The 57,671-nt window shown below is 71.5% G+C and carries 47 protein-coding genes and 1 pseudogene; 23 read left to right on the forward strand and 25 right to left on the reverse strand.

The window, feature by feature from the left end:
* Positions 1-92 precede the first annotated feature (92 nt).
* The gene (gene map / locus ACFWNV_RS17435) at positions 93-860 is read right to left on the reverse strand and encodes a type I methionyl aminopeptidase (RefSeq protein WP_383947186.1); all 768 of its coding nucleotides are present in this window, start codon (positions 858-860) and stop codon (positions 93-95) included.
* Positions 861-924: 64 nt separating this feature from the next.
* On the opposite strand from map, the gene ACFWNV_RS17440 reads away from it, so the two are divergent.
* Together ACFWNV_RS17440 and ACFWNV_RS17445 are read left to right on the forward strand one after the other, a co-directional pair.
* Positions 925-1,176, forward strand: coding sequence for a helix-turn-helix domain-containing protein (locus ACFWNV_RS17440; protein ID WP_383947188.1), 252 nt, complete (start codon positions 925-927; stop codon positions 1,174-1,176).
* Positions 1,177-1,318: 142 nt separating this feature from the next.
* Positions 1,319-2,536 carry an alginate lyase family protein gene (locus ACFWNV_RS17445; protein ID WP_383947191.1) on the forward strand — a complete coding sequence of 406 codons (1,218 nt, stop codon included), beginning with the start codon at positions 1,319-1,321 and terminating at the stop codon, positions 2,534-2,536.
* Between the two features lie 63 nt (positions 2,537-2,599).
* On the opposite strand, the gene ACFWNV_RS17450 is transcribed toward ACFWNV_RS17445, so the two are convergent.
* Complete coding sequence (locus ACFWNV_RS17450) at positions 2,600-3,487, reverse strand: MBL fold metallo-hydrolase (protein WP_383947193.1); 888 nt, start codon at positions 3,485-3,487, stop codon at positions 2,600-2,602.
* 133 nt (positions 3,488-3,620) lie between these two features.
* On the opposite strand from ACFWNV_RS17450, the gene ACFWNV_RS17455 reads away from it, so the two are divergent.
* From ACFWNV_RS17455 to ACFWNV_RS17500, 10 genes are all read left to right on the forward strand, one after another.
* Positions 3,621-4,049 carry a MarR family winged helix-turn-helix transcriptional regulator gene (locus ACFWNV_RS17455; RefSeq protein ID WP_383947196.1) on the forward strand — a complete coding sequence of 143 codons (429 nt, stop codon included), beginning with the start codon at positions 3,621-3,623 and terminating at the stop codon, positions 4,047-4,049.
* Positions 4,050-4,072: 23 nt separating this feature from the next.
* On the forward strand, positions 4,073-4,471 hold the full coding sequence (locus tag ACFWNV_RS17460) for a PPOX class F420-dependent oxidoreductase (protein ID WP_383947199.1): 399 nt from the start codon (positions 4,073-4,075) through the stop codon (positions 4,469-4,471).
* Positions 4,472-4,570: 99 nt separating this feature from the next.
* Positions 4,571-6,889: a hypothetical protein gene (locus ACFWNV_RS17465; protein WP_383947201.1), complete on the forward strand. Its 2,319-nt coding sequence runs from the start codon at positions 4,571-4,573 to the stop codon at positions 6,887-6,889.
* Positions 6,890-7,063: 174 nt separating this feature from the next.
* The gene (locus tag ACFWNV_RS17470) at positions 7,064-7,906 is read left to right on the forward strand and encodes a nitrilase-related carbon-nitrogen hydrolase (protein WP_383947204.1); all 843 of its coding nucleotides are present in this window, start codon (positions 7,064-7,066) and stop codon (positions 7,904-7,906) included.
* On the forward strand, positions 7,903-9,198 hold the full coding sequence (locus ACFWNV_RS17475) for an aspartate aminotransferase family protein (RefSeq protein ID WP_383947207.1): 1,296 nt from the start codon (positions 7,903-7,905) through the stop codon (positions 9,196-9,198). The genes ACFWNV_RS17470 and ACFWNV_RS17475 overlap by 4 nt, the downstream gene beginning before the upstream one ends.
* Before the next feature lie 17 nt (positions 9,199-9,215).
* Entirely contained in the window at positions 9,216-10,619 is a 1,404-nt protein-coding gene (gene hydA, locus ACFWNV_RS17480; RefSeq protein WP_383947210.1) for a dihydropyrimidinase, read from the forward strand.
* Between the two features lie 35 nt (positions 10,620-10,654).
* Entirely contained in the window at positions 10,655-11,653 is a 999-nt protein-coding gene (locus ACFWNV_RS17485; RefSeq protein ID WP_383947213.1) for a TIGR03842 family LLM class F420-dependent oxidoreductase, read from the forward strand.
* A gap of 322 nt (positions 11,654-11,975) precedes the next feature.
* Entirely contained in the window at positions 11,976-13,499 is a 1,524-nt protein-coding gene (locus tag ACFWNV_RS17490) for an MFS transporter (RefSeq protein ID WP_383947215.1), read from the forward strand.
* Positions 13,500-13,586: 87 nt separating this feature from the next.
* Entirely contained in the window at positions 13,587-15,065 is a 1,479-nt protein-coding gene (locus tag ACFWNV_RS17495) for a cytochrome ubiquinol oxidase subunit I (protein WP_383947217.1), read from the forward strand.
* Entirely contained in the window at positions 15,062-16,114 is a 1,053-nt protein-coding gene (locus tag ACFWNV_RS17500) for a cytochrome d ubiquinol oxidase subunit II (RefSeq protein ID WP_383947219.1), read from the forward strand. Before ACFWNV_RS17495 ends, ACFWNV_RS17500 begins: the two co-directional genes overlap by 4 nt.
* A 52-nt stretch (positions 16,115-16,166) precedes the next feature.
* Here the strand turns inward: ACFWNV_RS17500 and ACFWNV_RS17505 are convergent, their stop codons facing one another.
* Both ACFWNV_RS17505 and ACFWNV_RS17510 read right to left on the reverse strand, forming a co-directional pair.
* A complete protein-coding gene (locus tag ACFWNV_RS17505) occupies positions 16,167-17,453 on the reverse strand; it encodes an ABC transporter substrate-binding protein (protein ID WP_383947222.1) in 1,287 nt (428 codons plus the stop codon).
* Between the two features lie 44 nt (positions 17,454-17,497).
* A complete protein-coding gene (locus tag ACFWNV_RS17510) occupies positions 17,498-17,650 on the reverse strand; it encodes a hypothetical protein (protein ID WP_383947225.1) in 153 nt (50 codons plus the stop codon).
* Between the two features lie 250 nt (positions 17,651-17,900).
* Here ACFWNV_RS17510 and ACFWNV_RS17515 point away from each other — a divergent pair.
* Positions 17,901-19,019, forward strand: a pseudogene (locus ACFWNV_RS17515) (KamA family radical SAM protein); the annotation flags it as partial.
* Here the strand turns inward: ACFWNV_RS17515 and ACFWNV_RS17520 are convergent.
* From ACFWNV_RS17520 to ACFWNV_RS17555, 8 genes are all read right to left on the reverse strand, one after another.
* Positions 19,019-21,457: a glycoside hydrolase family 3 C-terminal domain-containing protein gene (locus ACFWNV_RS17520; RefSeq protein WP_383947227.1), complete on the reverse strand. Its 2,439-nt coding sequence runs from the start codon at positions 21,455-21,457 to the stop codon at positions 19,019-19,021. The pseudogene ACFWNV_RS17515 and the gene ACFWNV_RS17520 sit on opposite strands and share 1 nt — an antisense overlap.
* Before the next feature lie 148 nt (positions 21,458-21,605).
* The gene (locus tag ACFWNV_RS17525; RefSeq protein WP_383947230.1) at positions 21,606-23,780 is read right to left on the reverse strand and encodes a discoidin domain-containing protein; all 2,175 of its coding nucleotides are present in this window, start codon (positions 23,778-23,780) and stop codon (positions 21,606-21,608) included.
* A gap of 247 nt (positions 23,781-24,027) precedes the next feature.
* Positions 24,028-26,232, reverse strand: coding sequence for a discoidin domain-containing protein (locus ACFWNV_RS17530; protein ID WP_383947233.1), 2,205 nt, complete (start codon positions 26,230-26,232; stop codon positions 24,028-24,030).
* Positions 26,233-26,493: 261 nt separating this feature from the next.
* Positions 26,494-27,057, reverse strand: a complete 564-nt coding sequence (locus ACFWNV_RS17535) for a dihydrofolate reductase family protein (protein WP_383947236.1) — start codon at positions 27,055-27,057, stop codon at positions 26,494-26,496.
* Between the two features lie 269 nt (positions 27,058-27,326).
* On the reverse strand, positions 27,327-28,682 hold the full coding sequence (locus ACFWNV_RS17540) for a GH1 family beta-glucosidase (protein ID WP_383947239.1): 1,356 nt from the start codon (positions 28,680-28,682) through the stop codon (positions 27,327-27,329).
* Between the two features lie 32 nt (positions 28,683-28,714).
* On the reverse strand, positions 28,715-29,554 hold the full coding sequence (locus tag ACFWNV_RS17545; RefSeq protein WP_383947241.1) for a carbohydrate ABC transporter permease: 840 nt from the start codon (positions 29,552-29,554) through the stop codon (positions 28,715-28,717).
* Positions 29,555-29,585: 31 nt separating this feature from the next.
* Complete coding sequence (locus tag ACFWNV_RS17550) at positions 29,586-30,581, reverse strand: carbohydrate ABC transporter permease (protein WP_383947244.1); 996 nt, start codon at positions 30,579-30,581, stop codon at positions 29,586-29,588.
* Positions 30,582-30,595: 14 nt separating this feature from the next.
* A complete protein-coding gene (locus tag ACFWNV_RS17555) occupies positions 30,596-31,915 on the reverse strand; it encodes an ABC transporter substrate-binding protein (protein ID WP_383947247.1) in 1,320 nt (439 codons plus the stop codon).
* Positions 31,916-32,099: 184 nt separating this feature from the next.
* Between ACFWNV_RS17555 and ACFWNV_RS17560 the strand changes: the two genes are divergently transcribed.
* A complete protein-coding gene (locus ACFWNV_RS17560) occupies positions 32,100-33,491 on the forward strand; it encodes an ROK family protein (protein ID WP_383947250.1) in 1,392 nt (463 codons plus the stop codon).
* Between the two features lie 84 nt (positions 33,492-33,575).
* On the opposite strand, the gene ACFWNV_RS17565 is transcribed toward ACFWNV_RS17560, so the two are convergent.
* Positions 33,576-34,952 (reverse strand): ABC transporter ATP-binding protein, encoded by a 1,377-nt coding sequence (locus ACFWNV_RS17565; protein WP_383947253.1) that lies wholly within the window; start codon positions 34,950-34,952, stop codon positions 33,576-33,578.
* 305 nt (positions 34,953-35,257) lie between these two features.
* Between ACFWNV_RS17565 and ACFWNV_RS17570 the strand changes: the two genes are divergently transcribed.
* A complete protein-coding gene (locus ACFWNV_RS17570; protein ID WP_383947256.1) occupies positions 35,258-36,313 on the forward strand; it encodes a phosphotransferase family protein in 1,056 nt (351 codons plus the stop codon).
* On the opposite strand, the gene ACFWNV_RS17575 is transcribed toward ACFWNV_RS17570, so the two are convergent.
* The 3 genes from ACFWNV_RS17575 to ACFWNV_RS17585 all read right to left on the reverse strand — a co-directional run bounded on the left by ACFWNV_RS17575 (position 36,285) and on the right by ACFWNV_RS17585 (position 38,044).
* A complete protein-coding gene (locus ACFWNV_RS17575) occupies positions 36,285-36,983 on the reverse strand; it encodes a 4'-phosphopantetheinyl transferase family protein (RefSeq protein ID WP_383947259.1) in 699 nt (232 codons plus the stop codon). The genes ACFWNV_RS17570 and ACFWNV_RS17575 overlap by 29 nt on opposite strands.
* Positions 36,984-37,031: 48 nt before the next feature.
* Positions 37,032-37,514: an iron chaperone gene (locus ACFWNV_RS17580; protein WP_383947262.1), complete on the reverse strand. Its 483-nt coding sequence runs from the start codon at positions 37,512-37,514 to the stop codon at positions 37,032-37,034.
* Positions 37,515-37,588: 74 nt separating this feature from the next.
* The gene (locus ACFWNV_RS17585) at positions 37,589-38,044 is read right to left on the reverse strand and encodes a carboxymuconolactone decarboxylase family protein (protein ID WP_383947265.1); all 456 of its coding nucleotides are present in this window, start codon (positions 38,042-38,044) and stop codon (positions 37,589-37,591) included.
* A gap of 203 nt (positions 38,045-38,247) precedes the next feature.
* Between ACFWNV_RS17585 and ACFWNV_RS17590 the strand changes: the two genes are divergently transcribed.
* Entirely contained in the window at positions 38,248-40,707 is a 2,460-nt protein-coding gene (locus ACFWNV_RS17590) for an ATP-binding protein (RefSeq protein ID WP_383947268.1), read from the forward strand.
* 31 nt (positions 40,708-40,738) lie between these two features.
* Here ACFWNV_RS17590 and ACFWNV_RS17595 read toward each other — a convergent pair whose 3' ends face one another.
* Complete coding sequence (locus tag ACFWNV_RS17595; RefSeq protein ID WP_383947271.1) at positions 40,739-41,938, reverse strand: alpha/beta hydrolase; 1,200 nt, start codon at positions 41,936-41,938, stop codon at positions 40,739-40,741.
* 255 nt (positions 41,939-42,193) lie between these two features.
* Between ACFWNV_RS17595 and ACFWNV_RS17600 the strand changes: the two genes are divergently transcribed.
* Both ACFWNV_RS17600 and ACFWNV_RS17605 read left to right on the forward strand, forming a co-directional pair.
* The gene (locus ACFWNV_RS17600) at positions 42,194-43,018 is read left to right on the forward strand and encodes an inositol monophosphatase family protein (protein ID WP_383947274.1); all 825 of its coding nucleotides are present in this window, start codon (positions 42,194-42,196) and stop codon (positions 43,016-43,018) included.
* A gap of 143 nt (positions 43,019-43,161) precedes the next feature.
* A complete protein-coding gene (locus ACFWNV_RS17605) occupies positions 43,162-44,580 on the forward strand; it encodes a phytoene desaturase family protein (protein WP_383947276.1) in 1,419 nt (472 codons plus the stop codon).
* A gap of 24 nt (positions 44,581-44,604) precedes the next feature.
* On the opposite strand, the gene ACFWNV_RS17610 is transcribed toward ACFWNV_RS17605, so the two are convergent.
* From ACFWNV_RS17610 to ACFWNV_RS17620, 3 genes are all read right to left on the reverse strand, one after another.
* Positions 44,605-45,768 (reverse strand): aromatic acid exporter family protein, encoded by a 1,164-nt coding sequence (locus ACFWNV_RS17610; RefSeq protein WP_383947279.1) that lies wholly within the window; start codon positions 45,766-45,768, stop codon positions 44,605-44,607.
* Positions 45,769-45,814: 46 nt separating this feature from the next.
* Positions 45,815-46,987 (reverse strand): anion permease, encoded by a 1,173-nt coding sequence (locus ACFWNV_RS17615; protein WP_383947283.1) that lies wholly within the window; start codon positions 46,985-46,987, stop codon positions 45,815-45,817.
* A gap of 303 nt (positions 46,988-47,290) precedes the next feature.
* Positions 47,291-47,464, reverse strand: a complete 174-nt coding sequence (locus tag ACFWNV_RS17620; protein WP_383947285.1) for a hypothetical protein — start codon at positions 47,462-47,464, stop codon at positions 47,291-47,293.
* Between the two features lie 415 nt (positions 47,465-47,879).
* Here ACFWNV_RS17620 and ACFWNV_RS17625 point away from each other — a divergent pair, with 415 nt between their 5' ends.
* From ACFWNV_RS17625 to ACFWNV_RS17635, 3 genes are read left to right on the forward strand one after another with little or no spacing between them, the layout of a single operon-like run.
* Positions 47,880-48,083, forward strand: coding sequence for a hypothetical protein (locus ACFWNV_RS17625; protein ID WP_383947289.1), 204 nt, complete (start codon positions 47,880-47,882; stop codon positions 48,081-48,083).
* Positions 48,084-48,093: 10 nt separating this feature from the next.
* Positions 48,094-48,597 (forward strand): MarR family winged helix-turn-helix transcriptional regulator, encoded by a 504-nt coding sequence (locus tag ACFWNV_RS17630; protein ID WP_383947292.1) that lies wholly within the window; start codon positions 48,094-48,096, stop codon positions 48,595-48,597.
* Between the two features lie 46 nt (positions 48,598-48,643).
* On the forward strand, positions 48,644-49,153 hold the full coding sequence (locus ACFWNV_RS17635) for an O-acetyl-ADP-ribose deacetylase (protein ID WP_383947295.1): 510 nt from the start codon (positions 48,644-48,646) through the stop codon (positions 49,151-49,153).
* Between the two features lie 443 nt (positions 49,154-49,596).
* On the opposite strand, the gene ACFWNV_RS17640 is transcribed toward ACFWNV_RS17635, so the two are convergent.
* The gene (locus ACFWNV_RS17640) at positions 49,597-51,039 is read right to left on the reverse strand and encodes a hypothetical protein (protein ID WP_383947297.1); all 1,443 of its coding nucleotides are present in this window, start codon (positions 51,037-51,039) and stop codon (positions 49,597-49,599) included.
* Positions 51,040-51,511: 472 nt separating this feature from the next.
* Between ACFWNV_RS17640 and ACFWNV_RS17645 the strand changes: the two genes are divergently transcribed.
* The gene (locus ACFWNV_RS17645) at positions 51,512-52,129 is read left to right on the forward strand and encodes a hypothetical protein (protein WP_383947300.1); all 618 of its coding nucleotides are present in this window, start codon (positions 51,512-51,514) and stop codon (positions 52,127-52,129) included.
* A 17-nt stretch (positions 52,130-52,146) separates the two neighbouring features.
* On the opposite strand, the gene ACFWNV_RS17650 is transcribed toward ACFWNV_RS17645, so the two are convergent.
* The 3 genes from ACFWNV_RS17650 to ACFWNV_RS17660 form a co-directional block, all read right to left on the reverse strand.
* A complete protein-coding gene (locus ACFWNV_RS17650) occupies positions 52,147-53,307 on the reverse strand; it encodes a hypothetical protein (RefSeq protein ID WP_383947303.1) in 1,161 nt (386 codons plus the stop codon).
* 3 nt (positions 53,308-53,310) lie between these two features.
* On the reverse strand, positions 53,311-54,423 hold the full coding sequence (locus ACFWNV_RS17655; RefSeq protein WP_383947306.1) for an ImmA/IrrE family metallo-endopeptidase: 1,113 nt from the start codon (positions 54,421-54,423) through the stop codon (positions 53,311-53,313).
* 185 nt (positions 54,424-54,608) lie between these two features.
* Entirely contained in the window at positions 54,609-54,905 is a 297-nt protein-coding gene (locus ACFWNV_RS17660; protein ID WP_383947325.1) for a hypothetical protein, read from the reverse strand.
* A gap of 326 nt (positions 54,906-55,231) precedes the next feature.
* Here ACFWNV_RS17660 and ACFWNV_RS17665 point away from each other — a divergent pair, with 326 nt between their 5' ends.
* The gene (locus tag ACFWNV_RS17665) at positions 55,232-56,245 is read left to right on the forward strand and encodes a right-handed parallel beta-helix repeat-containing protein (RefSeq protein ID WP_383947309.1); all 1,014 of its coding nucleotides are present in this window, start codon (positions 55,232-55,234) and stop codon (positions 56,243-56,245) included.
* Between the two features lie 173 nt (positions 56,246-56,418).
* Here the strand turns inward: ACFWNV_RS17665 and ACFWNV_RS17670 are convergent, their stop codons facing one another.
* Positions 56,419-57,093 carry a hypothetical protein gene (locus tag ACFWNV_RS17670; protein WP_383947311.1) on the reverse strand — a complete coding sequence of 225 codons (675 nt, stop codon included), beginning with the start codon at positions 57,091-57,093 and terminating at the stop codon, positions 56,419-56,421.
* Between the last annotated feature and the right edge of the window lie 578 nt (positions 57,094-57,671).

Raw genomic sequence — 57,671 nt, forward strand, 5'->3', positions numbered from 1 at the left:
CACGTACGCCCAGTACGCGAACGCCCCGGCAGCACGCCCAGGCACGGCACCAGACGCCGCGGGCTCGGCCGACAAGATCCGAAAGAGACGACCTAGAGGGCGGTGAGGATCCTCGGGCCGGCGGCGGTGATCGCGACCGTGTGCTCGGAGTGTGCGGCGCGGCTGCCGTCGACGGTCCGCAGGGTCCAGCCGTCGGGGTCGCAGGCGTAGTCGTCCGTGCCGCCCGCGATGAGCATCGGCTCGATCGCGATCACCATGCCGGCGCGCAGCTTCGTACCCTGCCCGGCCGGGCCCTCGTTGGGCACGCCCGGCTCCTCGTGCATGGAGCGTCCGACGCCGTGGCCGCCGAAGCCGTCGGGGATTCCGTACCCGGCGGCGCGGCAGACGGTGCCGATGGCGTGGGCGATGTCGCCGACGCGGTTGCCGGGCCGGGCGGCGGCGATGCCCGCCGCGAGGGCGGCCTCGGAGGTCGCGATGAGCCGCAGGTCGGCGGGGCGGGCGGCGCCCACGGTGAAGCTGACGGCCGCGTCGCCGACCCAGCCGTCCAGTTTCGCGCCGCAGTCGATGCTGACCAGGTCGCCGTCGCGCAGCCGGTAGTCGTCGGGGATGCCGTGCACGATCGCGTCGTTCACGGAGGCGCAGATGACGGCGGGGAAGGGCACCGGGGCGAACCGCGGCCGGTAGCCGAGGAAGGGCGAGCTCGCCCCGGCCTCGCGGAGCACCTCGCGCGCCACCAGGTCCAGCTCCAGCAGGGAGACCCCCACGGCGGCCCGGTCCCGGGCGGCGGCGAGGGCGTGTGCGACGACGCGGCCGGCGGCGCGCATCTGGTCGATCGATCGGTCTGTCTTGAGTTCCACCATGCCAATAACTATACCGGTATAACTGTAACGGGATACTTATTGGGTTCCGGGGTAGGATGAAGGCATGGTCCGTACCCCCCTCACCCCCGAAGAGCGCGAGCGCGGCGAGCGGCTCGGCGCCCTGTTGCGCACGGCCCGCGGTGGCCGCAGCATGGTCGAGGTCGCGGCCAGTGCCGGGCTCTCCGCCGAAACCCTCCGCAAGATCGAGACCGGCCGGGCCCCGACCCCGGCCTTCTTCACCGTCGCCGCCCTCGCCGGGGCCCTGGGGCTCTCCCTGGACGACGTGCTGCGGAGCTGCGCCCTCGTGCCCGTGTGAGGTCCGGGGGAGCGGGCGGGTCGCGGCCGTTCGGCCCGCGGGCCCGCCCTTCGGTGTGCCGTTAGGACGGGGCCGCAGGCCGAACGGCCCAATCGGCGGTGGGAGCGCCGGGGCGTGGGGCAAGTCTGAAGGCGTGTCAGACATGAACGCATCCACATCCAAGCGACTCGGCCTCGGACTCGTGGGCGCCCTCCTCGCGGGCGGCCTGCTCCTCGCGGCATGCGCCGCCCCCGAGGGCCGGGCCCAAGCCCAGGACCCGAGCGAGGTGGTCTTCCGCCACCCGGGCGTCGTCGTCGGCCACACCCGGCTCCAGCACGCGAAGCGGATGGTCGCGGCCGGCAAGGAGCCCTGGAACTCGGCGTACCGGGCCCTCCTGAAGAGCCGCTACGCCTCCCTCGACTACCAGGCGCACCCGGCCGACGTCGTGCCCTGCCCCTTCAACTCGGGGCCGCAGTCCTGCCTGGACGAACGGCAGGACGCGATCGCCGCCTACACCCACGCCCTGCTCTGGTCGGTGAACGGCAAGGCCTCCCACGCCCGCAAGGCCGTGCAGATCATGGACGGCTGGTCGGCCGTGATGAAGCGCCACGCCGAGGACAACGCAGGCCTCCAGGCCGCCTGGTCCGGCTCCACCTGGGCGCGCGCCGCCGAGATCGTCCACGCCGACTACCCGGGCTGGGGGAACGAACGGGTCGCCCGCTTCAAGGAGATGCTGCGCACCGCCTACCTCCCCGCCGTCCGCGCGCAGGTGCTGGCGTACAACGGCAACTGGGAGCTGGCCATGACCGACGCCGCCCTGGGCATCTCCGTCTTCCTGGAGGACCGGGCCGTCTTCCGGGAGTCGCTGGAGCGGTTCCGCGAGCGCGTCCCGGCGTACTTCTACCTCAAGCGGGACGGCGCGCACCCGCTGGCCCCGCCGCGCACCGCCATCGACTCGCCGGACAAGGTCGCGGCGTACTGGTTCGGCCAGGGGGCGTACGTGGACGGCGTCGCCCAGGAGACCTGCCGCAACCTCATGCACGTCGGCTACGCCCTCGCGGCCTCCGCGCACATCGCGGAGACGGCCTGGCACCAGGGCATCGACCTGTACGGGGAACAGGGCGAGCGGCTCCGGGCGGCACTGGAGTTCCACGCGAAGTACCAGCTCGGCGAAGAGGCCCCCGCATGGCTGTGCGGCGGCAAACTGGAGCGCACGATGGGCCCCGACCTGGAAGTGGCGCTCCAGCACTATGCGGGTCGGACGGGCGCGAAACTCCCGTACACCCGCGAGCTGGTCGAGAAGACCCGGCCGGCCGGGACGGACGACCTGTTCGTGGCGTGGGAGACCCTCACCCACGGGGAGGCGGCGCCGGCCGCCTGAGGCGGGGTTGCCTGGGTTGGGGTCGCCTGAGTGGGGCCGCCTGGGTGGGGCCGCGGTTCTTCGTCAGGCGTCCACGGGATGCCAGGCCGGGCCCTCGCCGGTCCGGCGGACGTGTCCGAACGGCACGTCGGCGAAGTGGACGCCGAAGCCGATGGTGTCCGGCTCGGCCAGCTCGGCGACCAGCCGGTGGCGGTGGACGGCGGTCCGGGCGAGGTCGTGGTCGAAGGCCGAGGACCAGTCGGGGTGGTCGATCTGCACCGGCGAATGGGCGGCGTCGCCGAAGGCGATCAGACGCCGGCCGCCCCCGGTGATGACGTACTCGGCGTGCCCCACGGTGTGGCCGGGGGTGATCCGCACCCGGACCCCGGGGAAAACCTCCTGCCCGTCGTCGAGCGTGCGCACGCGCGGTGCGAGGGCGGATACCCACTCGGCCGTGCCCTCCGCCGCGAGGAGGCCGGGCCGGTCCCACTCGGGCGCGGCGATCAGGTACTCGGCGCGGGTGAAGAGGGGCCGGTCCTCGCCGGGCACGGGGTGGACGGCCCAGCCGACGTGGTCGGAGTGGAGGTGGGTGAGGGCCACCGCCTCGATGTCCCCGGGGTCCAGGCCGAGTTCGGCCAGGCTGTCCGGGAGCGCGCCCCCGTGGATCTCGGCGATGGGGCCGTCGGGGGAGGTGAGCGTCTGCGGGCCGACGCCCGCGTCGATCAGCAGCGCGCGGCCGCCGTGCTCCACCAGCAGGGCGCCGACGCTCGCCACGAGGCGGCCCGCGGGGTCCAGGTACTCGGGGCGGGCGGCCCACACCTCGTCGGTGGTGTCCGGGAGCAGTGCCAGTGGCCGGAGCCGTGCGTCGCCGTCCGGTACGTACGAGACCTTCGTGTCGCCCAGCCACAGCGAGCGGATTCCCGAGGGCCGGTTGAGTCGTCCTTCGTGCGTCGCCGTCGTCAAGTCGGACATGGGAGCTCCCTTGTGAGTGATCGTCAGATGACCGCGGCGGGTCTGTCGGGGTGGTGAGGCCAACCATAAGCATCAAGCTTGAATCATTCAAGCTGTAAATGTTCTTGCTTGACGGACTTGGTAAACTGGGGCCATGACGACACCCCCCGAACACCAGGTCCTCGCCGAGCGGCAGCTGTGCGGGCTGGTGGACGGGCTGGCCCACCGCATCGCCGAGCACGTGCGCGAGCGCGCCGCCACCCTGGGCCTCACCGCGGCCCAGGCGACCGCGCTGCGGGAGATGAGCGGTCCGATCACCATGCGGGAACTCGCCGAGCGCATGAGCTGCGAGCCCTCCAACGCCACCTTCGTCGTCGACAAACTGGAGAAGCAGCTCCTCATCGAACGGCACCCGCACCCCACCGACCGCCGCGCCAAGCAGCTCGTCCTCACGCCCGAGGGCGCCGCCCTGCGCGTGCGGCTCCTCGAACTCCTCTCCGTGGACTCGCCGGTGTCCGGGCTCGCCCCCGAGGAGCAGAGCGTGCTGCGAGGGCTCCTGGAGCGGGTCGTCACCCCCCGTTGACCGGGCCGCGTAGGGTCGGGCGCATGACGATCGAGGAGCTGGGCAGAGCGAGGTACGTCAGTCTCACCACCTTCCGCAAGGACGGCACGCCGGTGGCCACGCCCGTGTGGGCGGTGGCGGACGACGACGAGCTGTACGTGTGGACGCGCGACGACGCCTGGAAGGTCAAGCGGATCCGCAACAACGGCCGGGTCACGGTCGTGGCCTGCGACGTACGCGGGCAGGTCGCCGAAGGCGCCGCCGTGGCCGAGGGCGAGGCGCGGCTGCTGGACGGGGCGGGGCTGAAGCGGGTGCGCAAGCTCATGCTGCGCAAGTACACGTGGCAGTTCTGGATGCTCGACGTGCCGGCCGCCATCGTCCGGCGCGGACGGCCCCACACCGCGATCGCGGTCAGGCTTGCCCCGCCCGCCGTCAAGCTTTGAGACTCCTGTAGCCCGCCCGTAACACCAGTGGGATCCAATGCGGGGATGGAGACCGCGACTTCGCAGGTGATCGGCCAACTCTCCGGATACATGCGGGGATTGACGCAGCGACTGGATCCGGGGGCGGGCTGGTACGGGGAGTTCCTGCGGCGGGACCCGGAAGGGATGCGGGCCTGTCTGGACGGGGCGGCGATGCCTCCGTGGGACGTACTGGAGTCACTGCTCGGCGACTTGACCGCCTCGACGGGCACGATGGCGATCGCCCGGGAGACGCAGTACGCGGCCGGTCTGCGGGCCGCCGCGGTCGAGGTCTGGGACCGGCTGCCGGGCGGGGTGGAAGAACTGCGCACCCTGCTCGTGTCGGCCGCGGAGCAGCAGGCCCGGGCCCGGTCGGCCCTGCGCGTACTGTCGGCGCGGCTCGCGGAGTCGGCGGACCCGGCGCAGGCACAGGCTCTCTCCCGGGAACTCTCCTGGACCCGCGACGACGCCGCCCGCGCGGCGGCCCGCCACGAGGACCTGACGACCCGCCTGGAGACGGTGGCCCCGGAGGACGGCCTCCCCGGATCCCCACCACCGGGCACGCCGGAGCCCCTGCACGCGGTACCCGCCCAGCGCACCGCGACCTCGCCCGGCGCGGACCCCGCCCCGGCCTGGCCGGGCCCCCGGGAAGGGACGCAGCAGGGACCCCGGGCCACGGGGTGGGCGACGGAGCCTGCGGGTGCGGGGTCGGGCGGGCCGTGGGACGTGGCGCCGGAGGCGGGATCGGGCGGGCTGTGGGATGCGGCGTCGGGCGGGGCGTGGGACGTGGCGTCGGGTGCGGGATCGGGGCGGGCGTCCGGTAAGGGTTGGGATACGGCTTCGGGTGTGGGCCGGGACGCGGCGTCGGGCGCGGCGTCGGACCTGACGTCGGGCGTGATGTCCGACGCGGGATCGGGTGCGGCCTCCGCCCCGGTGCCCGAAGGGGCGGAGGAGCCGGTCCGGCGCGCCGAGGGGCGGTGGCTGCGCGGTGGGCGGCGCAGCGGCGGGGCCCGGTACGCGGGTGCGGCGGAGCCCGAAGCCCTGGCCGTCGTCGTGCCGCCGGGACACCCCTCGTCCGCAACACCCCTGCGCGGCGCCCGCTTCGGGCGGCCCGCCCGCGAGGCGGCCGAGCCCGCCCCGGCGGGGGATCCGGGCCCGGAGCAGGCCGCTTCGGCAGCCGGCGCCGGGCAGGTGGCCCCGACGCGGGGAGCCCGCCACGACGACCACACCGGCCGGGCCCGGGGACCCCTGCACGAGCCCGCCTGGAGCCCGGCCGCAGGCACCGCCGGCCGACCGGCTGGCGACCCCGGCCCTACGGGCCAGGGCGGACGCCCGCCCGGTACCCCGGCCTGGAGCGCGGGACTCACCCCCGCGCCGGGCACGGCCCCCGCCCCCGACCCGGCGCTCCGGCCGCACCCGCAGGGAGGGCCCACCCCATGGCCGGACCAGACACGCGCAGGCGGCCCGCCCGCCGCCTCCGCCCAGCGAACCGGCTCCGCCTCCGGCGGCGGCCCCCACGGTGCGGCCCCGCAGTGGTCCGATGCGGCCTCCGGCGGCGGCCCCCATGGTGCGGCCCCGCAGTGGTCTGACTCAGCCTCCGGTGGCGGCCCCCGAGGTGCGGCCCCGCAGTGGTCTGACGAGGCCTCCGAGGGTGGCCCCCGGGGCGCCGGCACTCCGCGGTCTGCCGGGACCTCCGGTGGCGGCCCCCACGGTGCGGCCCCGCAGTGGTCCGACGCAGCCTCCGGTGGCCCCCGCGGCGGCGGTGCCGAGTGGTCCGACGCAGCCTCCGGCGGCCCCCGCCGCAGCGGTGCCGAGTGGTCCGGTGCGGCCTCCCTCGATGGCAGTCGCGGCGGTGCGCAGTGGGGCGAGGCCAGTGGGGGTGGCGGTCCGCAGGGGTTCGTCGGGTTTGTGGAGGGGCTTGTGGCCTTGCGCGGGCAGGGGCGGAGTGGGGAGGCGCACGTGCTGCTCTGCGAGGCGGCCGCCGGGCCCGCCGAGCGGCTGGTGCGGCTGGGGGAGGAGCTGGGGCGGGCCGGGCTGGCCGCGGACTGGGCCACCCTGCTCTGGGAGGCGGCCTCGCTGCCGCCCGCCCGGTTCGCCGCGGCCGCCGCCGCGCTCGGACCGGCCGACCGCGACGCCCTGCTGCGCCAGGGCGCCGCCCGCCCGGCCGCCGAGATCGCCGAGGCGGCCCTGGTGCTCGCGGCGGCCGGCCATGCGGAGGAGGCCGACGCCCTGCTCGCCGCGTTCGTCCGGGTCCGCACCGCCGAGGAGTCGGCCCGGCTCGCCCGCCGGGACCCCCGGTGGTTCGCGCCCCGGCTGCTCCGGGCCGCCGAAGCCCTCTCGGGGGCTCATCACCGCGACCTGTTGCACGCGCTTCGAGTCGCGAATCTGCCCGTCGCCTGACCGGAAACGATCACGTGGCGACGTAACTCCTGCGTTTGGTGATCCACTACTCCAACCGCGCAACGCGGTCTTGCCCCGGGCGTGGCCGAGGCCTACCTTCAACTCCCTACGCGCAGCCGTCGTACACCCTCTACGTGCGTAGAAGCCGGCGTACCCCGTCGCGAGGAGCAGCTCATGGCCCAAGTCGTCCGCGCCGCACTCGTCCAGGCCACCTGGACCGGAGACACCGAGTCGATGATCGCCAAACACGAGGAGCACGCCCGCCGGGCCGCCGCCCAGGGTGCGCAGATCATCGGCTTCCAGGAAGTCTTCAACGCCCCCTACTTCTGCCAGGTCCAGGAACCCGAGCACTACCGCTGGGCCGAGGCCGTCCCCGGCGGCCCCACCGTCCAGCGGATGCAGGCCCTCGCCCGCGAGACCGGCATGGTGATCGTCGTACCGGTCTTCGAGCTGGAGTCCGAGGGCTTCTACTACAACACCGCCGCGGTCATCGACGCCGACGGCAGCTACCTCGGCAAGTACCGCAAGCACCACATCCCCCAGGTCAGGGGCTTCTGGGAGAAGTACTACTTCCGCCCGGGCAACCTCGGCTTCCCGGTCTTCGACACCGCCGTCGGCCGGATCGGCGTCTACATCTGCTACGACCGCCACTTCCCGGAAGGCTGGCGCGAACTCGGCCTGAACGGCGCCCAGTTGGTCTACAACCCCTCGGCCACCTCGCGCGGCCTGTCCGGGTACCTGTGGCAGCTGGAGCAGCCCGCCTCCGCCGTCGCCAACGAGTACTTCGTCGCCGCGATCAACCGCGTCGGCCAGGAGGAGTACGGCGACAACGACTTCTACGGCACCAGCTACTTCGTCGACCCGCGCGGCCGGTTCGTCGGGGAGGTCGCCAGTGACAAGGAGGAGGAACTCCTCGTCCGCGACCTGGACTTCGACCTCATCAAGGAGGTCCGCGACCAGTGGGCCTTCTACCGCGACCGCCGCCCCGACGCCTACGGAGGACTCGTACAGCCGTGACCAACCCGATCCCCCTGCACAGCCGGCACCGCTCCGTCCTGCCCGACTGGCTCGCGCTCTACTACGACCGCCCCCTCGAACTCACCCACGGGGAGGGCCGCCACGTCTGGGACGCGGACGGCAACCGCTACCTGGACTTCTTCGGCGGCATCCTCACCACGATGACCGCCCACGCCCTGCCCGAGGTCACCAAGGCCGTCGCCGAACAGGCCGGGCGGATCATCCACTCCTCCACCCTGTACCTCAACCGCCCGATGATCGAACTGGCCGAGCGGGTCGCGGCGTTGTCCGGCATCCCCGACGCCCGGGTCTTCTTCACCACCTCCGGCACCGAGGCCAACGACACCGCCCTGCTGCTCGCGACGACGTACCGCCGCTCCAACCAGATCCTGGCGATGCGCAACAGCTACCACGGCCGGTCCTTCTCCACCGTCTCGATCACCGGCAACCGCGGCTGGTCCCCGACCAGCCTCTCGCCGCTCCAGACGTACTACGTCCACGGAGCGGTCCGCACCCGCGGCCCCTTCGCCCACCTCGACGACACCGCCTTCACCGCCGCGGCCGTCGCCGACCTGGAGGACGTGCTCGGCCAGGCGCGCGGCGGGGTCGCCGCGCTCATCGCCGAACCGGTGCAGGGCGTCGGCGGGTTCACCTCGCCGCCCGACGGGCTCTACGGATCCTTCCGCGAGGTCCTCGACCGGCACGGCATCCTCTGGATCAGCGACGAGGTGCAGACCGGCTGGGGCCGTACCGGCGAGCACTTCTGGGGCTGGCAGGCCCACGCCCAGAACGGCCCGCCGGACATCGTCACCTTTGCCAAGGGCATCGGCAACGGCATGTCCATCGGCGGGGTCGTGGCCCGCGCCGAGGTGATGAACTGCCTCGACTCCAACTCCATCTCCACCTTCGGAGGTTCACCCGTCACCATGGCGGCGGGCGTGGCCAACCTCGGCTACCTCCTCGAACACGACCTCCAGGGCAACGCCCGCCGCGTCGGCGGCCTGCTGCTGGAGCGGCTGCGGGCCATCGCCGCGACCGTGCCCGCCGTACGGGAGGTACGCGGCCGGGGCCTGATGGCCGGGCTCGAACTGACGAAACCCGGCACCGACCAGGCCGACCCGGACGCGGCCGCCGCCGTACTGGAGGCCGCCCGCGCCGGCGGCCTGCTGCTCGGCAAGGGCGGCGGCTACAACACCAGCGTGCTGCGCATCGCGCCGCCGCTCTCCCTCACCGTCGCCGAGGCGGAAGAGGGCGCAGAAATCCTCGCCGAAGCCCTCAGAAGTCTCAACTAGCACCGGGGGAGACGTACATGAGCAGCATCCGCACCCTCATCCGAGGCGGGCTCGTCATCACCGCGTCCGACGAGCTCCACGCCGACGTGCTGATCGAGGACGGCCGGGTCGCCGCCCTCGCGGCACACGGCACGGCGGCCGCCGGCACGTGGACGGCCGACCGGACGATCGACGCGAGCGGGAAGTACGTCATCCCCGGCGGGGTCGACGCCCACACCCACATGGAGCTGCCCTTCGGCGGCACCGCCGCCTCCGACACCTTCGAGACCGGCACCCGGGCCGCCGCCTGGGGCGGCACCACCACCATCGTGGACTTCGCGGTCCAGACCCCGGGCCACGCCCTGCGCGAGGGCCTCGACACCTGGTACGCCAAGGCCGACGGCCAGTGCGCCGTCGACTACGCCTTCCACATGATCCTCTCGGACGTCAACGAGCGGACCCTGAAGGAGATGGACCACCTGGTGGGGGAGGGGGTCACCTCCTTCAAGCTGTTCATGGCGTATCCCGGGGTCTTCTACAGCGACGACGGGCAGATCCTGCGCGCGATGCAGCGGGCCTCGGGCAACGGCGGGCTGATCATGATGCACGCCGAGAACGGCATCGCGATCGACGTGCTCGTCGAACAGGCCCTGGCCCGCGGGGAGACGGACCCGCGCCACCACGGCGAGGTCCGCAAGGTCCTCCTCGAAGCCGAGGCCACCCACCGCGCCATCCAGCTCGCCCGGGTGGCGGGCTCCCCGCTGTACGTCGTGCACGTCTCGGCGGAGGAAGCGGTCGCGGAACTGGCGGCGGCCCGCGACAAAGGCCTGCCCGTCTTCGGCGAGACCTGTCCGCAGTACTTGTTCCTCTCCACCGACAACCTCGAAGAGCCCGACTTCCAGGGCGCCAAGTACGTCTGCTCCACCCCGCTGCGCCCCCGCGAGCACCAGGCGGCGCTGTGGCGGGGGCTGCGGACCAATGACCTCCAGGTGGTCTCCACCGACCACTGTCCGTTCTGCTTCCGGGGTCAGAAGGAGCTGGGCCGGGGCGACTTCTCCAAGATCCCCAATGGCCTGCCGGGTGTGGAGAACCGCATGGACCTCCTCCACCAGGCCGTCCTGGACGGGCACATCAGCCGCCGCCGCTGGATCGAGATCGCCTGCGCGACCCCGGCCCGGATGTTCGGCCTCTACCCGCAGAAGGGCACCATCGCGCCGGGTTCCGACGCCGACATCGTCCTCTACGATCCGCACGCCGAGCAGGTCATCTCCGCCGAGACGCACCACATGAACGTGGACTACTCGGCGTACGAGGGCAAGCGGATCACCGGACGCGTCGACACGGTCCTGTCACGGGGCGAACTCGTCATCGATCGGCGGGAGTTCACCGGCCGGGCCGGCCACGGAGCCTTCATCCCCCGCTCCACCTGTCAGTACCTGTAAGCCGCAAGCCCGCACGCAGCAGCAAGGAGCCATGCATGGACTTCGGCCTCGTCCTGCAAACCGACCCGCCGGCCTCCCAGGTCGTCAGCCTCATGAAGCGCGCCGAGCGCAACGGCTTCCGCTACGGCTGGACCTTCGACTCCGCCGTGCTGTGGCAGGAGCCGTTCGTCATCTACAGCCAGATCCTGGCCAACACGCAGAAGCTGCACGTCGGGCCGATGGTCACCAACCCCGGAACGCGGACGTGGGAGGTAACCGCCTCCACCTTCGCGACGCTCAACGACATGTACGGGAACCGGACGGTGTGCGGGATCGGGCGCGGGGACTCGGCGATGCGGGTTGCGGGCCGGGCCCCCAACACCCTCGCCCGGCTCGGTGACGCCATCGAGGTGATCCGCGACCTGGCGGAGGGCCGGGAAGCGCTCGTGGACGGCAATCCGATCCGGATCCCGTGGATCAAGGAAGGAAGACTGCCCGTCTGGATGGCCGCGTACGGGCCCAAGGCCCTCGCCCTGGCCGGGCAGAAGGCGGACGGCTTCATCCTCCAGCTAGCCGACCCCTACCTCACCGAGTGGATGATCAAAGCCGTCCGGCAGGCCGCGGTGGAGGCCGGCCGCGACCCGGACGCGATCACCATCTGCGTGGCCGCCCCGGCGTACGTGAGCGAGGATCTCGCCCACGCGCGCGACCAGTGCCGGTGGTTCGGCGGCATGGTCGGCAACCACGTCGCCGACCTGGTCTCCCGTTACGGCGAGCACTCCTCGATGGTCCCGGAGGAGCTCACCGAGTACGTCAAATCCCGGCAGGGCTACGACTACAGCCACCACGGCCGCACCGGTAACCCGTCCGCCGACTTCGTCCCCGACGAGATCGTCGACCGCTTCTGCCTGCTGGGCCCGGCCGAGGCCCACATCGAGAAGCTGCGGGCCCTGCGGGATCTGGGAGTCGACCAGTTCGCCGTCTACGACATGCACGACGCCCGGGAAGCGACCATCGACGCGTACGGCTCCGACATCATCCCGACGTTCCGCTGACTTTCCCGAGCGGCTCGGAACACTGGGCTCCCGCCCCGCTCCGTTCGAGCCGGGCTGCTCGCCCAGGTCGCCGCCCGGCAGGCAGGCTGCCGAGCTGACCGAAGCCCCCGGATCGCAGCGGCGGGCGGACCGGGTCGGTGACGGTGGGCGTGTCCTCCCGACGGGGCGGCGTTCGGCACGGTAGATCAGGCAAGACCCTCGCCGAGCCCGACACCGCCCCGGAGGTTCCATGCCGAAAAGCGGCGCGCCCCGTATCGACGTCCCGAGTGAGGCCCCGGCGCGGGCGTCGCTCGTGTTGGCGTCCCTGATCACCGTTGCCGCAGTGGCCAACCTGAACCTGTCGGTGGCCAACGTGGCGCTGCCCGCGATCGGGAAGGCGTTCGATTCCTCCCAGACCTCTCTGAACCTGGTCGCCGTGGGGTACTCCCTCGGCCTCGCCGCATCGGTCCTCTACCTGGGTGCGGTCGGCGACCGTCACGGACGCAAGCTGCTGCTGCTCCTCGGCACCGTTCTGTCCGTCCCCGCCTGTCTGCTCGCCGCGTCGGCGCCGAACGACACGGTCCTGGTGCTGGCCCGGATCCTCGGCGGGCTCTCGGCCGGCATGGCCTACCCGACCACCCTGGCGCTGATCACAGCCCTGTGGGCGGGGCCCGGGCGGACGAAGCCGATCGCACTGTGGTCAGCCCTGGGCGGCGGCATCTCCATGCTCGGGCCGGTGATCGCGGGCGCGCTGCTCGAACGCTTCTACTGGGGATCGGTGTTCCTGATCACCCTGCCCCTCGCCGTGGTCGCGCTGGTCATGGCCCTGCTGTTCGTCCCCGCACACGCCAACGAGTCGGCCGAACCAGTGGACAACCTCGGCGGCATCCTGTCCGTCCTCCTGATCGCGGGACTGGTACTGGCGATCAATTTCGCCGCCGTCCCCCACCAGGGAGCACTGGTCGTCGGCCTCGTCGTGATCGCCCTGGCCGCCGGAGCAGCGTTCTTCCGGCGTCAGCGCCGGGCCCCCAACCCGTTGTACGACCTCCACATCGCCGGACGGCGCACGTTCTGGGTCGCGGCATGCGCGGGAATCATCGTCTACGGCGCCATGATGGGATCGGCGTTCATCAGCCAGCAGTACCTGCAGAACGTGCTGGGGTACAAACCCGTCGAAGCCGGCGCCGCCATCCTCCCCCTCGTCGTGATGATGGTGCTCGTGGCACCACGGTCCGCGAAGCTGGTCGAGACGCGTGGCGCCCGCACGACCCTGCTGATCGGCTACGCGTTCCTCTTCCTCGCCTTCGCCTGGATGCTGCTGTTCTGGGGCGAGCACAGCCGCTACTGGCACATCGGCCTCGCCTACGTGCTCACCGGTATCGGCGCCGGCCTCGCCGGGACGCCCGCATCCCACGCCCTGACCGGATCGGTGCCCGTGCGGCGGGCCGGCATGGCCTCCGGCACCGCCGACCTGCAACGGGACCTCGGCGGGGCCGTCATGCAGTCCGTCATGGGGCTGCTCCTCACCGCCGGCTACGCCTCGGCCTTCGGCGCGGCGATCGCCGCCTCCCGCGAGAGCAAGGACGTGTCGGACCAGGTCCAGAGCGAGCTGACGAAGTCGTTCGCCTCCGCCGGGCAGGTCGCCCGGCAGCACCCCCAGTACGCCGACCAGATCGTCGCGGCAGCACGCCAGTCCTTCCTCCACGGCGACGACTGGGCGTACACCATCGCCCTGGGCGCGATCGGCCTGGGCGCGATCCTGATCTTCTTCGTGTACCCGCACCGGGACGCCGAGCGGGAGCTCCTGGAGCGCTACTACGCCGAGGACTCGGCCTCCGCCGCCACCGGGAGGCCGCGCCCCAGTTGAGCCGTTCGGTTCGGGAGAGCACCCCATTGGGTCAGTGGCAGTCGTGCCACCGGGCCACGGCAATTCGGTGGTGCTCTCGTGGTGGCGATGAACAGCGCGATCGCGATCCTGGCGGACCCCCCTCCGCAACTGCTCCCCGCCCGCCAGCTCATGGCCTTCACCCTGGCCTCCCACATCCTGCTCGTTCCCTTCGGCGTGGCTCTTCCCGCCATCACCCTGCTGATGCACTACCGCGGGTTGCGCAAGAGCGATCCGGTCGCCCTGCTGCTCGCGCGGCGCTGGTCGGCGGTCATGGCCGTGCAGTTCGCCATCGGCATCGTCACCGGGACCGTGCTCTCCTTCGAGTTCGGCCTGCTCTGGCCGGGCCTCATGGGCCGCTGGGGCGATGTCTTCGGCCTCGGGTTCGGGGTCGAGGCGTGGGCGTTCTTCCTGGAGGCGATCCTCATCGCCATCTACCTCTACGGCTGGCGGAAACTGAAGCCGTGGACGCACTTCTGGCTGGCTCTGCCCCTGCCGCTGACGGCACTGCTGGGCGCGTTCGGCATCATCGCCGCGAACTCCTGGATGAACACGCCGCGCGGCTTCTCGCTCGACGCAGGCGGCAACCCCGTGAACATCGACGTCCGCAGGGCGATCTTCACGCCGATCTTCGGCCCCGAGTACTGGCACTTCGTGGCGGGTGTCGTCCTCACGGCGGGCTACGTAGTGGCCGGGGTGTACGCGGTGGGCTGGCTGCGAGGCCGGCGTGACCACTACCACCGGCTCGGCTTCACCGTTCCGTTCACCGTCGCCGCGATCCTCACCCCCGTGCAGTTCGTGCTCGGGGACTCCATCGCCCGCTCGGTGTTCAAGGAGCAGCCGGTGAAGTTCGCCGCCACCGAGTTGGTCTGGAAGACCGGCACCCACCAGCCGGAGTACCTGTTCGGACGCCTGCACGAGGACGGAACGGTCTCCGGCGGACTCAAGTTCCCCCAAATGGACTCGATCCTCGCCGGTTTCAGCCCGGACACCCGGGTGACGGGCCTGTCGTCGGTCCCCGCGAGCGACCGCCCCACGGCGACCCAGGCCACCATCGCCCACTGGGCGTTCGACATCATGGTGTCGATCGGGAGCGCGCTCCTCCTGCTCGCGCTCTGGTACGGCTGGTGCTGGTGGCGACGACGCGACCTGCCCAGTTCCCCGTGGTTCTTCCGGTGCGCCGCCGTGGCGGGGGCGGCCTGCCTACTGACGGTGGAATGCGGCTGGATCACCACCGAGGTGGGGCGTCAGCCCTGGATCGTGTACGAGAACATGCGGGTGTCCGAAGCCGTCACGGACACCCGGGCCGCGCCGCTGTGGACGATGCTCGCCGTCGTCATCACGGTCTACGTACTGATCTTCGGCACCTTCCTGGGCGTCCTGCTCAAGATGCGCACCCGCTGGCGGATCGCGGACGAACAAGAGGGCGATGCCCAGGCCGCCGGCACTCCGGAAGGCGACGCCCCCTACGGGCCCCGCCGGGCGACCGTCGCGGCCGCACCGGATCACGATCACGGTTCCGCTCGCGGTGACGGAGGAGGGCGATGATCCAGGACGTCGTGGCCTGGGTGCTGCTGGGCGCGGTCGCCGCCTACGCCTGTGCGGGCGGGACGGACTACGGAGCCGGGTTCTGGGACCTCTTCGCGGGCGGCAGCGCACGGGGCAAGCGGCCCCGGTGGCTGATCGACCACGCCATGGAGCCCGTCTGGGAGGCGAACAACGTCTGGCTCATCTTCGTCCTGGTGTTCATGTGGACGGGCTTTCCGGTGCTGTTCCAGACGCTCTTCACCGCCATGTGGCTCCCCCTGGCGCTCGCGGCCCTGGGGCTCGTCCTGCGCGGTGCCGGCTTCGCCCTCCGCAAACCCATGACACGCCTCGCACACCGCAGGATCTACGGCACCACCTTCGCCGTCTCCTCCCTCCTGGTGCCCTTCTTCCTCGGGGCGGTGGTCGGCGGGCTGGCCACGGGCCGGGTCGCTCCGGGGGCGAAGGAGTCCGCGGACGCGTGGTCCAACGGGACCTCCGTGCTCTGCGGCCTGCTCACCGTCGCCGCGACCGCCTTCCTGGGGGCGGTGTTCCTCACCGCCGACGCCCGCCGCTTCGACGCCCCCGACCTCGTCCACTACTTCCGGCTGCGCGCCTGGTACGCCCTCGGGGCCATCGCCGTCCTGACCGCCGTCGGCCTCGTCGTCACACACCACGACGCGCGCTACGTCTACGACGGCCTCACCAGCGGAGTCGGCCTCGCCTTCGTCCTGGCGGCGGCCGTCTGCGCCGTGGCCACCGCCGGGCTGCTCCACCGCATGGCCACGGGGTGGGCGAGGATCACCGCGGTCGGGAGCGTCGCCCTCGTCGTCATCGCCTGGGGGCTGGCCCAGCGGCCCTATCTCATCCCCACCTCGCTGACCGTGGACCAGGCGGCCGGAGCACCGACGACACTGCGCTGGCTGCTCCTGGTCACGGTCATCGCGATCGTGCTCGTCGGACCGCCGCTGGTCCTGCTCTACCGCCTGGACACCAGCGGCGCCCTGCAACCCCTCGCCGACGACGACCTGCGCCGCACGGCCGTGAACCGGGATCCGGGCCGGCACCGCTGACCACCCCGCCCGGCCACCGCCCTTCTCGGACCGTGCGGGTGACCGCAGGTCGCTAGCCGTCCGCCTTCTTGGCGCCCATGGCGATGTCTCCGAGGACCTTCGCGGGCAGCGCACCCGGCCGAACGGCGGCGCCGATGTTCTTCTTGAAGCCCACGCTCACCCCGGCCCAGGACTTCTTGCCCACCGGATACAGCCGCGAGGACGGCAGGGCGCGCAGGAACACCTTGAGCGGTGCGGCAGCGGGATCGTCGGAGCCGAGCATCCGCCGGTAGCCGGTCGTGGTCACCGGCAGCAGGCCGTACTTCGAGGTGAAGGCCGTGACGTTCTTCTCCTCGTACAGGTAGTCGAGGAACTGGCCGGATTCCTTCGGGTGCCCGTTCTTGAAGGCCATGACCCAGTCGGCGACGCCCATCGCCTGCGGCTCCGAGGCGTCCGCACTGGGCAGTGCGACCATTCCGAACCTGACGCCCTTGGCGGTCGCCTGTTTCACCAGAGTGGGGTGGCCGTTGAGGATCCCGACCTCCCCGCGGGTGAAGGCGTCGAAGGCCTTCTGACGGTCGAGCTTTCCCGGCTCCTCCGGCCCGGTCAGGCCGGCGCCGACCAGGCCGTCCCGCAGGAACTCGAACGTCTTCACGTTCGCGGACGAGTCGATGGCGTAGCTCTCGGAGTCGTTCGTGATGCCGCCACCTCCGGCGAGCATCCACTGCATCGACTCGGCCTGGGCCTCCTCCGGCCCCAGCGGCAGCGCGATCGGCGTGCGCACCCCGTCGCTCTTGAGCTTCCTGCCGGCCGCCGTCAGGTCGGCCCAGCTCCGGGGCTGCCACGACGCGCCCTTGGCGATGACGCCCGCGTCCTCCAGTAGCTTCGCGTTGTAGAACATCAGCCGGGTCGAGGCCACGAACGGCAGACCGTACTGATCGCCGTGGACCTTGCCCGCCTGCGCGAGCGGCGTCAGCAGATCGGCCTCCGTGCGCACCGACAGGAGTTCGTCGGCCGCGTACAGCTTCCCGTCGGCCGCGTAGTCGGCGTAGGCGCCTATCTGCGCGATGTCGGGGGCGTGTCCGGCCGCGACCATCTCGGCGACCTTCGCGTCCACGTCGTTCCAGGACAGGACGCTCACCTCCACCCGCACACCGGGATGCGCGTGCTCGAAGCCGTAGGCCAGCTCCTTCCAGTAGGGCTCGGACGAGTTGGCCGGGCTGTCGCCGTAGTCGGCGGCCACGATGCGCAGCACCACCTCGGCGCTGCCCGGATCGGACTCCATGCCGCAGCCGGCCAGCAGCACCACCGCCAGACAGCCGGCTCCGGGCGCTCTCAGCCGACGAAACTTCACCCTCATGACCCACACCTCTCCGCTCCGCTGGGCGTAGGTCTACACCAGTTTCACCTGGTCTTCACAGGGTTCTGCGCAACCGAATCCACCTCGTGTCCACCCCAAAACCCGCCAACGGTCAACCAGTTGTAGTTCAGGTCGGCCACCACGTTGTCCACGTGGCTGCGGCGCTTCATGATCCGGGCGATGTTCGTCTTCTGCACGGCCCAGCAGACCGGGCAACGGATTCGCCGACCTCATCGCCCGCGACAAGGCCACGGGTGGGACTGCGCCTGCTCCAGGGCGCCGGCCCGAACGGCGAAGGCCTCGCAGACCCGGCGGCGGCCCGGCGTGGTTTCGGCCACGCCGGGCTCCTATCGGCCGACCTTGATTCCCAGGGGTTCCGACCCGCCCGACCGGCCTACGATCAAGGAACTTGGTCGGGTCGGCACCCTGGAACCGGAGGACCCCCGCATGTCCTCAACGCCCTCCGCGGAGCTGGACACGGGAAGATTCCGGGCTTACGGCGCCCGGCACGTGGATGAGCTGAGCAGTCGCTTCGGCCTGCCCGGCCCTGTCGCCCGGTCCGTCAAGGCCCTCGCCACCGTGCTGCCGTTCCGCGTGAACGAGTACGTGCTGTCCCACCTGATCGACTGGGAGCACGTTCCGGAGGACCCCGTCTTCCAGATGGTCTTCCCCCAGAGCGGGATGCTCCCGGCCGAGGACGAGCGCCGGCTGGCGGCCCTCCTGGACGATCCCGGCGCCCGCAAGGAACTCCGGCTCGCGGTCCAGCAGATCCGCGGCACCCTCAACCCGCACCCCTCGGGCCAGAAGCAGCTCAACGTCCCCGCGCTGGACGGCGCGTCGGTGCCCGGCCTCCAGCACAAGTACCGCGAAACCGTCCTGTACTTCCCCGGCCAGGGACAGACCTGCCACGCGTACTGCACCTACTGCTTCCGCTGGGCGCAGTTCGTGGGCGACGCCGATCTGCGGTTCGCCGCCCCGGACCCCGGCGGCCTCGTGGACTACCTCCTCGCCCACCCCGAGGTCGACGACGTGCTCGTCACCGGCGGCGACCCGATGATCATGTCCACGGAGCGGCTGCGCAGCCACCTCGGCCCCATCCTGCGCGTGCCCGGCGTCCGCACCGTCCGCATCGGCACCAAGTCGGTCGCCTACTGGCCCCAGCGCTTCGTCACCGACGCGGATGCGGACGAGGTGCTGCGGCTCTTCGAGGACGTCGTCGCATCGGGGCGGAACCTCGCCCTGATGATGCACTTCACCCACCCCCGCGAGCTGGAGACCGACCTCGCCCGCAGGGCCGTCGCCCGCATACGGTCCACCGGCGCCCTGGTCTACTGCCAGGCACCCCTGGTCGCCCACGTCAACGACGACCCGCGGACCTGGAGCACGCTGTGGCGCGCGGAACTGGCCGCGGGCGCCGTCCCCTCCTACATGTTCGTCGAGCGGGACACCGGCCCGTACGAGTACTTCAAGGTGCCGCTCGCCCGCGCCCACGAGATCTTCCGGTCCGCACCCGGCACACCCCCCGACATCGCCGCCGCCCTGCGCGGAGTCGCGTCCGGAGCCACCTAGCCCACCCCGTCCTGGAGGTCCACGGTTCCGCTCCACGTCAGGTCGCCCGCCGAGCGGCCCACCAGGAGTTCGTACGTGCCGGGCTCCGTGCGCCAGGAGTGGTCGGCTTCGGACCAGTGCCGCAGGGCGCGGGCCGGGACCTCCACGACGGCCGTCGCCGAGGCGCCGGCCTCCGCGTGGACCGCGGCATAGCCGGCGAACCAGCGGACCGGGCGCTCGACGGCGGACCGCGGACGGGCGAGGTACACCTGCACGACCTCGCGGCCGGGCCGGTCACCCGTGTTGCGCAGCCGCACCCGGACCGTGAAGGAGGAGCCCTCCGCGACGGCCGCCGGGGCGTCGACCGTCCCGTACTCCCAGGTGGTGTAGCCCAGGCCGTGGCCGAACCAGTAGGCGGGCCGCCGGCCGGTCAGGAGCCAGGCCCGGTGCCCGATGTGCACGCCTTCGCCGTAGGGGAGCCGGCCGTCGAGCGGGTGGACGTGGGTGACGGGCGCGTCCGTCAGCGCGGCCGCCCAGGTGGTGGGCAGGCGCCCGCCCGGCTCGGCGTCCCCGAACAGGACGTCGGCGAGCCCGGTGCCCGCCTCCTGCCCGGGGAACCAGGTGAGCAGCACCGCGCCCACCTCCTCGCGCCAGGGCAGTTCGACGGGGCCGCCGCTGTTGACCACGGCCACGGTGCGCCGGTTGACGGCGGCCACGGCACGGACCAGCGCGTCCTGGTGACCGCCGAGGCGCAGGTCACCGCGATCGTGGCCCTCGGTCTCGGTGTGTTCGGTGGTGCCGACGACCACGATCACCGCGTCCGCGTCGCGGGCCGCCCGGACCGCTTCGGCGAGCGCCGCCGCCGTCCCGGGCTCCGGCGGGGCCGCCGCGACGACCGTGGCGCGCCCGGCTCCGGGCACCAGCTCGCGGGTGGCCGTCAGGAGCACGGGCCGCGTCGTGTCCAGGGTCGCCCGCACCGTGTGGAGGGGCGGGTTCACGTGGACGACGGCCGGGTCGTCGGTGGTGCACGGGAACGCGCCGTCCAGCACGGTCCGGCCGTCGAGGGCGAGGGTCATGCGGCCGAAGCCGGCGATGCCGAAGGTCCATTCGCCCGCCGCCTGCGGCCGTACGAGCGCGCTGATCTCCACCGTCCGCGCCTCGGGCACCACCGGCGGCTCCAACTGGCGCCCCGACAGCCGGTGTTCGGCATGAAGCTCGTGGCCCGCCCCGTCCAGGAGGCGCAGCAGCACACCGGGCTCCCCGGATCGGGGATCGCTGCACCAGCCGGTCCCGAGCGGTGCCGGGGGGACGCCGAGTCCCGGACCCGGTACGTGCACGACCCGGGCCAGCCCGTCCAGCCGGGCCCGGATCCCGTCGAGGGGAGTGACCGTGTGCGCGGGGAAGACCCCCGCGCTGCCTCCGCCCTGGAGGCGCGGGGAGTCGGCGTACACGCCGATGACGGCGACCTTCGCCAGTGAGGACGGGTCGAGCGGGAGCACCGCGCGGTTGCCCAGCAGTACGGAACCGGAGGCCACGGTGCGACGCAGCAGCGTGCGGGTGCCGTCCGGCCCGAACGCCGGGGTGCGCGGGCGCCGGTTCGCATCGAGCGCTCCCACGCGTCCGGCCAGCCGCAACAGGCGCCGCACCTTCTCGTCGACGGCCTGCTCGGGGACGCGCCCGTCCTCCACGGCCCGGACGAGGGACTCCGCCCACGGGCCCTGCGGTCCCGGCATCGCCAGGTCGAGGGCGGCGAGTGCCGGTTCCACGGCGGAGCGCAGGGCGCCCCAGTCGGAGACCACCACCCCGTCGAAGCCCCAGTCGCCCTTGAGGGGTTCGGCGAGCAGCGGACTGGCGGTCATGGTCGCGCCGTTCACGCTGTTGTAGCCGGCCATCACCAGCCATACGCCGGCCTCGACGGCGGCCTCGAAGGGGGCCAGGTACACCTCCCTCAGCACCCGCTCGGAGGCCCGTACGTCCACGTGCATCCGGCCGGTCTCGGAGTCGTTGGCCACGTAGTGCTTGGCCGTGGCCGCCACCCCCGCGGCCTGGATGCCCCGGACGAGCGCCGCGCCCGTGCGGCCCGTCAGCACGGGATCCTCCGAGAAGCACTCGAAGTGCCGGCCGCCCAGGGGCGTGCGGTGCAGGTTGAGCGTCGGCGCGAGGACGACGTCCACGCCCTTGCGGACCGCCTCCGAAGCGAGCAGGCCCCCCAGCTCCTCGACCAGTCCCTCGTCCCACAGTGCGCCGATCGCCGAGGCCGAGGGCAGCAGCGCGGAGGTGAGCCGCTCGTCCCAGGCCTCTCCCCGCACCCCTGCGGGGCCGTCGGAGGTCACCATCTCCCTCAGGCTGACGGCCTGTTCGCCGGCCGTGCGCCAGGTCGTGGCCCCGGACAGCAGCCGCACCTTCTGCACCAGGTCGAGCTTCTCCAGCAGTCGATCCAGCAAGTCCTCGCCCATCCCCACCCCATTCACGTCATCCGCTCCTCACCCATGGGAGAAGACCCGGCCCTCCCCGTTGTTCGGACGGGGCGGGCCGGGCCCGTACGGAGGGCCGGCCGGGTCAGGTCGGCCGGTACTCCGCGTTCATTGCCGCGCTGTCACGGGGTCAGCTGTAGATGCCGAACTCGTGGAGGGAGTAGCCCCAGGCGGTGCCGCGGGCGGTCAGGTTCAGCCGTACGTGGCGGGCGTTCGCCGAGAGGTTGATCGTGTCGATGTCACCGTTGCCGGTCGTCGTGGTCTGGACCGTGCGCCAGTTGGTGCCGTCGTCGGAGAGCTGCACCTCATACGACTTGGCGTACGCGGGGTCCCACACCAGCTGCAGGGTGCGGATCGCCTTGGAGGCCCCGAGGTCGACACTGATCCACTGGGGGTCGCTCCAGTCGCTGGCCCAGCGGGTGGTGGTGTTGCCGTCGGTGGCGTTCGAGGCGGGGCAGGGGCAGTCGCCGTAAGAGGCCTGCGAGGAGGAAGCCGTGGTGGGCCTGTTCAGGGCGATGTTGGTGCCGCTGACGGGCGGGGCGACGACCTTGACGGACTTGGTCTCGATGCCCAGGTTGCCGTGGCCGTCCTCGGCCTGGATGTAGACCTTCCAGACGCCGAGCTTCTCGGGAGCGGTGACCGCGAAGGTCCCGTTGCCCGTGGCGCGCCACTGCGCCTCGACCAGGCGCTTGTCGCCGTTCGCGTAGTTGCCGCTGAGGTAGACCTTGTACGTCAGGGGGTCGTTCTGCGGGTCGCTGATGTTGGCGCGGACGGTGAACTCCCCGCCGGCCGGGGCATTGGAGGCCTTGTCGACGACCATGTTGCTGACGACCGGAGGGGTGTTGTCGCCCGCGGTGGACCCGGTGTACGCCTTCTTCACCGCGTAGTACGAGAGCCTCCGCAGGCCGTCGGGCAGCAGGTTGAACCAGATGCCGCCGAAGTCGTGCTCGATGCCGTAGTGGAACATCGTGGCACCCAGGGCCACGCCCTGGTGTCCGGTGATGCAGTTCCAGGCGGTGGTGTACCCCTCGGCGGTCTGGACGTCGGTCTTCTGGTCGGGGATGCCGTTCGCGTCGTTCGGCACCTCCCACTCACCGGCCGGGCCCGTCTCGGTGATGATGTAGGGCTTGTTGTAGCCGCCGTCCACCCAGTCCTGCTTCACCTTGCAGATGTTGCCGTAGGAGTTCATCGAGTACAGGTCGAGGTCCGGGGCGTTGCGCTTGTAGTACGGCCACGCACCCGTCCAGGCGTCGGTCGAGGTGACCGGGTGGTCCGGGTCGATGCTGTGGATCTTCTTGGCCACGTCGTTGACGAACGTGGTGTAGGCGTTGCGCTGCGCCTCCAGTTCGGTGCCGCCGTAGCAGTTCTGCAGGCCGAGGACGGACTCGTTGCCCACGTTCCACATGAGGGTGGCCGGGTGCGACTTGTAGGTGTCCACCCACTTCGCGAACTCGGTCAGCATGTTGCTCTTGTACGCGGCGTCGGTCACGTAGTTGACGCAGCCGCCCGAGCCGGGGCCGCCGCCGGGCTGCAGCCAGAAGCCGTTGATGACCCGGATCCCGTTCGCCGCGGCCGTGTCGAGCAGGGGCTTGCTCGACGCGTCCGTGCCCCAGGTGCGGATGGTGTTGACGCCCATGGACTTCACGTCGGGCATGTACTTCGGGGCGTCCGCGAAGGACGGGCCCCAGGTGAGGCCCTTGACCGTGTACGGCTGCCCGCCGACGGTCAGCTGCCAGTTGCCCTGGGAGCCGGCCACGCGCACGGCGCCCTGGGCCGGGGGTTCCGTCGTGGTGCTGCCGTAGACCTGGAACTCCCACAGGGAGTAGCCGTAACCGCCGGAGCGGACCAGGCCGTTCATCCGTACGTAGCGGCCGCTGCCCGAGATGGTGATCTCGTCGGTGCCGCCGTCGCTGCCGGTGACGGATTTGGCGGTGCGCCAGTTCGTCCCGTCGTCCGAGACCTGGATGTCGTAGTTCTTGCCGAAGGCGCCCTCCCACGTGAGGACGACCCGGCTGAGGTTGCGGCTCGCGCCGAGGTCGACCTGGATCCATTCGGCGTCGCGCCACTGGCTGGCCCAGCGGGTGCCGGTGAGGTTCCCGTCGAACGCGGCGGCCGCGGAGTAGCCCTCGCCCTCCTGGGAGGAGGCGGTGGCCGGCTTGCCCTGGGAGAGCAGGGTTTCCGCCGCGACCGCGGTGGGGGCGCCGGCCAGGGTGAGCGAGGACGCGAAGAGCGCGCCGAGGGTGACGAGGGCGGCCGCGCCGCGGGTGCGGCGGGGACTGGTTCTGGTGGAGGGAGGGGGGAACATTGCGGCTCCTGGTGTCAATTGCGGGGGAAAGCCCCTGGGCCGGGGCGCGGAGATCGGTTCACCCGGCCCAGGGGAGTCGGGCGCGTCTGCGGCGGGTCGGCGGAGACGGTCGGGCGGTGGTGCCCCCGGGCCGCGGCGGCAGGGCGGAAACCGGGCCCGGGGTGTCGGGGGCCGGTTCCGCCGGGCGGGCGGCGGAACCGGTGGGGGAGGCCGAGCGGGGGGCGGGGATTAGGGGAACGGGCGGGGATTAGGGGAACGAGACCACTGTCGAGGGAACCGTCGAGGTGCCGGCCGGGACCGTGGACGCTCCGGTGTCGTTGATGACGTGCTCGTAGTGGCCGTTGCCGCCGAGCGACACCGTCAGGAGGCTGTGGAACTTGACGCCCGGCTTGACGGGGGCCTTGAAGCCGTGGTCCTGGCGGATGTTCGGGTCCACGTTGTAGTTGCAGTAGCTGCCCAGGCCCCACGCCTCGTGGGTGGTCACCGAGTCGTCCACCCGGTAGGCGGCGTAGCCCTTGGTGGCGCCGTTCTGGATGGCGGCCTGGTTGGGGGCGTCGTAGGCCTTCTCGTTCTGGTAGAAGACCGTCTTGCCGCGCTCGCCGTACCACTCCACGTCGTACTTGTTGAAGTGCTCGACGAACAGGCCCGTGGCCAGGACGTCGTCACCGTTCACCCGCACCCCGTAGTCGGCGCGGTTGGTCTCCCAGCCCACGCCCTCGCCGTGGTCGGCGCGCCACACCCAGGTGTGGTCGACGATGGTGTCGTCGCTGTTGACGACCACGCTGGTGGTCGCCTTGCCGGCGCCCGCCCCGCCGACGCGGATGTACACGTCCTGCACGGTGGTGGGGTTGGCGGCGTGGTCGGCGGAGGAGTTCTGCGGTCCGAGCTCCAGCAGGGTCGGCGAGTTGACCGGTCCGGCGTCGATGAGGAAGCCGGCGAGGCGGACGCCGTCGACGTCGGCGACCTTCATCGCGGTGACACCGTTGTCGGGGATGATCGTGGCGAGGCCGAGGCCGAGCACGATGGTGTTCGCGCGGTTCACGTTGATGGTCTGGTCGACGTGGTAGACGCCGGGCGTGAACAGCAGGTTCAGGCCCTGGGCCAGCGCCTGGTTGATCGTGGCGGCGGTGGTGCCGGGCTTGACCACGTAGAACTGGCCGAGCGGGACGGAATCACCCTGCGGGGTGCCGTTGGCCCAGGTGGTGCCGCGGGCGTTGGTGCGCTTGGCCGGCGCGAAGACCTTGTACTCGCTGCCGTCGAGGTAGAGGTAGGGCTTCTCGCGGGAGACGGGGGTGGTGTCGAGCGTGGTGTAGCGGGGCTCCGGGAATCCGGTGGCCGGAGCGCCCTCGACGCCGGAGAAGGTCTGGTTCCACACGCTGTTGGACCAGCCGCCGATGGTGCTGTCGCGGGTGTACCACTGCTGCTGCGAGTAGTTGCCGACCTGGCCGTCGACCTTGGAGTCGGCGATGTAGCCGCCGCTGGCCCAGCCGTAGCCGTTCGGCGCCAGGTTGAGCGCGCCCTTGACGTGCATGCGGCGGAAGGAGGACGCCTGCGAGACCGCCCACCGGTTGGTGCCGCTGACCGGATTCACGGTCAGGCCCTCCGCACCGCGCCAGAAGTTCTGGGTCGCGTTGCCGTTGAACCAGCCCGCGTCGACCGTTACGTCACCGTTGATGGTGGTGTCGTCCGGGCGCAGGCCGAGGCCGGCGATCTGGGTGTAGAAGCCGATCTGGGCGTTGATGTTGTTGTACGTACCGGGCTTGAGGAGGAAGGCGTGCCGGCCGCTGCCGAACTGCGCCGACTCCTGCTCCTGGAAGACCTGGTCCAGCTTGGCCTGGATGCCCGGCGTGGACGGGTCCACGATGTGTACGTTCGGGCCCAGGTCGCCGCCGCCCGGCAGGACCGGGCCGGTGCTGCCGCCGTCGGCGCCGAACACCTGGAACTCCCAGAGCGAGTAGCCGTAGCCGGTGGCCCGGGCGACGCCCTGCATGCGGACGTAGCGGGCGGTCCCGGTGATGCTGACGGTTTCGGTGCCGCCGGCGCCGGTGGCCGTGGAATAGGCCGTGGTCCAGTTGGCGCCGTCGGTCGACAGCTCGATCCGGTAGGCCTTGGCGTAGGCGGCCTCCCAGCGCAGAACGACCTTGCCGAGCGCGGTCGAGGTGCCGAGGTCCACCTGCAGCCACTGGGCGTCGGAGGCGGCGCTGGACCACCGGGAGCCGTTGTCGCCGTCCACGGCGTACGTCGCCGGGGTGCCGTAGTGCTCCTGGCTGGAGGCCGTCACCGTCTTGCCCTGGGAGACCGGCGCGGCCTCGGCGGAGGCGGCGGGGGCCGCGGGTGTCAGGGCGAGCAGGCTGCCGAAGAGGGCGGTCGTGACCGCCCCGGCGATCCCCTTCCGGGTGGAAGCAGGACGTCGTCCGCGGGGCAACGCATCGACAGGTATGCCAGTAGGCATTGGTGCTCCTTTAACGAACCTGAAACGGGAGAGCGCTCTCCAGACCTTGCCCGTAACGCGATCGACTGGTCAAGGAACTTGACGCCTTTTCTTTCGTCTTTCATTAAGTGCAGAGGTGGGGAGGGGTGGGCTTCGTGGGCCGCGTGCGGCACGACCGAGCCGCCGTACGTGTGCGCGGTCGGCGCGTGTGCGTACGGCGGCTCAGGGGCCTTGCTCGTGCGGGTGGTTCGGGCGGTGGCCCGGGTCACCCGGGGCGGGTGCTCAGCGCCTCGTCTCGTACCTGGTCAGGATCACGCCGCCGGGAAGCGTCCGCGTCTCCACCAGGTTGAGGTGCACCCGGTTGTCCAGCGCGGTGAAGAACGGCGTGCCGCCGCCCACCAGGACCGGCACGGTGGCCAGCACGTACTCGTCGACCAGCCCGGCCCGCACGGCCGCCCCGGCGAGCGTCGCGCCGCCGATGTCCATGGGGCCGCCGTCCTCGGCCTTGAGCCGGGTGATCTCGGCGACCGCGTCGCCGGTGACCAGGCGGGTGTTCCAGTCGACCTCGTGGACCGTCGAGGAGAACACCACCTTGGACATGTCCCGCCAGCGGCGCGCGAACTCGATCTCCGCCGGGGTGGCTTCGGGCCGCTGGTCACCGGTCGGCCAGTGCGAGCTCATGGTCTGCCACAGCTTGCGCCCGTACAGCGTCAGCTCGGTCGCCTTTAGCTGGTCGGACCAGAACTGGAACAGCTCCTCGCTCGGCACGCCCCAGCCGATGTCGTCGCCGGGCGCGGCGATGTAGCCGTCCAGGGTCAGGTTCATGCCGTAGATCAGTTTTCGCATGGCGCCAGCCTCTCGTGAGTCGGTCTCACGCGCAGAGACCGGCGCGGCACGGAAAACTCATCGGCACGCGACCCGGGCTCGTCGTGCCGCCGAGGAAACGGCACCGGTACGCGGCCCCGCGCGGACGCGCCGCAGCCCTCCCGTGGGGAGCCGGGAGGGCGCTGGGCCCGGGATGGTCCGGAGCCACACCATAGGCACCGGAACGTGCCGGCCGGTAGGCATATGACAGGGGGAAGGAGCGCGGCCGGGACCGCGGGGAGCCGCCGGACCTATGCGGAGAGTCCGCGGTGGCTGCGGACGATGTCCGCGTAGCGGTGGCCGCTGGTCTTCATGGTGCGCTGCTGGGTCGCGTAGTCGACGTGGACGAGGCCGAAGCGCTTGTCGTAGCCGTAGGCCCACTCGAAGTTGTCCAGCAGGGACCAGGCGTAGTAGCCGGCGAGCGGGGCGCCCTGGCGGACGGCGCGGGCGCAGGCAGCCAGGTGCTGTTCGAGGTAGGCGGTGCGCCCGGGGTCGTCGACCGTGCCGTCGGGGGCGACGGTGTCGGGGAAGGCGGAGCCGTTCTCGGTGACGTAGAGCTTCCGCACGCCGTAGTCGTTGGTCAGGCGCAGCAGCAGGGATTCGATGCCGTTGGCGTCGATCTGCCAGTCCAGGCCGGTGCGCGGCACGTCCGGGAGGCGGACCTCGCGGGCGAAGGGGACCGGGCCGGAGGCGTCGTTGGTGACGGTGGCGGGGAAGTAGTAGTTCAGGCCGTGCCAGTCGAGGGGCGCGGCGATGGTCTCCAGGTCGCCGGGGCGCTCGGGCAGCTCCACGCCGTACAGCTCCCGCATGTCGGTGGGGAAGCCGCGTCCGTAGACCGGGTCGAGCCACCAGCGGTTGGTGTGTCCGTCCATGCGGACGGCGGCGGCGATGTCCTCCGGGTCGTCCGAGGCGGGCACCACCGTGGAGTGGTTGGTGACGAGGCCGATCTGCGCGCCGGGTGCTGCGGCACGCAGGGCCTGGGCGGCCAGGCCGTGGCCCAGCAGCAGGTGGTAGGAGGCGCGTACGGCTGCGGTCAGGTCGGTCAGGCCGGGGGCCATGCGGCCTTCCAGGTGGCCGATCCAGCCCGAGCAGAGCGGTTCGTTGAGGGTGGCCCACTGGGTGACGCGGTCGCCGAGGCGCTCCGCGACGGCGGTGGTGTAGGTGGCCAGGTGTTCGGCGGTCTCGCGGACGGTCCAGCCGCCGCGGTCCTGCAGGGCCTGGGGGAGGTCCCAGTGGTAGAGGGTCACCGAGGGGGTGATGCCGGCCTCCAGGAGCCCGTCGACCACCTTGTCGTAGAAGTCGAGGCCGCGGGCGTTGACCGCTCCGGAGCCGTCGGGGACGATGCGCGGCCAGGCGATCGACATGCGGTAGGCGTCGGTGCCCAGCTGCTTCATGAGCTCGATGTCCTGCGGCCAGCGGTGGTAGTGGTCGCAGGCCTCGTCGCCGGTGTCACCGTTGTCGATCTTGCCGGGGGTGTGGGAGAAGGCGTCCCAGATGGACGGCCCGCGGCCGTCCTCCTTGACGGCTCCCTCGATCTGGTACGCGGAAGTGGCCGTGCCCCAGGCGAAGTCCTGGGGGAAGGCGCCGAGGTCAATGGAATCCGACACAGCAAACCTTTCGAAGAGCGTGGGAAGAGGGGCTACTTGACCGCGCCGGCGGTCAGCCCGGTCACGAGGTAGCGCTGGAGGAGGAGGAAGCCGCCGACGACGGGCAGGCTCACGACGAGGGAGGCGGCCATGACCTGGTTCCAGTACACGTCGTTCTGCGTCGAGTAGCCCTGCAGGCCCACCGCGAGGGTGCGGGTCGCGTCGTTGGTCATCACGGAGGCGAACAGGACCTCGCCCCAGGCCGTCATGAAGGCGTAGACGGCGACGGCGACGATGCCGGGGATCGCGGCCGGCACGATGACGCGGAAGAGGGCGCCGAGCGGACCGCAGCCGTCGACCTTGGCGGCCTCGTCGAGGTCCCTGGGGACCGAGTCGAAGTAGCCGATCAGCATCCAGATCGAGAACGGCAGCGAGAACGTCAGGTAGGTGAGGATCAGCCCGGCGCGCGAGCCGAACAGCGCGATCCCGGTGGCGTTGCCGATGTTGACGTAGATGAGGAACAGCGGCAGCAGGAAGAGGATGCCGGGGAACATCTGCGTCGACAGCACGGTGACGGTGAAGACCCGCTTGCCGCGGAAGGAGTAGCGGCTGACGGCGTAGGCCGCGAAGATCGCGATGATGACGGAGAGGACGGTCGCCGAACCGGCCACGATCAGCGAGTTCATGAAGTAGTCGCCGAGGGGGACGGTCTTCCAGATGTCGAAGTACGGCTGGACGGTCAGGCCCGAGGGGATCCACTGGAACTTCCCCGACACGTCCTGGAGCGGTTTGAGCGAGCTGGAGACCATGACGTACACCGGCAGCAGGACGAAGCCGGTGAGCAGCGTCAGGAAGACCAGCCGGCTCAGGAGGAACGACTTGGGGGGCGCCATGGGCGACCGGGAAGCAACCGCCTGAGTGTGCCTAGGCATCGGTGGCGCTCCTTCCTCGGGAGGTGAGCAGGAGGTAGAGGCCGGTCACCACGAGCAGGAACAGCAGCAGCAGGACGGACATCGCGGAGCCGGTGCCGAAGTTCCAGGTCTGGAACGAGGACTGGTAGATGTGGATGGAGATGAGGTCGGCCGAGGCCGGTGCCGACTTGCCGAACAGGACGAACGGCGTGTTGAAGTCGTTGAACGTCCACAGGAACAGCACCAGGATCAGGACCTGGTTGACCGGGCGCAGCGAGGGGAGCGTGATGCGGCGGATCTGCTGCCAGACGCCCGCTCCGTCCAGGGCCGCGGCCTCGTAGATCTCGCGGGGGATGTTCTGCAGGCCGGCCATCATGATGAGGAAGGCGAACGGCCAGCCCTTCCAGACGGAGACGACCAGCAGCGTGACGAAGGCGTTGTCGCCGATGAGCCAGAACGGCGGGCTGTCGGTGAGTCCGAGCTGGTCGTGGATGACGTGGTTCACCAGGCCGTTGTCGCGCTGGAACATGAAGGCCCAGGTGATGACGGCGGCGTAGACGGGCAGGGCGTACGGCACCAGGAAGATGGTGCGCAGGATGCCCCGGCCCTTGAACGTCTCCTGCATGAAGATCGCGGCGGCCGTGCCGATCAGCCAGCACAGGCCCACCGAGAAGAAGGTGAACAGGCACGTGGTGAAGAAGGAGCTCAGCAGCGCCTGGCCGACCGGTGCGTCGAAGTCGACGGTCAGCGAGTAGTTGTCGAGGCCGGACCAGGGCGCGCTGCCCCAGTCGCGGAGGTAGAACTGGGTGAGCTCCTTGAAGCTGACCACGATGCCGATGACCATCGGGATCAGGTGGACCAGGAGTTCGAGGACGAGTGCGGGGAGCAGCAGCAGGTACGGCAGGGAGATGCGGCGGAGCCGCCCGGAGCGGCGGGTGCGAGGCGCCGCTCCGGGGTGGTTCTTCCGTACCGTCCGCTTGCCCGTACGAGGGGGTGCGGTGGTCGTCATGAGGTGTCCGTGCCCTACTTCTTGGGCATCTGCTGCTGGGCCTTCTCGAGCTTGGCCTTGACCGACTCCAGCGTCACCGGACGGCCGGCCGCCGCGTCGGCGAAGAGCTCCTTGACCGCGGTGCCCACCACCGTCTCGAACTGCGACTCCTCGGGGACCTGCGGGAGGGCGGAGGCGCTCTTGGCGAGCGTGTCGCGCAGGACGGACAGGCCGGGGGTGTTGAAGGCGGGGTCGGTCTGCGCGGACTTCACCGGCGGGATGGAGCCGTAGGTCTTGTTGAGGATCTTCTGCTCCTCGTCACCGGTCATGAAGTTCACGAACTTCGTGGCGCCGTCGATGTTCTTGGTGTTCTTGAAGACGGCCATGTTGATGCCGGCCACCATGGAGTTGGTGGAGGTGCCCGTCCCCGGCGCACCGGACTGCACGGGGGCGGGGACCACGCCCCACTCGTCCTCCTTCATGCCCTGCGCGGCGAAGGTGGCCGACGCGGTCTGCCACAGCACCATGGCGGTCTTGCCCTTGGCGAAGTCGCTCAGCGACTGGTTCTGGGAGTACTCGGCGTTGCCCTTGGCGACGATCTGCGCGTCGGCCATCAGGTCGACGTACTGCTTCACGGCCTTGACCGCGCCGTCGGAGGTGAAGTCGGCCTTGCCGTCCGCGGTGAAGAAGTCCGCGCCGTGCTGCTTGCCGAGGACGAAGACCTGGTGGATGTTGTTCGACAGGTTGGAGCCCTCGACGCCGAGCCCGGCCTTGCCGTCCTTGGTCAGCTGCTTGCCGGTGGCGACCAGCTCGTCCCAGGTGGTCGGCGGCTTGGTGACGCCCGCGTCGGCGAACGCCTTCTTGTTGTAGTAGAGCGCGTAGGCCATGGAGTACAGCGGGACGGCCGCCGGGTCCTGGCCCTGGACGCCGGTGGAGCCGAGCGCCGACTCCACGAACCGGTCCTTGCCGCCGATCTTCTCGAAGTTCTTGGCGTCCCACGGCAGCAGCGCGCCGCTGGCCTGCAGCGAGGCGCTCCAGGTGTTGCCGATGTTCAGGACGTCGGGGCCCTGGCCGGAGGTGGTCGCGGTCAGGATGCGGTTGAGCAGGTCGCCCCACGGCACGACCTCGAGCTTGACCTTGATGCCCGTCTGCTTCTCGAACTTGTCGAGCTCGGGCTGGAGGACCTGCTTGTCGACCTCCAGGCTCGATCCCTGGTTGGAGGCCCAGTAGGTCAGCGTCTTCGGCTGCTCGTTGGACCCGCTCCCGTTGGTGGAGCCACCGCCACCACAGGCGGCCGCCCCGAGGACGAGGGAGAGGGTGACGGCGCCGACCGCTGCGACTCTGATTCTGCGCATGGCTCCATGGGCCTTTCAGGAAGGAACGGGATGCCGACTGCGGGGTGGGGGGCGGACGTTCCGCGGTTCGCCCCCAAAACCACATGGCTTAATTTAGGATGTGAGTTAAACCTCAAGCGAAGGACTCGTCAAGAGCGTTCACGCAGGTATCTTGCAGGTACGGGCATCGATGACAGGGGACAGAGTGCGAGTACGTAGCGGCAGAACAGTGCGTGACCTGCGGCGCGAGAACCGGACCGCTGTTTTGCAACGGTTGTATTTCGACGGCCCCCTGAGCCGCTTCTCGCTGGGTCCCGCCACGGGGCTGAGCTCCGGATCGATCAGCAACGTGGTCGCGGAGCTCGTCGCCGACGGCCTGGTGGAGGAGGCCGGCAGCGTGGAGTCGGCCGGCGGGCGCCCGCGGACCCTGCTCCGCGTCAGCCCGACGAGCGGCTACATGATCGGCGTGGACGTCGGCGAGACCCGTATCCGCATCGAGCTCTTCGACCTGACCCTGACCGAACTCGCCCGCGTGGAACGGCCCCTGGAGGCGGCGGGACCCCGCCGCATCGACCGCTATGAGGTCACCGTCGTCGTGCAGCACCTGCGCGAGGGCATCGCCGAGGTACTGCACCGGGCCGGCATCGCCCCCGAGCGGCTCCTCGGCGTCGGCATCGGCGTCCCCGGCATCGTCGCCCGGACCGCGGACGGCGCCGTCGTCCACGGCCAGACCATCGGCTGGGACGCGGTCCCCCTGGAGCGCATGCTGCGCGATTCCCACCTGCTGCCCGAAACCGTCCCGTACTACATCGACAACGGGGCCAAGACCCTCGGCCAGGCCGAGATGTGGTTCGGCGCCGGACGCGGGGCGCACAACGCCGTCGTCGTGCTCTTCGGCTCCGGCGTCGGCGCCTGCGTGGTCAGCGACGACACCCGGACCGGCCGCGCCATCGAGTGGGGCCACCTGACCGTGCGCGTCCGCGGGCGCCGCTGCCGCTGCGGAGCGCAGGGCTGCCTGGAGGCGTACGCGGGGGCCGAGGCCCTCCTGGAACGCTGGGCCGAGGCGGGCGGACGGCCGCCCGCCGACGCCGACGAGGAGACGGCCCTGACCGCGATGCTCGCCGCGGCGTACCCCGGGGAGGGCGGTGGGCAGGGCGCTGGGCAGGGCGCCGAGTCGGGCCCTGGGCAGGGCTCCGAGCAGAGCGCCGAACCGGGCCCCGGCGGCGCCGTTCCCCTGGCCGACGCGACCGCCCTGGCCGTCCTGGAGGAGACCGCCGAGTACCTCGGCGCAGGATTCGCCGACCTGATCAACCTCTTCCAGCCCGAACGCATCCTCGTCGGCGGCTGGGCCGGCCTGCAGCTCGGCACCCGCTTCCTGGACTCCGTGCGGTCCTACGCCACCTCCTACGCCCTGTCGTACCCGGCGGCCAACGTCCGCATCGACCTGGGCACCTTCGGCCCCGACGCCGTCACCGTCGGCGCGGGAATCCTGCCCCTCGCCGACTTCTTCGCCCGCGGCGGACACCGCACGGAGCCCGAACGCGAGGAGCCGCTCCCGGCTTGGCGCACCACGCTGCAGGAGCGGGCGGCCCACTGAGCCCCGGCCGAGCCCCGGCCGAGCCCCCGGTCCAGCCCCGGCCCACCCCGCAGCCCGCGCGGTGGGCCGACCCGTACCCCCGCGCTACCGCTCCAGCGGGGCGATCCCGTCCCCGGCCGGGGACACCCGGCGGCCCGCGTGGTCGAAGACGTACAGCTGCGCGAGATCGACCAGCAGCGGGATCTGGGCCCCGACCCGGACCCGGACGTGCGGTCCCGTACGCACCACGAGGTCGCTGCGCACCGCCCCCAGCCGTTCCGGAGCCGGGCCCGCGCCGCCGCCGCGGGGGGATTCCGGCGGGGCGTCCAGGACCGCCACCGACCCGGAGCGCCGGTCCACCGACCCGGACAGCCGGTCCGCGGCCCGGTCCCTGAGCCGGCCCAGGCCGCTGCGCTGCCGCCTGAGGCTGCGCCCGGGGGCGGCCGCCGGGTGCCGGGCCGACTCCAGCTCCGCCACCACGGCGGGGCGCGAGCCGGTGTCCACGTGGACCAGCGCCTCGTGGCCCTGGTACTCGACGTGCTCGACGATGCCGGTCATCGCCACCTCGCCCGGCCGCGCCTGGCTCGGCGGGGCGATCCGGACCGCCTCCGAGCGCAGACCGACGATGACCGGACGGCCCTGCTGGATCCGGAGCAACTGGTGGTCGACGCTGAGGGGTTGGGGAAGGGCGAGCCGTTGCCGGCCCAGATCGATCCACATGCCCGCGTCCAGCGGCGCGTGGACGACGGCCTGGAGCAGGCTGATGCGCGGGGTCCCGATGAAGGCCGCGACGAACACGTTCGCCGGCACGGCGTAGGTGTCCCGAGGCGAGCTGACCTGCTGGAGGACGCCGCCCCGCATGACCGCCACACGGTCACCGAGGGACATGGCCTCGGACTGGTCGTGCGTGACGTAGACCGTGGTGACCCCCAACTCGGCTGTCATGCGGGCGATTTCGGCCCTGAGATGGCCGCGCAGCTTCGAGTCCAGGCTGGAGAGCGGCTCGTCCATCAGGAATACCGACGGCCGCCGGGAGATGGCCCGGCCCATCGCCACCCGCTGCCGCTCGCCGCCGGAGAGCTGTCCGGGGAAGCGGTCGAGGAGGTCCTCGATGCCGAGCATCCGGGCCGTGGCCTCCACCTGCGGTTCGTGGTCCCCGCGGGGGTCGCGCAGTTTCAGCGGGAAACCGATGTTGGCGCGGCCCGTCATGTTCGGGTACAGCGCGAAGCTCTGGAACACCATCGCGATGTCCCGTTGGCTCGGCGGCATGTGGTTGGCGTACTCCCCGTCGAGGAACAGCGCGCCCTCGGTGATGTCCTCCAGTCCCGCGATCATCCGCAGCACGGTGGACTTGCCGCAGCCCGAAGGGCCCAGCAGAACCAGGAACTCGCCCGGCTCGACGGTGAGGGAGACGCGCTCCACGGCAAGGGAGTTGCGCCCGTATCTCTTGCTGACATCGCGCAGCGCGATGGAACGACTCATAGCGATCCGCCCGGAGCTGGGATTGGGGAGTGGGAGGGGGGTGGGGGAGTTGAGGTCAGAAGCTAGCCCAGGGCACCCCGCTAGGGAACTGCTCTGCACAACATCGGACGGAATCGGGTCCCCGGCGCCCTCACCGGGGACGCGCGGTACCCCGGCCGGGGAAACGCGGTCTCCTCGCAGGGGAGTTGACCGCCGCCGTTCCTTGACCCCGGCCGTGACCGCCCGCTAGGTTCCCGCCCTGGGAGAGCGCTCTCCTCTCGGACGGTTCACCGACCGGACGGCTCACCGACCGGAGGACGCGCGCGATGAAGCGGACACTGACCCACGAGCAGATCGCGCGCGCGATCGCGCACGCGCGCGGGCCGGACACCAGGGTGACCGGCAGCCGGGAACTGGCGGGCGGCACCTTCAACTCCGTCCACCTGCTCACCCTGGACCGGGGCGCGGGAAGGGAGTCGGCCGTGCTCAAGGTCGGGCCGCCCGCGGGCACCCCCCTCATGACCTACGAGCACGCCCTGATGCGCACCGAAGCGGAGTTCTACCGGCGCGCCTCCGCGGTCCCCGGCCTTCCGGTGCCCCGGGTCCTGGCGACCGGCTCCGACCGGACCGCGATCGACGGCGACCACCTCCTGATGACCCGCCTGGAGGGCGAACCCTGGGCGCGGCTGCGCCCCGGGATCGGCGCCGAGGACCAGGCCCGGCTGCGCGCCGGCCTCGGGCGCCTCGTCCGCGGACTCCACCGGGTACGGGGTTCCTCGTTCGGTTACCCGTACGCGGATCCGCCGGCCGGGGCCGCCGGGAGCTGGCGGACCGCCTTCGAGGCCATGCTGGCCGACGTCTGCGCGGACGCCCGCCGGTACCGGGCCCCGCTGCCCGTCGACCCCGACGAGGTGCTCGGCCTCGTCCGCGCCCGGGGCCGGCTCCTCGACCAGGTGAAGACCCCCTCGCTGGTCCACTTCGACCTGTGGGAGGGCAACATCCTGCTCGCCGAGCGGGAGGGGCGCCTGGAGATCACCGGAATCCTCGACGGCGAACGGTCCTTCTGGGGCGATCCGCTCGCCGACCTGGTGTCCACCGCGCTCTTCGGGGACATCACCCGGGACCCGGCCTTCCTGTCCGGCTACCGCTCCTCCCCGCTCACGGCCGACGAACGGCTGCGGATCGCGATGTACCGCACCTACCTGGCCCTGATCGTCCTCGTCGAAGGAGTCCCCCGCGGCTACGATCCGCAGGCGCGGGCGCCCCTCACCGCCTGGGCCGCCGCCGACCTGGAGGCCGCACTGGACCTCCTGCGGCACGGCGCCGGGCAGCGGGCCGCGGCGGTCCCGCCGCTCAGAGCGCCACTGCCACGGCGGCGGTGAAGCCCGGGGGGACGGCCACGTTCGTCAGGGACCAGCCCGGCAGGCTGCTCGCCGGGGTGTGGCCGGTACCCACGTAGTCGAGGGCGAGGCCCCGGCCGAGCCCGATGCCCAGGCCCTTGAGGTACGCCTCCTTGCGCACCCAGACACGGCCGAGGGCCGCCGGCCGTTCGTCCGGGTCCAGGGCCGCCAGCTCCGCGGACTCCCTGGGGTGCAGCTGCCCGGCGAGCTCGTTCACGGCGGCCGCCGGGAGCAGGGCCTCCACATCGGCTCCCACCGGCTTGGGGCCCAGAGCGACCAGCGCGAGCCGGTCGCTGTGCGAGAGGGAGAAGTGGACGGGCCCGTCCCCGGACACCGGCCGTCCGTGGGGGCCGCCGCAGGAGGGGCACGGTGCACGGGTGATCCGTACCCGGCCCGGCGCGAGGTCCAGCCGGGACCCGAGCAGCACACGCAGCGCCACGTGGGAGGCGACGTAGCGGCGCCGGTCCTGCTCGCGCTTGAACCCGGCCGCCCGCCGGTGCTCGTCCTGGTCCAGGACCTCCGGGGCCAGCCGGGCCGCCGCGCCGTCCCGGTCGTCGGTGTCGATCAGCCACACGGCCATCGACGCGGCCGGCAGCTCTTGAGCGGCGGACGGGAACTGCGAACCGATCGTGAGGACATGGGGCTCGAGCACGATCGATCGTTCTCCTCGGTACTGCGCCGGCTGTCGGCGGGTTTCGTATCAGTGTGCCGCGTTCTTCACGAGCATGGCGATCATCGCCTCGTCCGCCGCCGTCAGCCGGGTCAGGGCCCAGGAGGTCGGCCACATGGAACCCTCGTCGAGGTGTGCCTGATCGCTGAAGCCGAGCGTCGCATAGCGCGCCTTGAACTTCTCCGCGCTCTGGAAGAAGCAGACCACCTTGCCGTCCCGGGCGTACGCGGGCATCCCGTACCAGAGCTTCGGTGCGAGGCCGGGCGCGCTCTCCTTGACGATCGTGTGGATCCGCTCGGCCATGACCCGGTCGGCGTCCTGCATTTCGGCGATCTTCGCGACCACGGAGGCCTCCTCCTCCGCCGCCTTGTCGGCGCGGGACCCGCGCCGCGCCGACGCCTTCAGCTCCTTCGCGTGCTCCTTCATCGCGGCACGTTCCTCCTCGGTGAACCCCTCGAACGTGCCGGACGCCGGGGTGGTCGTGCTCTTCGCGGGCTTGCGGGTGTTCGTCATGGCGGGCTTCCTCAGGGGGAGTCGGGGTGATGGGCCGGACCGTCGGACGGGCAAGGAGGGTGCTGCGCTCCCCTCTATCCCCACGCGCCGGCGATCTGGCGGGTGGTGGCGTTGAGCCGGTTGAACAGGTTGGTGACACCGATCATCAGGACGAGCGCGGCGAGCTGCTTCTCGTCGTAGTAGGTGGCGGCCGTGTCCCAGACCTCGTCGCTCACCGCGTCGGGACGGTCGGCCAGCCGGGTCGCGGCCTCGGCCAGCAGCAGGGCCGCCCGCTCCTCCTCGGTGAAGTAGGGGGCCTCGCGCCAGGCGGCGACCGTGGCCAGCCGCTCCTCGCTCACCCCGGACTTGCGGGCCGCCTTGGCGCCGCTGTCGACGCAGGAGCTGCACCCGTTGATCTGGCTCACCCGCAGGTGGACCAGTTCCAGGGTCTGCGCGTCCACTCCGCCGGAGTGCACGGCCTTGAAGATCTCCTGGATGGGCTGCATCGCGCCGGACAGGACGACGGCGGGGTTCTGCATGCGGGACTGCATCTCGGTGTGCTCCTCTGCTGGTGTCCGGACCGCCGGGCTTCCGGCTTTCCGTTCCCCCCCTCGGGGTGTGACTCCATAACAGCCGCAGCGGGTCGCCGCGGCGATGGCGGTGGGACACCCTGGGACAGGCGGAACATCCTTGACCAGCGCAGATGCGGCCCGGGATAATTCCGGCGCGGCGGGACAGGCATACAGGGGGAACCGTGGACAGGGAACGGCGGACGGCCGGGGCCGACCCGCAGGACGAGCTGGCCGCACGGCTGCGGCAGCTCCAGGAGCTCTCAGGACTCGGCGTACGGGCCCTCGCGCGGGACACGGGACTGAGCTCCTCCTCGCTCTCGCGCTACCTCAGCGGCCAGACGGCGCCGCCCTGGCCGGCGGTGGTCGCCCTCTGCAAGCTGGTCACACGCGATCCGCGCCCGCTGCGCCCCCTCTGGGAGCTCGGGGCCGCCAACCCGCTGCCGGCGCCCCCGAAGGCGAGCCGCCAGGTCCAGCCGAAGCCCCGTAACGATCTGCCGCGCGACGTACCGGACTTCACCGGACGCGAGACCCAACTCGCCGCCGTACTGGCCGCGGTGGACAGCCACCGGGGCGTCGCCGTGGACGGCATGGCGGGCGTGGGCAAGACCTGCCTGGCGGTGCACGCCGCGCACCGGCTCGCCGCCGCCTACCCGGACGCCCAGCTCTACGTGGACCTGCACGGCTTCACCGAGGGCCGCGACCCGCTCGATCCCGACTCGGCGCTGCGGATGCTGCTCGGTGCGCTCGGCGTGCCGTCCGAGCGGGTCCCGCAGGAGGGCCTGGAGCAGCTGGCGGCCTGCTGGCGCGCGGAACTGGCGGACCGGCGCGCCCTCCTGGTCGTCGACAACGCGGCCGACGCGGAACAGGTCCGCCCGCTGCTGCCCGGCGCCGGTGACTCCGTCGTCCTGATCACGAGCCGCAACCGGCTGCTCGGCCTGGACGAAGTGCCCCCGGTGTCGCTCGACGTGCTCAGCCCGGGGGAGAGCGCCGAGCTGCTCGCCCGGGCCAGCGGGGACCCGGGCGGCCCCGAAGGCCGGCTGGCCCGTGAACCGGAGTCCGCCGCCGAGGTGCTGCGGCTGTGCGGACACCTGCCGCTGGCCCTGCGGCTTGCCGCGGCCCGGCTGCGGCACCGGCCGGGCTGGACGGTGGGCATCCTCGTGGAGCGGCTGGCGGAGGGCGCGAGCGAGTTCGACACGGCGTTCGCCATGTCCGTACGCCAACTGGACCGCGCCCAGGCCCGGTTGTTCCGGATGCTGGGCCTGCTCCCCGGCGGCTCCTTTGACGCCTACGCGGCCGCGGCCCTGGCCGACGTACCGCTGCGCGCGGCCCGGGAGATGCTGGAGGACCTGGTCGACGCGCACCTGGTCCAGCAGCCGACGGCGGGCCGCTACCGGCTGCACGACCTGGTGCACCAGCACGCGCGCGGCGCCTGCGCCCGGGAGGACTCCCAGGCCGAGCGGGACCGGGCACTGGGCCGCTTCCTCGACTACTTCGTGCACGCCGCGGCCGCGGCCGACGCCGCGATGCCGGTGCTTTCGCCGGGCCGGCCGCCCGCCGCGGGCCGTCCCCCGGCCGAACTGCCGCGGTTCGCCGACAAGCACGCGGCCTGCGCCTGGCTCGTCTCGGAGTACGAGACGATGATCGCCGCGTTCGAGACGGCGGTCGCCGTCGGGGCGGACGCGCACGTGTGCGAGCTGCCGCACTTCCTGCGCGCGTACTTCGCCCGCCGCTGCGGCACCACCCACCTCAACCACCTCTTCGAGCGCTCGCTCGCCGCCGCCGAACGCCTGGGAGATCCGCTGCGGCTGGCCGAGGCCTACAGCGACCTGGGCTTCGCGCGCTACAACGCGGGCCGCCTGGCCGAGGCCGACGCCGCGTACGAGGAGGCCGGACTACGCGTCGCACAGGCGGGGGACGCCCGCTCGGAAGCCGAACTGGCCCTGCGCCGCGGCTATCTGAGCTGGGACCGGGGCAATGCCGAGGAGCCCCTCGCACTCTTCCGGCTGGCCGGGAAGCTGTACGGGGAGGCCGGCCTCCCCGCGGGCGCGGCCCACGCGGCCGCCGCCGAGGCCTGGGCGCTGCTCCAGCTGGGCGACCGCGAGGGGGCGGCGCGACGGGCCCGGGAGGTCCTGGACGTGTCCCACCCCGACCCGGCGTGGCCGCCCACCCTGACGGCCCGCATCACCCTCGGCGTGGCCATCGCCGCGGAGGCGCCCGAGGAGGCGTCGGAGCACCTGCACCGGGCGCTGGCCCTGGCCCGCGAGGACGGGCACGTGAACAACGAGGCGTGGTCCCTCAACTGCCTGGGCGTGGGGCTGCGCCGGATGGGCCGGTACGAGGAGGCCCTGGCCAGCCACCGGGAGGCGTTCGCGCTGCTGGACGAGCTGTTCGAGGAGCACTGGAAGGTGCGCTTCCTGGGCGCCTACGCCGAGACCTGCCGGCTCGCGGGACGGCCCGAGGAGGCCCTGCGCCTGCACCGGCAGACCCTGGAGCTGGCCCCCGGGCTCGGGTACCGGCACGAGGAGGCGCTGGCCCACGAGGGGATCGCGGTCCTGCTGGACGACACGGACCCGGAGGAGGCCGCCGGGCACCGCGCGGCGGGCCTCTCGCTCCTGGAGCACCTCGGCGCCGGGGCGCGCTGAGCGCGACGCCCCGGGGCCGGCCCCGGCGGGGTCACGGGGTCTCGGGCCCCCAGCCGTTGGGGCAGGGGGCCGGGGCCTGCGCGTTCTGCGGGGCGGGGCCGTAGGCGTAGGCCACGAAGTCCTTCAGCTCCGGGCCCCAGTAGGGCCACGCGTGGTCGCCCGCGCCGCGGCAGTAGTGGTGGGTGACCGCGCGGTCCTTCAGGTCCTGGTGGAGCGCCTCGGCCATCGCGCCGATCTCCTTCTCGCCCGTACCGCCCGTGCCGCCCGCGTACAGGGCCAGCCTCCCGCCGTACGGGGCGTACTTGCCGTCGAGCGCCAGGTTGACCGGGTTCTGCCCGGGCCAGGTGCTCGGCGGGCCGAAGACCGTCGCCATCCGGTACGGGGTGTCCCCGGTCACCCGGAACTTCCCGTCGAACAGGCCCGTCCACAGGATCGAAGCCCCCACCTGCCAGGTGGAGTTGGCGATGATGCTCTGCGCGCCCGGGTCGTAGATGTCGGTTCCGGGCGAGAAGGCGCCGACGGCGGAGAACAGCTCCGGGTGGCGGCCGGCGTAGCGCAGGGCCCCGTAACCGCCCATCGAGACGCCCGCCACCGCCCGCCCGGAGGCCGCGCGCACGGTGTTGAAATTGGCGTCGATCCACGGGACCAGCTGCTGCACGTGGAAGGTCTCCCACTGCGGGGCGAAGAACCCGTCCGTGTGCCCGGGCCAGTCGCTGTACCAGCCGGCCTTGCCGCCCTCCGGCATCACGACGATGCCCTTGAAGGCCGAGTCCTTCAGGTTCGCGGTGACGTTGCCCTCGTCGGTCTTCGACCACTGCTCCACGTCGCCCGAGCCGCCGTGCAGCAGGTACAGCACGGGGTAGGGGTGCGCCGGGTCCCGCTGGTAGTCCTCCGGCAGCAGGACCCGTACCCGTACCGGCACCTGGACCGGATCGATCGAGGGGGCGCCGCCGTGCGCGGCGAAGACCGCGGCGGTGGTCACGGAGGCGTCACCCATGCGTTCGCTCTGTCCCGCGGCCACCGACCAGCTCCGCAGGGTCAGCCCGGCGGCGTTCGGCGCGGGCAGCGAGGGCAGGACGGACGCGGCGCCCACGGGGGCCGGGGGCGCGCCGACCACGAGCACGGCCGCGGCGGTGGCGGCGGTCGCGAGCAGGGCCGCGGAGCGCCGCAGGGGGAGACGGCGGGGGAGGAAGCGGCGTGAGGGGAGGGGCAAGGAGGCGGGGCGGCGCATGCAGGGCTCCCAGACGGTGGTGTGGGGGAGGGCGAGGGGCCGGTCCCGGCCGGTGTAGCACGGGCGGCCGGAGCCCACCAGGAGGTGGCCGGGGTTCCGGTCCTGGGGCCGGTCCTGGGCCCGGCCCTGGTTCCGTTCCTGGGTCCGGTCCGCGCCGCCCGCCCGGCGGTGCGTTCATCCGCGGTCCACCCGGGGTCCGGCCGCCCGCCGGGTCCGGCAGTGGGGTTTGTCAGCCGGGCGTGCTTTGCTGGAGGCATGATCGATGAATTCCTCGCCCGGAACCTGTCCGACGTCGACGAAGCCGTGCGCAAGGCGGCGGCGGTCGAGATCATGCCGAGGTTCCGCCGGCTCGCCGACCACGAGGTGGACCAGAAGAGCGGCCCGCACGACCTGGTGACCGACGCCGACCGCAAGGCCGAGGAGTACCTCACGGCGGCCCTGACCCGGCTGCTGCCCGGCTCGGCCGTGGTGGGCGAGGAGGCCGTGCACGCGGACCCCGGGGTGTACGGGGCACTGCGCGGCGACGCCCCGGTGTGGATCGTGGACCCGGTCGACGGGACCCGGCAGTTCGTGCACGGGGAGCCGGAGTTCTGCACCCTGGTCGCCCTCGCGCACCGCGGGGAGCTCCTCGCCTCCTGGACCTTCGCCCCGGCGCTGGAGGAGATGACCACCGCCGTGCGCGGACAGGGCGCGTACGTCAACGGCGAGCGGATCCTGAGCGGTTCGCCGGATCCCGGCGCCGAGCTGCGGGTCGCGACCGCCCACCCGCTCTACACCACCGAGGAGGAGCGGCGCGTCCTGGCGCGCCTCGACGTGCCCGGGGTGGCCTCCCGCGCCTGCGGTTCGGCGGGCCTGGAGTACCTGAAGGTGGCCCGGGGGGAGATGGACGGCCTGGCCTTCAACTGGCCCTCGGCCTGGGACCACGCGGCCGGGCTGCTGCTGGTCGCCGAGGCGGGCGGCTCCCAGAGCACCGTCGACGGGGTCCCGTTCCGGGTGGACCGGGACAACGCGCTGCCCTTCGCGGTCGGCCGGGACGAGGCCACGGCCGTACGGATCCGGGAGCTGCTGCGGGGCGAGTGACACGACGGCGGGCTCCGGCCGGGCACTCCGGCCGGTCCCGACGCTCCTCCCAGAGCGAACGGAGTCGGCGCGCATCGCGGAGCCGCCTATGGACAGGCGCAATACCCTGGGGGCGGTGGCGCCGCCGGACGAAGGAGTCGCAAGTGCCGTCGATCCTCGATGCGGTCGTGGTGGGGGCCGGGCCCAACGGGCTGACGGCCGCCGTGGAACTGGCCCGGCGCGGCTACTCGGTGGCCGTGTTCGAAGCCGCGGACACCGTCGGCGGCGGGGCCCGGACCGAGGAGCTCACCCTCCCCGGCTTCCGGCACGACCCCTGCTCGGCGGTGCACCCGCTCGGCGCCGGCTCCCCGGTCTTCTCCACGATGCCCCTCAAGCGGTACGGGCTGGAGTGGCTGCACGCCCCGCTGCCCATGGCGCACCCCTTCGACGACGGCACGGCGGCCGTGCTCTCCCGATCCGTCGCGGAGACGGCCGCCTCCTTCGGGCCCCGCGACGCGGGCACGTACCGGCGCCTGGTGGAGCCCTTCCTCGGCAAGTGGGACACCCTGGCCCGGGACTTCATGTCGCTGCCGGACACCGCACTGCCCCGTGACCCGCTCACCCTCGCCCGCTTCGGGCTGGCCGGGCTGCCGCCCTCCACCTGGCTGCTGAGCCGCTTCCGCGACGACCGCGCCCGGGCCCTGTTCGCGGGGCTCGTCGCGCACGTCATCGCCCCGCTCGGCGGGATCGGGACCAGCGCCGTCGGCCTGGTCTTCGCGCTGGCCGCGCACGCGAACGGCTGGCCGATGCCGCGCGGCGGCTCGCAGTCGATCTCCGACGCCCTCGCCGGGTACCTGCGCGACCTCGGCGGGACCATCCACACCGGCTTCGAGGTCAAGCGGCTCGACGACCTGCCGCCGGCCCGGGCGTACGTCTTCGACACCTCCCCGACCGCGCTGGCCCGCATCGCCCGCCTCGGCCGGGTCTACGACGGCTACCGCTACGGCGCCTCCGTGTTCAAGCTGGACTACGCCCTGGACGGCCCCGTCCCCTGGACCGCCGAGGAGCCGCGCCGGGCCGGCACCGTACAGATCGGCCCGCGCACCCGCGACATCGACGCGGCCCTGCAACTGGCCTCCAGTGGGCGGGTCCCGCGCACCCCCTTCCTCATCGCCGCCCAGCCCAGCCTGGTCGACCCCGGCCGGGCGCCCGAGGGCAAGCACACCTTCTGGGTGTACGGGCACGTCCCGGCGGGCTGGGACGGCGACCTCACCGAAGCCGTCGAGCGCCAACTGGAGCGCTTCGCACCCGGGTTCCGCGACCTGGTGCTCGCCCGCGCCACGGCCGGCCCGCCGCAGCTCGCCGCCCGCAATCCGAACTACGTCGGCGGCGACATCGCCTGCGGAGCGGCCTCCGGCCTCCAGCTCCTGCTGCGCCCCAAGCTCACCCTGTCCCCGTACAACACGGCCCACCCGGCCGTGTTCCTGTGCTCCTCGGCCACCCCGCCCGGACCCGGGGTGCACGGAATGTCGGGCCACAACGCCGCCAAGGCCGTCTGGCGCCACCTGCGCGCGAAGGCCTAGGGAGCTCCGGGGCGGCGCCGCGCGCTACCCGAAGGCAGCCTTGTGGGGGCCGATCGAGGGGTCGAGTTCGTGGAGCATCTTCCGGGCGTCCTCCAGGATCCCGGCGGTGCACAGGACCCGCCAGTCCGCGTAGCCGGGGGACTGCCCCAGCGCGGTCCGCAGGAAGCGGGTCTCGGTCTCGCCGAGCAGCTCCGCGAGGCGGTCCCGCACCTCGGGCGCCGGGGCCTCCTCCCGTACGTGTACGCCTGCCAGGTCGCCCAGCATCGCGGCGAACGCGGCCAGTACCCCGTCCAGCCCGGCCGGGGCCTCGGCCCGCAGGGGCAGCAGGGATTCCTCGTGCTGCGCCCAGTGCAGGGCGGGCGGGCGGCCTTCGCGGAAGGTCAGGTTGTACAGCCCGCGGGTGATCCCCCGGACCTGGTGGCCGACGTGGTCGAGGCACTGGGTCGCTTCGGCGAGCCGGTCCAGGCGGGGCCGCGCGAGCCGGCCGCGGGGCCGCCAGCGGATCGCGTCCTCGGCCTCGCGGACGGCCTGGCGCACCGTGTCGAGCTCCTTGGACAGGGAGCGGGCCCGCCGGACCCAGTCCCCGGTGCGCGCCGCCCAGTCGTCCTCGGCCAGGCCCCGGGCGATCTCGGCGAGCAGGGCGGCCATCTCCCGGTTCAGACGGGCCAGTTCCTCACCGGCCCGGCGGGTGAAGCCGGGGGCGGGCAGCGCGAGGCCGACGCACGTGCCGACGAGCACGCCGACGACGTTGTCCTCCAGCCGGGAGGCTCCGTACCCGAAGGTGGCGGCGGCGCCCATCACGAGCACGGCGGTGAGCGCGATCTGGTGCATCTGCGAGCCGAGGTTCATCGCGCGTCCCGCGTACATGCCGACCAGCACCACGAGGACGACGCTCACCGTGTTCGTGCCGATCGACGCGGTGGCCGCCACGCCGAGCAGGAAGCCGAACAGGATGCCCGCCGCCCGCTGCAGGCTCTTGCGCGCCGTGGCGAAGGGCGTGGCCTGCGTGGCGAGGATGGCGCCGACGGGGGCGAGCGAGGCCGCATCGGAGTGCAGCAGGGCGGAGGCGATCCACCAGGAGAGTCCCGCCGAGACCGCGGCGCGCAGGACCATGCTTCCGTCGCCGAAACCGGCGGTCATCCGGGACCGCAGGCCCGCTGCTCCCACCACGCTGCCGGGTACCTTCATTTTCGGGACCTTACGTCAGGAATCGTCATGAAAGGCGGCGCGCGGCTCAGGCCGTCGCGGTTGCCGTGGCGGTTGCCGTGGCCGTGGTCGCCTCCGGTGCGACGCTCCGTGCGGTGACGGCCGTACGCCGGGACCGGGCCCAGAAGGCGAGGGTCGCGGCCAGCAGCAGGGCGGCCGTGGCGTCCTGGCCCCAGGCCCCCTGCTCCGTGAGCAGCACGGCCCCCGCGGCGACGAGCCCCGCCGCGGGCAGGGTGAGCACCCAGGACACGAGCATGGACCGCAGGGTCGCCCGGCTCAGGACCCCGCCGGGGGTGGCGAGCCCGGCCCCGGCGACGCTCCCGGTGACGGCGTGCGTGGTGGACACTGCGAAGCCCAGGTGCGAGGTGGTCAGCAGCACGGCCGCCGCGCTCGTCTGGGCCACGCAGCCCTGCCGCGGGCCGAGCCGGGTCAGGCCCGTGCCGAGCGTGCGGATGATGCGCCAGCCGCCCGTGTAGGTGCCCAGGGCCATCGTGAGCCCCGCGGCCGCGATGACCCACAGCGGGGGAGCGGACCCGGCCGGCAGGGAACCCGCCGTGACCAGCGTCAGCGTGATCACACCCATGGTCTTCTGCCCGTCGCCGGTGCCGTGCGCCAGGGACACGAGGGCCGCCGCGAGCACCTGCCCGGCACGGGCCCCGCGGCCCGCCCCGCTCCCCGTTCCGCGTTCCACGCCGTCACCGCCGCGCTCCGGACCGCTCAGCCGGCCCGCCGTCCGAGTGGCCGCGTACGCCACGAGTCCGCCGATCAGCGGGGACAGCGCGGCCGGGACGAGGATCTTGCCGACCACGGCCATTCCGTTGACCCCCTGGAGGCCCACCGAGGCCACGGTGGCCCCGATCAGCCCGCCCACGAGGGCGTGCGAGGAACTGCTGGGAATTCCGAGCAGCCAGGTCGTCAGATTCCACAGCACGGCCCCCGCGAGGGCGGCGAGGATGACCGGCGGACGTATTCCGGCGTGCTCGTCGATGATGCCCCCGGAGATCGTTTTGGCAACCGCCACCGAAACGAACGCACCGGCCAGATTGCACACCGCGGACATGGCCACGGCGACCTTGGGGCGCAAGGCACCGGTGGCGATCGCGGTGGCCACCGCGTTCGCGGTGTCGTGGAACCCGTTGGTGAAGTCGAACAGCAGGGCCACGGCGACGGTGACCGCGATGAGCGTCGTGGAGGAGTCCATGAGTGCGTGCCTCTGCGCGTCTCTGCGAGTGGAGTGGGACGTCAGAACGATAGGCGCGCAGAAGGGGCCGAATCGGCTTCCCCGGTGAACGGAAAACGAATAAGGCGGCGTTAAGTATAGGGCGATAAAAATGCCGGGAAAATCCGTAAAGGATCCTGCCGCGAATTCCCTGTGCGGCCGCGGGAGAAGGGGGCTCCCGGCCTTATGGCCCACGGAGTCCGGGCCTTTCTTCCTTTTCTTCGGCATCAGGTAAATCGGTGTCCGATGCAATATTGCCCGGCTGTCCAGGCCGTCGGGCCGGGGCTAGACGTACTGGATCAACGTGCCCGCCGGGCTGATCGCCGTGGCCGCCGGGCGCTGCTCCCGCGCACCCGCGACCGGGCTCCCGTACGGGGGCCCGACCGGGCCGGAGCCCTGTGGCTCGCCGCCGCCACGGCTGCCCTGCCGGCGGCCCTCGGCTCCCTGTCGGGGCTGCACGCGTCGCCCCGGACCGGGCCGGCCGCCTGCGGGGTGGCCCTCGGCGCCACCGCGGGCCTCGTCCGGCGGGAGTGGCGCGCCCCGCACGACTCCGCGCTGTCGAGGCCCCCCGGGATCCGGGGCGGGCTCGCGGCGGCCGGCCCTGTGCGGATACCCCGTCCTGTTCGGCCCGCTGGTCCTGGTCCCCGTACTCCTCCTCGGGTCCGGGCACGGCGTGCTCCTCGCCGGAACGGCCCTCACCGCCCTGCCCGCCGGATCGCGCTCGGCGCGGTGGGCGGCGACCGGGCCCTGCCCGCCGCCGTCACCGACCGGGCGCGCCGCCTGTATGGACCGGCGCTGACCGGCTGCGCCTTGCTCCTCTGGCGCCCGCGCCGCTCGCCCGCGCCCTCGACCTGTCCGCCCTCGTGACGCGGGGGTGCCGAAGGACGCCCCGGGCACCGGCGGCAGCCTGATCGGCATGGCCCGCGGGCTGGGCACAGCGATCGGCATCGTCCTCGTCACTCCGGCCCTGCACACGGGCGGCGGCGGCCGGCTCGCGGTGCTGATCCTGCCGGCCGTGGCCGTGGCGGGCTCCCGGAGCGGAGCGGGAGCCGCCCCCGCCGCGGCGGAGCGCGAGTAGCGTGGACGGCATGGCACGCATGCCGGGCACGCCCGGCGCCCCGGAGGCGCAGCCCGGCTCGGGCTCACCCGAAGCCCGGGCGCTGACGGCCGCCGTCACCCGGCTGCGCCGCGCCCTGCGCTCCTCGATCCGTACGGAGTACCCCTGGGAGCACCTCCCGATGGCCCAGGTGGAGCTGCTCCAGGTCTGCGTGGAACACTCCCCGGTCCGCGTCAGCGAACTCGCCGCCCGCCGGCGCCTCGCGCAGTCCACGGTGAGCGGACTCGTCGCCACGATGGTCAGGAACGGGCTGATGACCCGCGCGGTGGACAGCGGGGACCGGCGGGCCGCCGCCGTCAGTGCCACCGACGCCGGCCGGCTGCGGCTGGCCGCCTGGACGCGCGCCCACGAACGCCGCCTGGACCACGCGCTGACGGCCCTGCCCGACGCCGACCGCGCCGCGCTCCGCGCAGCCCTGCCGGCCCTCGCCCGCCTCGCGGCCTGCCTGGAGGACGCCGACGGCGCGGGTTCGTGATCCCTCGTCGCGGGATAATCCCCCCGACTCAAGGGAAGGGAATCCGATGCCGCGGATCACACTCGTTCAGGGCGACATCACGGCCGAGCAGGCCGATGCCGTCGTCAACGCCGCGAACTCCTCGCTGCTCGGCGGCGGCGGGGTCGACGGGGCCATCCACCGGCGCGGGGGACCGGAGATCCTGGCCGCCTGCGAGGACCTGCGCCGCTCGCACTACGGCAAGGGCCTGGCGACGGGCCGGGCCGTCGCCACCACGGCCGGCCGGCTCCCGGCGGAGCACGTGATCCACACGGTCGGCCCGGTGTATCAGGTTTCCGGCAGCGATCCATCGCTGTTGACCTCTTGCTACCGGGAGTCGCTGAAGGTCGCGGACGAACTGGGAGCGCGGACGGTCGCCTTCCCGGCCATCTCGACCGGGGCGTACGGGTGGCCGATGGAGGATGCTGCCCGCATCGCGGTGGAGGCGGTGCGTGGCGCTGAGACGGCCGTGGAAGAGGTGAGGTTCGTCCTCTTCGACGAGTCGGCTTACGAAGCTTTCGCCGATCAGCTCCGTTGACCGGACACGGTTGCGACATACCCATCACGTCTGAGTCCCGGAGAATCGACATCCTGAGGCGGCACCTCGCCAGAGGCGCCGCCTCAGGTGCTTCAACCGTGGCGCCAACTGGATTCCGATGACTCAGCATGTCGAGTGCGTCGCGATCCTTGAGCCCGTTGGAAAGGGCCTCTGACCTGCAGGTTAGGCCAGTGTGCGTTATGTGCGCTGTGGGCGTTACGGGCGATATCTTGACGCTGATTTGACGCTCGTGACGCACGTTTGACGCACGCCGCCAGCGATGCCTGACGGGCTGTCAGGCGCGGACGTGTGCCCCTCGCATCAGGTTGTGACCCTGCTGCGAGGGGCGCCCATATTCGCTCCCGGTGACCCAGCTGGCCCGTCCGTACCTCGCCCTCTGGTCTTCCTTCGCCGAATACTCTCTGTGACATGGGAGAGCCTTCTTAGCCGGGCCCGTAGGCGCTCCAACCGCGCAGGAACGGCTGCAGCTCGTCGGCTCGAGGTTCGGGGACGTCCGGCAGGCGGAGCGTGCCGTTGAGTGGGTTCAGCCGTTGCACGTGGCCGTCGGCCCATGCAATCCATGCCTCGGCACCGTCTCTCTCCGGTCCATCCGGCAGGGCCTCTGCGTGGAGGCGCAGTGCGGTGATGTACTCGGCCAGGCCGGCTGCGCGGCGCCATGCTTCTTCTTGCGATGCAAGTTGCTGGGCGCGGGCCGCCTCGGCGTAGTCGATCTTTGCTCGCTGCATCGCGGTCTCCCACTGGAGCCGCTTTTGCCGTGCCGTCTCCAGGTCGGCCAGCCGTTTGCGTTCGGCGGCTTCGCCTCGGAGTCCTACTTCCTGCACGATTTCGGCGAGCTGGTCCTCAAGGGGGCGTGTGGCCGTATCGGCCCACTCGCCGGCTCTGTGCTGCAACCCGCCGCTGACGCAGATTCGCAGGCGTTCGCTGGGGGAGTGGTCGTATCGGGGAATCCTGACCCAGGAGTGCTTCGCCGCGTCCGCGAGTTCCTTCTTCGTGGGGATGTGATCGGCGCGGTCCTGTTCCTGGAGGATGAGGAAATCGCATTTCTGGCTCTGGGCCGTGATCGTGAAGTGGGGAGGGCCGTGCTGCCTGCGATGTGGTGCTGCCGCAGTCTCGGCGGTGCCGAACACGCTGGCATACCCAAGCTGCTGGGTTGCGGCGAGCAATGCGTGGACGAGACGGAAGGCTCGGCCCTGCACCGCTTTCGTCAGTGCCATGGGCTGGGCGTGCGCCTGGAGAGCTTTGACCACGGGGTGTGGCGTGGAGAGCCGAATTGGGACGGGAACGGGTGGCAGCACGGCCAAGCGCCAGGCGGGGGTATCGACCAGCCGGATCTCGTATCCGTCGTTGCACCAGCCTGCGTGCAGTTCCTTGGTCTCAGGGATCTTTCCCGACCGGCGCGCTGCGGCGACGCGGATCGGCCATTTCTCGGTCTCTCTGCCACTGGCTTCGCGTTTGACGATTCGGCCGCCGGCTTCGGTGAGCTCTTCGAGGAGCTGTTCCGTGACGGTCTTGGCTCTCTTCCGCGGAAGGGGGCTGGTTCGTTGCGCCGGCAGGGGCGTGGCTGTCTCTGCGTTGAGCTGCTGGCCGCTGGGCGCGGCAAATGGCTGGGCTCCACCCCGCGAGGGGGAGACGCTTCTGCCATGAGGCTGATCGGGCAGGTGGGCGTCGTGGTTCAGGTAGTACTGGCCGGCGTCGGTGAGAACGGCGGACCACTTCCCCTGCCGCTTGGAGATCTTGACCAGCCCCCGGCTTTGCAGGGCCTGGCAGCTGAGCTTGTGCCCGGTTCCTTCCCGGACGCCGGCAGGGCATCCTCGACCAACCCATCGCAGCACCTCCTGCTGTCGATCGTTTAGCGGTTGCGGCACCCGAACTCCCTACCGTGCGAAGGCCCGACCTGCATGCTCTCAGTCGACTCCTCACGGCGTGGGGCTGGTGGGATTGGAAGGGGTTGGCAGGCGGCGATCTGGATAGACGCGGGCATGGCGGCTTGGGGTGGCTGCGCTCGCAGTCGTTCATTGGTGGCGCTTGTGGTTGCTTGCCGGTCACAGTGCGACGGATGCCTGCCGCTTTGTGAACATCGGAGGAGGAGGTGACTGACAGGCGAACGGGTGTCCGTACTAGCCTGGGCATCCGTGCGGAGGTGTTCCCGTGTCCAGGGCAGGGGAAGGCTGGTTAAGCCTGCCAATACCGCCCGCTTCGCGGTCCGGAGGGGTCGACGGGCGGATCGTGCAAATGTGCGTCGTTCGTGCTTCCGGTGACGGGCGCCTGACGGTAAGCATGGGCGTAAAGACGCGCCACAAGTGGGAGCGTCAGTTCGAAACGAGAGCGGGTTGGTCCATGGCGGTCGTGGCACGAAAGCCGATGGATGTCGTCGCGGGCGCCGTACTTCCCTGCGACCTCGTGCCCCGAGAGGCGAAGCTCGCGCCCGTTGAAGCCTTCGGCACGCAAGCTGTCATTGCCTACCGGTACGACGTACGAGAGCGTGAGCGACGAGCAGCGGAGGGGATGCCGCCGCTGACGCGACCTGATGTGTTGAATCTCCTCATGGCGCTTCCCCTTGGAGAGCCGGTTCCTGCCAGCTCCTTGAGCGAGAGGGAGCGGCGGGTCCTGAAGGTCCTGCCGAAGGGGGCAGCGGTCCGCGGCAACGGGTTGGTTACCCGCCGAGCGGCGCAGCCTGTGCATGTCGACATGGCCTTCGTGCCCGGCCGTAGCTGGGAGTCGGCGATGGAGAAGGCCGAGCGATTTACTCCATTTTGCTCGCGCACGGTGGTTGTGGAGGGAGCGCTGCGGCGCAAGGACGACGCAGTGATGCGGGCGGACTTTTACGGCATCGGACTGCTCACGGTGCACGGAGACACGGTGGAGGTGTTGGTGCCACCGCGCCCCTTCGTGCGCAGGCGTCATACCGTCGCCGGCTGGAAGTTCCTGGAAGACGTTCACCGCCAGCTTCCCTGAGTGCCCGACGGGGCTCGCTACGGGGCGACGGGGAGCGTTGCCCACGTCTTGAGTGGCGAGGGTGCTTGGAAACCGGACCTGGGGCTGGCGCCCAGTCCGATGCGCTGGTTCTCCAACGCGTAGCGGTCGACGGCTGCCGCACATTTGTCGCGCCACCATGTCTTGCGCGGAGCGCCTGGCCGGTAGCCGGCCATTTCGGTGACCCAGGCGCTCCATGTGAGCACAGTGTGGTTGTCGGCCTCGCGCCGTGTCTCGCCGTCGGATAGGCAGAAGCGGTCGAGGCCGCGTCCGTCGCACTGCTCGCAGGCGCAGGTCGCGGGATCGGCGTTGCTGTACAGCGTGGCGAGGGATGCGGCGCCCTTGAAGCACATGAGCTCGGGCATCAGCACGTTCGGGTAGATAGGCCCCCCGGGCTTTCCGACTTGCGCCTTCTGGCCGGGTGGGATCGCGTGACGGAGCGAGCTCTGCACGCCGATGCCGGCGCAGAACGCGCCGTGTGCCATGGCGTCGAGCGCTGCGAGGTCGGTGCGCAGGAGTGCCGTGTGCTCGACGTTGGCCAAGAGGCGGCGCAGATTGGCCGGTATGTCCTTGGTCTGCTCCAGCGGGTCGAACTGGCGGAAGAGGATGATGGCCTTCAGGTGCCGGATCTTCGTGCAGACCGCGATGAGTTGACTGATGTTCTCGCGGTTCAGCCACGTGACGTCGATGGGGAGCGTCACGACGGTGTCGGCCCGCTCGATCTTGTTGGCCTCGCGCATCACGGCCTTGAGCGTCTTGGAGTCCGCCGGCGGGATGTAGCCGGTCGGAGTCAGCGCCGCGCTCGCGCCTCGCACCTTCTGGAAGGCCAGCGAGGTGTCCACGGAGGCAAACAGCTCGTCGGTGGGCACCATGAACGGTTCGTCTGCTGTCGCGACGTAGCTTGTGTAGGGGGCGCTGTCGATCAGGAGGGTGCCTTCGTAGCCAGCCGTGCTGCGAAGGTGGAAGGCCCGCTCGTCGGCGTTGGCTCCGGTCATCACCACGCCGCTGAAATCGTCGTCCAGCGTGTGCCGCGACCGCGGAAGGTTGTGGGCGTTTTCATGGAGCAGTACCCGTCCCTGTAGAAGAGGCAGGGCGGCAACGGTGTGGTCCAGCGTCTTCAAGGCGGGCGGTCGCCGCCTCGGGGAGGGGGTGTTGCTCATGAATCACCTCGCAGAAGAGTCCGGCACATCCTTGTGTCCGGACGGAGAAGAAGCGCACAAGTAGATCTCGTGGAACTCCTCACGACCCAGCCCCGCCAGATGGGCGGTCTCGGTCGGACTGAGGTGGAGCTGCTCTTCGAGCCGGGTGACGGCTCGAGCAAGATGGCGCGGGGTTTCGCGCCGGATGGTGGTCGGTTCGTTGGTTCGGTAGCCCAGGGCGGACAACTCGACCATGAGCGTGCGGTATTGCCATTCGCTGACAACACCCAGGTCCATGGCCCGTCTGATGAGAGCTGCCATGGATACCCCCCACCGCGCCTTGAGGTCCAGCAGGCGCGATACATCGATGCCTGGCTTCAGCTCGGGGAGGACGGCGTCGTGGGGCATGAGGAATTCGGCGGCGAACCGGTTGGCCTGATCTTCCTGCACGCGCCCCTCGCCGGGCTCGCTGTGCATCACCAAGTGACCCAGCTCGTGCGCGAGACTGAAGCGCGAACGGTCAGCGGGAGCACCGGAGTTTAGGAGCACCAGTGGTGCCTTGTCCGCGGGCCACTGGCTCACCGCATCGAGCGCGGTAGTGCAGAGGTTGCGGACCACGACCAGTGCACCGGCGTCTTCGAGCAGGGCGACCATGTCATCGACGGGGCCAGCGGGGACACTCCACTCCTCGCGCACCGTTTCTGCCGCGTCCGCAGGGGTGTCGAAGTCGTTGACCTCGATGCGCCGGAACTGGATACGGGGATGGAAGTCTGCCGCCTGGATCAGAGCTTCCACTTGGAGGCGGGTGAGCGCCAGCGTCGCATGGATCCGACGGAGGGCGGGCGCTCCCAGGGAGGCGCGCTTGCGGTGATGGATCAGCCCGACGCCTGCCCCGGCTGTATCGGAAGTGCGGCACAGCAGGTCGGCGGTGTAGCGAAGTGCGTCGGCGAACTGTTGCACGCGCCCATCCTTGACGGGGATGCGGCCCGCTTCGGCTCGGCTGACGTACCCCTGAGTGATGCGGGTGCCTTCAAGTCGGGACAACTCGGCAGCCAGGTCGGACTGTGTCCAGCCGCGCGAGTCGCGGGCCAGTGTGAGCATGGCGGGATCCGCCACCAAGCTGTTCTGGTCGCGCACGGTCCACCTCCAGCCCTGGCGATGTCAACTCACCAGAGAGTAAACGGTTTTATGCCAAAGAATATTCCGTAAATGATCCGTGGGGTGCTGTGGTTCCAGGTGTATCAGGCCCCACTGACAGCCCAACCCTGATCCACTGCTGTCGCGGGCGTCTCTGAACAGCAGCCGCCGGATCGAGTCGGTCCTCACTGCACTTCCGGAACCAGGCCTTCGACGCCGGTCACCTCGGTCCACGACTCCAGCCACTCCCGTGCCACCGTCACGTCCGTGGTCATCGGGCACAGCGTCCACGGCGGCGTCAGAGCGCGGGACGCGAACAGGACCTCAAGGCGCCGTCGGCGCTCCCGGTAGGGCAGGTTGATCAGCTCGACGCCGTCGGCCTGCAGAACGTCGAACGCCGAAGCGCGCGGGTTCGTAGAGTCCTGGACCTCGAACGCCCGGAACCCGCGCTTGTCTACCGATTGGCGGGGGTCGGCGCGCAGGTTCCGTCAGGCTGAGGACTCACCAGGGCTGTTGCACGGCTGTTTCACCGGACATGCGGAACGAATTAAATCGTGAAACACGGAGACCTGCGGGGCGTCAGGTGGACGGCACCTTGCAACAGGGGCCACCTATACAACGGCCGACGGGGCCGGGCCGGCTTGCACCAGGCCGGCCTCCAACGGCGAGCAGGGGCCTCGCCCCCCCAGAACGATGGATGCTGCACGGCCTCCTGGTCACCTGGCGATTTCGTTTCCTTCGCCGCTACCACCAGTTATGACCAGTGCCGACTGACACTGGGTCATCCGGCGCTGTGGATGGAGGCTTGATGGGCAAGAAACTGATGGCAGTGGTGTGCGCAGTGCTCGGGGTATCCACCCTGTCGGCCGCCAGGGGCGCGACGGCGCAGACTGCGGAGAAGCAGACGGTCATCAAGGCGGCGTGCGGAACCGCACCGCTACTCAAAGCGGTGAGCAAGGCCAACAAGGCCCAGGGCTGGGTCACCCTGAGTCTCGCCGAGAACTGCGTCTACAAACTGGACAAGGTGGACAAGACCAAGACGGCCGGGATTACCTTCAATCGTGCCGCCGGGCTGACGGTCAAGGGCAACCACGCGACTCTGCGCGCGAAGGAGGGCGTCGCCATCGCCCTCGCTCTGGTCCGTGTGCGGGGAGCCGTCACCATTGAAGACCTGACCATCAGCCACAACAAGGCCGTCGGCCTGGCGGTGACAGGAAAAGGGGTCACGCTAAGGCGGGTCCACATCACCCAGAACAGTGGCGGCACCGGCGGTACCGGCATCACGGTGGAGCCTGACAGTAGTCTCATCGCCTCGGACACCACGATGGACCACAACCACGGCGGCGTCGACTCCTTCAGCGGCGGCGGAATGTGGATCATGAAGGGCGGGGAGGCAACCCTTACCGGTTCCACCGCGGTCAAGGACAACACCGATGTCGGGGCACACAGGCGTAACCAGGGCGGGAGCATCTATGAGGGTGGAAACGGCGGCGGCATTCTGAACGAGGGCACCCTCACCCTGACGGACACCGCCAGCGTCTCCGGCAACACCAGCCAGACCGGCCCCGGCAAGCCGGAAGGAAAGATCATTCTCGTCGACTCCGGCCGCGGCGGCGGCATCATGAACAGGGGTACGCTCACCCTGCGCGGCCACGCTACCGTCACCGGCAACACCTCCAAGGCGGTCGACGGCGCCCTCGGCGGCGAAGGAGGCGGCGTCTACAACACCGGCACCCTCAACCTCCACGACCAGGCGACCATTACCCGCAATACGCCCACCAACTGCGTCAGCACCACAGCCCTCCCTCACTGCAGCGCTTGATACGGCAGGCTCACGTCAACCCACAGAGTGCTAGCCAGCCAGTACTGCACCTTGGGAGCGCCCGACCGGCGGCTTGGGCCAGAAGAAGCGATGAGGTAGCCCACGGTCTGGACCGTGGGCTACCCGTCAGGCGGACCGGCCTGTTGGCCTGCTGGCTACGCGACGGTGGGTCGTCAGTAAGTGATCACGACGCAGCCATGCCGCCCACCGCTGCCACCGGCTCCCAGGTCGCCGCCCTTGCCGCCGTCGCCGGTCCCAGTGGGGCAGCTCTTCCCCGGCGTGGCTGCCCGGCCCCCGGCTCCAGAGGCCGGCTTCTTGGCGTTGGGATTGACACTTCCTCCGGCCTGACCTTCGCGCTGCGAGCTGCACCCCTTCGTCGAGAAGAAGCTGCCGCCGTGACCGCCCTCGGTCAGCTCCAGCGTCGGGTCCTCATCGCTCTCCCTGCTGCTACCGCCTCCGCTACCCCCGTAGGCGCTGGCGTTGATCGTGCCGGCCTTCGGCTGGGCGAGCGAGGTGCCGCCCAGGTCGCCGGCTCTGCCGACGTCCCCGCCTCTGGCGCCGGCGCCGACCGCAATGTAAATCGTCTCGCCCGGAATGACGGCCCCGCTGCACGTTACGGTCGCACCGCCACCGCCACCACCGCCGGGCAGCTCCTTACTCTCGTCCCTGAAGTCGCGACCAACGTGACTCCCGGCTCCGCCACCGCCTCCTGCGGTGACCGAGACGGTCATCTTGGTGACACCCGACGGCACGGTGAACTCGTAAGCTCCGGGAGTGGTCCACGTCCTGCTGGTGGCCGCCGAGGCGGAAGTGGCGAGGGCCAGCGGCAGCATGCTGCTCAGAACCAAGGTTCCTGTCGCCAGCAGGGCCGTCGCGTGCGGGCGACGCGGCCGCGGAGTCCGGGCTTTCAGGAGTGGAGTCACGAATCCGTCCGATCAGGCGTGGGCGAGCCAAGATGCTGCCAGCTGTGTCCAACGCCCGAACGGCACCGCAGGTAACGATCTTCAGCTTTCCGGTGCGGGCCGCAGCGGTCGCGACCCGGCACCCTGGGTGGAGCAGAACTCGCCTTCCGGGTGGAGTCACTAGTCGGTTCTGGCACAGGTCTTGGGGAGCGGTCGCGGAGCGTGATTCCGCGTTCGCTGTGCTGCTCGACTGGGCAGCCTTGCTGCAGCATGAACAGCGACTTCGACGCCGATGCTGGCGGCTCCACCCCGCCCTGGATCACCAGCCAAACAGAACCCCCCAGTGACCGACCGATACCGCTCCCCAAGAAATGGGCCAGACCCGACTAGTGACTCCACCCGGACGGCGAGTTCGGATCGGCTGGAGGGGGCAGAACCGGGTGTTTCCGCCCCTGATCCGCGATCGGATAGCGTCCCGCGCGTGTGGCTTCTTCGGGCACGGTCCGGCGGACCTGCATACGACA

The sequence above is a fragment of the Streptomyces sp. NPDC058401 genome (genome assembly GCF_042722885.1).
Lineage (GTDB): Bacteria > Actinomycetota > Actinomycetes > Streptomycetales > Streptomycetaceae > Streptomyces.

Coding starts and splice junctions, on each gene's coding strand:
- map (WP_383947186.1), bottom strand. CDS start 860: ATGGTGGAACTCAAGACAGACCGATCGATCGACCAGATGCGCGCCGCC.
- ACFWNV_RS17440 (WP_383947188.1), top strand. CDS start 925: ATGGTCCGTACCCCCCTCACCCCCGAAGAGCGCGAGCGCGGCGAGCGG.
- ACFWNV_RS17445 (WP_383947191.1), top strand. CDS start 1,319: ATGAACGCATCCACATCCAAGCGACTCGGCCTCGGACTCGTGGGCGCC.
- ACFWNV_RS17450 (WP_383947193.1), bottom strand. CDS start 3,487: ATGTCCGACTTGACGACGGCGACGCACGAAGGACGACTCAACCGGCCC.
- ACFWNV_RS17455 (WP_383947196.1), top strand. CDS start 3,621: ATGACGACACCCCCCGAACACCAGGTCCTCGCCGAGCGGCAGCTGTGC.
- ACFWNV_RS17460 (WP_383947199.1), top strand. CDS start 4,073: ATGACGATCGAGGAGCTGGGCAGAGCGAGGTACGTCAGTCTCACCACC.
- ACFWNV_RS17470 (WP_383947204.1), top strand. CDS start 7,064: ATGGCCCAAGTCGTCCGCGCCGCACTCGTCCAGGCCACCTGGACCGGA.
- hydA (WP_383947210.1), top strand. CDS start 9,216: ATGAGCAGCATCCGCACCCTCATCCGAGGCGGGCTCGTCATCACCGCG.
- ACFWNV_RS17485 (WP_383947213.1), top strand. CDS start 10,655: ATGGACTTCGGCCTCGTCCTGCAAACCGACCCGCCGGCCTCCCAGGTC.
- ACFWNV_RS17495 (WP_383947217.1), top strand. CDS start 13,587: ATGAACAGCGCGATCGCGATCCTGGCGGACCCCCCTCCGCAACTGCTC.
- ACFWNV_RS17500 (WP_383947219.1), top strand. CDS start 15,062: ATGATCCAGGACGTCGTGGCCTGGGTGCTGCTGGGCGCGGTCGCCGCC.
- ACFWNV_RS17505 (WP_383947222.1), bottom strand. CDS start 17,453: ATGAGGGTGAAGTTTCGTCGGCTGAGAGCGCCCGGAGCCGGCTGTCTG.
- ACFWNV_RS17520 (WP_383947227.1), bottom strand. CDS start 21,457: ATGGGCGAGGACTTGCTGGATCGACTGCTGGAGAAGCTCGACCTGGTG.
- ACFWNV_RS17525 (WP_383947230.1), bottom strand. CDS start 23,780: ATGTTCCCCCCTCCCTCCACCAGAACCAGTCCCCGCCGCACCCGCGGC.
- ACFWNV_RS17530 (WP_383947233.1), bottom strand. CDS start 26,232: ATGCCTACTGGCATACCTGTCGATGCGTTGCCCCGCGGACGACGTCCT.
- ACFWNV_RS17535 (WP_383947236.1), bottom strand. CDS start 27,057: ATGCGAAAACTGATCTACGGCATGAACCTGACCCTGGACGGCTACATC.
- ACFWNV_RS17545 (WP_383947241.1), bottom strand. CDS start 29,554: ATGGCGCCCCCCAAGTCGTTCCTCCTGAGCCGGCTGGTCTTCCTGACG.
- ACFWNV_RS17550 (WP_383947244.1), bottom strand. CDS start 30,581: ATGACGACCACCGCACCCCCTCGTACGGGCAAGCGGACGGTACGGAAG.
- ACFWNV_RS17555 (WP_383947247.1), bottom strand. CDS start 31,915: ATGCGCAGAATCAGAGTCGCAGCGGTCGGCGCCGTCACCCTCTCCCTC.
- ACFWNV_RS17565 (WP_383947253.1), bottom strand. CDS start 34,952: ATGAGTCGTTCCATCGCGCTGCGCGATGTCAGCAAGAGATACGGGCGC.
- ACFWNV_RS17570 (WP_383947256.1), top strand. CDS start 35,258: ATGAAGCGGACACTGACCCACGAGCAGATCGCGCGCGCGATCGCGCAC.
- ACFWNV_RS17580 (WP_383947262.1), bottom strand. CDS start 37,514: ATGACGAACACCCGCAAGCCCGCGAAGAGCACGACCACCCCGGCGTCC.
- ACFWNV_RS17585 (WP_383947265.1), bottom strand. CDS start 38,044: ATGCAGTCCCGCATGCAGAACCCCGCCGTCGTCCTGTCCGGCGCGATG.
- ACFWNV_RS17595 (WP_383947271.1), bottom strand. CDS start 41,938: ATGCGCCGCCCCGCCTCCTTGCCCCTCCCCTCACGCCGCTTCCTCCCC.
- ACFWNV_RS17600 (WP_383947274.1), top strand. CDS start 42,194: ATGATCGATGAATTCCTCGCCCGGAACCTGTCCGACGTCGACGAAGCC.
- ACFWNV_RS17610 (WP_383947279.1), bottom strand. CDS start 45,768: ATGAAGGTACCCGGCAGCGTGGTGGGAGCAGCGGGCCTGCGGTCCCGG.
- ACFWNV_RS17615 (WP_383947283.1), bottom strand. CDS start 46,987: ATGGACTCCTCCACGACGCTCATCGCGGTCACCGTCGCCGTGGCCCTG.
- ACFWNV_RS17630 (WP_383947292.1), top strand. CDS start 48,094: ATGGCACGCATGCCGGGCACGCCCGGCGCCCCGGAGGCGCAGCCCGGC.
- ACFWNV_RS17635 (WP_383947295.1), top strand. CDS start 48,644: ATGCCGCGGATCACACTCGTTCAGGGCGACATCACGGCCGAGCAGGCC.
- ACFWNV_RS17645 (WP_383947300.1), top strand. CDS start 51,512: ATGGCGGTCGTGGCACGAAAGCCGATGGATGTCGTCGCGGGCGCCGTA.
- ACFWNV_RS17650 (WP_383947303.1), bottom strand. CDS start 53,307: ATGAGCAACACCCCCTCCCCGAGGCGGCGACCGCCCGCCTTGAAGACG.
- ACFWNV_RS17665 (WP_383947309.1), top strand. CDS start 55,232: ATGGGCAAGAAACTGATGGCAGTGGTGTGCGCAGTGCTCGGGGTATCC.